The organism is Streptomyces sp. NPDC058671, from assembly GCF_042716475.1.
Taxonomy (GTDB): Bacteria; Actinomycetota; Actinomycetes; order Streptomycetales; family Streptomycetaceae; genus Streptomyces.
The window spans coordinates 232,378-287,230 of record NZ_JBHXSA010000001.1 but is presented as its reverse complement, the minus strand read 5'-3'; the positions used below and the strand labels follow the sequence as shown (position 1 = coordinate 287,230).

At 72.9% G+C, this 54,853-nt stretch carries 56 protein-coding genes, 1 tRNA gene and 1 riboswitch (1 of these 58 cut by a window edge); of the genes, 36 read left to right on the top strand and 21 right to left on the bottom strand.

All coding sequences use genetic code 11. The annotated features are described in order from the left end of the window. Positions 1-2,083, top strand: the 3' portion of a protein-coding gene (locus ACFWV2_RS01280; RefSeq protein WP_384399866.1) for a (Fe-S)-binding protein. Its footprint begins 176 nt before the window's first position; 2,083 of the gene's 2,259 nt are visible here — the last part of the coding sequence; its start codon lies off the left edge, out of view; its stop codon occupies positions 2,081-2,083. A gap of 149 nt (positions 2,084-2,232) precedes the next feature. Further along, a complete protein-coding gene (locus ACFWV2_RS01275; RefSeq protein WP_384399863.1) occupies positions 2,233-3,189 on the top strand; it encodes a Yip1 family protein in 957 nt (318 codons plus the stop codon). A 70-nt stretch (positions 3,190-3,259) separates the two neighbouring features. Here the strand turns inward: ACFWV2_RS01275 and ACFWV2_RS01270 are convergent, their stop codons facing one another. Together ACFWV2_RS01270 and dcd are read right to left on the bottom strand one after the other, a co-directional pair. Next, positions 3,260-3,757, bottom strand: a complete 498-nt coding sequence (locus tag ACFWV2_RS01270; RefSeq protein WP_360788606.1) for a phosphoribosyltransferase — start codon at positions 3,755-3,757, stop codon at positions 3,260-3,262. Between the two features lie 13 nt (positions 3,758-3,770). After that, a complete protein-coding gene (gene dcd, locus ACFWV2_RS01265) occupies positions 3,771-4,346 on the bottom strand; it encodes a dCTP deaminase (protein WP_384399859.1) in 576 nt (191 codons plus the stop codon). 402 nt (positions 4,347-4,748) lie between these two features. Here dcd and ACFWV2_RS01260 point away from each other — a divergent pair. From ACFWV2_RS01260 to ACFWV2_RS01245, 4 genes are all read left to right on the top strand, one after another. Continuing rightward, a tRNA-Gly gene (locus tag ACFWV2_RS01260) sits at positions 4,749-4,819 on the top strand. Positions 4,820-5,077: 258 nt separating this feature from the next. Next, positions 5,078-5,425, top strand: coding sequence for a transcriptional regulator (locus tag ACFWV2_RS01255; RefSeq protein WP_384399856.1), 348 nt, complete (start codon positions 5,078-5,080; stop codon positions 5,423-5,425). After that, positions 5,422-6,093 (top strand): nucleotidyl transferase AbiEii/AbiGii toxin family protein, encoded by a 672-nt coding sequence (locus ACFWV2_RS01250; protein ID WP_384399853.1) that lies wholly within the window; start codon positions 5,422-5,424, stop codon positions 6,091-6,093. The genes ACFWV2_RS01255 and ACFWV2_RS01250 overlap by 4 nt, the downstream gene beginning before the upstream one ends. Positions 6,094-6,392: 299 nt before the next feature. Further along, on the top strand, positions 6,393-6,614 hold the full coding sequence (locus tag ACFWV2_RS01245) for a hypothetical protein (RefSeq protein WP_384399850.1): 222 nt from the start codon (positions 6,393-6,395) through the stop codon (positions 6,612-6,614). Positions 6,615-7,014: 400 nt separating this feature from the next. Here the strand turns inward: ACFWV2_RS01245 and ACFWV2_RS01240 are convergent, their stop codons facing one another. Beyond that, positions 7,015-7,719, bottom strand: coding sequence for a DUF4386 domain-containing protein (locus ACFWV2_RS01240; protein ID WP_384399847.1), 705 nt, complete (start codon positions 7,717-7,719; stop codon positions 7,015-7,017). 118 nt (positions 7,720-7,837) lie between these two features. On the opposite strand from ACFWV2_RS01240, the gene ACFWV2_RS01235 reads away from it, so the two are divergent. Then, a complete protein-coding gene (locus ACFWV2_RS01235) occupies positions 7,838-8,521 on the top strand; it encodes a TetR/AcrR family transcriptional regulator C-terminal domain-containing protein (protein WP_384399843.1) in 684 nt (227 codons plus the stop codon). A gap of 278 nt (positions 8,522-8,799) precedes the next feature. Here the strand turns inward: ACFWV2_RS01235 and ACFWV2_RS01230 are convergent, their stop codons facing one another. Then, the gene (locus ACFWV2_RS01230; protein WP_384399840.1) at positions 8,800-9,015 is read right to left on the bottom strand and encodes a DUF6243 family protein; all 216 of its coding nucleotides are present in this window, start codon (positions 9,013-9,015) and stop codon (positions 8,800-8,802) included. Between the two features lie 292 nt (positions 9,016-9,307). Next, on the bottom strand, positions 9,308-10,192 hold the full coding sequence (locus ACFWV2_RS01225) for a LysR family transcriptional regulator (protein ID WP_384399837.1): 885 nt from the start codon (positions 10,190-10,192) through the stop codon (positions 9,308-9,310). Between the two features lie 105 nt (positions 10,193-10,297). Between ACFWV2_RS01225 and mgrA the strand changes: the two genes are divergently transcribed. Both mgrA and ACFWV2_RS01215 read left to right on the top strand, forming a co-directional pair. After that, positions 10,298-11,290 carry an L-glyceraldehyde 3-phosphate reductase gene (gene mgrA / locus ACFWV2_RS01220; RefSeq protein ID WP_384399834.1) on the top strand — a complete coding sequence of 331 codons (993 nt, stop codon included), beginning with the start codon at positions 10,298-10,300 and terminating at the stop codon, positions 11,288-11,290. A gap of 91 nt (positions 11,291-11,381) precedes the next feature. Then, positions 11,382-11,744: a DUF952 domain-containing protein gene (locus ACFWV2_RS01215; protein ID WP_384399831.1), complete on the top strand. Its 363-nt coding sequence runs from the start codon at positions 11,382-11,384 to the stop codon at positions 11,742-11,744. Positions 11,745-11,747: 3 nt separating this feature from the next. On the opposite strand, the gene ACFWV2_RS01210 is transcribed toward ACFWV2_RS01215, so the two are convergent. Continuing rightward, positions 11,748-12,041, bottom strand: a complete 294-nt coding sequence (locus ACFWV2_RS01210) for a DUF6213 family protein (RefSeq protein ID WP_384399828.1) — start codon at positions 12,039-12,041, stop codon at positions 11,748-11,750. 159 nt (positions 12,042-12,200) lie between these two features. On the opposite strand from ACFWV2_RS01210, the gene ACFWV2_RS01205 reads away from it, so the two are divergent. The 4 genes from ACFWV2_RS01205 (at position 12,201) to ACFWV2_RS01190 (ending at position 14,318) form a co-directional block, all read left to right on the top strand. Further along, the gene (locus ACFWV2_RS01205) at positions 12,201-12,611 is read left to right on the top strand and encodes a VOC family protein (protein WP_384399824.1); all 411 of its coding nucleotides are present in this window, start codon (positions 12,201-12,203) and stop codon (positions 12,609-12,611) included. Positions 12,612-12,690: 79 nt separating this feature from the next. Further along, on the top strand, positions 12,691-13,137 hold the full coding sequence (locus ACFWV2_RS01200) for a helix-turn-helix transcriptional regulator (RefSeq protein ID WP_384399820.1): 447 nt from the start codon (positions 12,691-12,693) through the stop codon (positions 13,135-13,137). Between the two features lie 5 nt (positions 13,138-13,142). Continuing rightward, positions 13,143-13,772, top strand: coding sequence for a glyoxalase (locus ACFWV2_RS01195; RefSeq protein ID WP_384399816.1), 630 nt, complete (start codon positions 13,143-13,145; stop codon positions 13,770-13,772). Positions 13,773-13,826: 54 nt separating this feature from the next. Beyond that, positions 13,827-14,318 (top strand): iron chaperone, encoded by a 492-nt coding sequence (locus ACFWV2_RS01190; protein WP_384399814.1) that lies wholly within the window; start codon positions 13,827-13,829, stop codon positions 14,316-14,318. Here the strand turns inward: ACFWV2_RS01190 and ACFWV2_RS01185 are convergent. Then, on the bottom strand, positions 14,311-15,063 hold the full coding sequence (locus ACFWV2_RS01185; protein ID WP_384399811.1) for a DUF998 domain-containing protein: 753 nt from the start codon (positions 15,061-15,063) through the stop codon (positions 14,311-14,313). The genes ACFWV2_RS01190 and ACFWV2_RS01185 overlap by 8 nt on opposite strands. 451 nt (positions 15,064-15,514) lie before the next feature. Between ACFWV2_RS01185 and ACFWV2_RS01180 the strand changes: the two genes are divergently transcribed. Both ACFWV2_RS01180 and ACFWV2_RS01175 read left to right on the top strand, forming a co-directional pair. Then, entirely contained in the window at positions 15,515-15,718 is a 204-nt protein-coding gene (locus tag ACFWV2_RS01180) for a cold-shock protein (RefSeq protein ID WP_030210008.1), read from the top strand. A gap of 154 nt (positions 15,719-15,872) precedes the next feature. After that, complete coding sequence (locus ACFWV2_RS01175) at positions 15,873-16,151, top strand: SCO5918 family protein (protein WP_384399808.1); 279 nt, start codon at positions 15,873-15,875, stop codon at positions 16,149-16,151. Positions 16,152-16,314: 163 nt separating this feature from the next. Here the strand turns inward: ACFWV2_RS01175 and ACFWV2_RS01170 are convergent, their stop codons facing one another. Together ACFWV2_RS01170 and ACFWV2_RS01165 are read right to left on the bottom strand one after the other, a co-directional pair. Next, on the bottom strand, positions 16,315-16,674 hold the full coding sequence (locus ACFWV2_RS01170) for a hypothetical protein (protein ID WP_360788547.1): 360 nt from the start codon (positions 16,672-16,674) through the stop codon (positions 16,315-16,317). Between the two features lie 70 nt (positions 16,675-16,744). Then, the gene (locus ACFWV2_RS01165; protein WP_384399804.1) at positions 16,745-17,347 is read right to left on the bottom strand and encodes an MBL fold metallo-hydrolase; all 603 of its coding nucleotides are present in this window, start codon (positions 17,345-17,347) and stop codon (positions 16,745-16,747) included. Between the two features lie 141 nt (positions 17,348-17,488). Between ACFWV2_RS01165 and ACFWV2_RS01160 the strand changes: the two genes are divergently transcribed. After that, positions 17,489-18,454 carry a GlxA family transcriptional regulator gene (locus ACFWV2_RS01160; protein ID WP_384399801.1) on the top strand — a complete coding sequence of 322 codons (966 nt, stop codon included), beginning with the start codon at positions 17,489-17,491 and terminating at the stop codon, positions 18,452-18,454. Between the two features lie 53 nt (positions 18,455-18,507). Here ACFWV2_RS01160 and ACFWV2_RS01155 read toward each other — a convergent pair whose 3' ends face one another. Beyond that, positions 18,508-19,383 carry an alpha/beta fold hydrolase gene (locus ACFWV2_RS01155; RefSeq protein ID WP_384399797.1) on the bottom strand — a complete coding sequence of 292 codons (876 nt, stop codon included), beginning with the start codon at positions 19,381-19,383 and terminating at the stop codon, positions 18,508-18,510. Between the two features lie 191 nt (positions 19,384-19,574). Here ACFWV2_RS01155 and abc-f point away from each other — a divergent pair, with 191 nt between their 5' ends. Continuing rightward, positions 19,575-21,155: a ribosomal protection-like ABC-F family protein gene (abc-f, locus tag ACFWV2_RS01150; RefSeq protein ID WP_384399794.1), complete on the top strand. Its 1,581-nt coding sequence runs from the start codon at positions 19,575-19,577 to the stop codon at positions 21,153-21,155. Between the two features lie 35 nt (positions 21,156-21,190). On the opposite strand, the gene cobN is transcribed toward abc-f, so the two are convergent. After that, positions 21,191-24,808 (bottom strand): cobaltochelatase subunit CobN, encoded by a 3,618-nt coding sequence (cobN, locus tag ACFWV2_RS01145; protein WP_384399791.1) that lies wholly within the window; start codon positions 24,806-24,808, stop codon positions 21,191-21,193. Between the two features lie 77 nt (positions 24,809-24,885). Further along, a riboswitch (cobalamin riboswitch) is annotated at positions 24,886-25,035 on the bottom strand. A gap of 78 nt (positions 25,036-25,113) precedes the next feature. On the opposite strand from cobN, the gene ACFWV2_RS01140 reads away from it, so the two are divergent. The 3 genes from ACFWV2_RS01140 to ACFWV2_RS01130 are packed head-to-tail and all read left to right on the top strand — an operon-like array spanning position 25,114 to position 28,606. Further along, positions 25,114-26,469 carry a cobalamin biosynthesis protein CobG gene (locus ACFWV2_RS01140; RefSeq protein ID WP_384399788.1) on the top strand — a complete coding sequence of 452 codons (1,356 nt, stop codon included), beginning with the start codon at positions 25,114-25,116 and terminating at the stop codon, positions 26,467-26,469. Beyond that, positions 26,466-27,119 (top strand): precorrin-8X methylmutase, encoded by a 654-nt coding sequence (locus tag ACFWV2_RS01135; RefSeq protein ID WP_360788531.1) that lies wholly within the window; start codon positions 26,466-26,468, stop codon positions 27,117-27,119. Before ACFWV2_RS01140 ends, ACFWV2_RS01135 begins: the two co-directional genes overlap by 4 nt. Continuing rightward, on the top strand, positions 27,116-28,606 hold the full coding sequence (locus ACFWV2_RS01130; RefSeq protein ID WP_384399784.1) for a precorrin-2 C(20)-methyltransferase: 1,491 nt from the start codon (positions 27,116-27,118) through the stop codon (positions 28,604-28,606). The genes ACFWV2_RS01135 and ACFWV2_RS01130 overlap by 4 nt, the downstream gene beginning before the upstream one ends. Positions 28,607-28,624: 18 nt before the next feature. Here ACFWV2_RS01130 and ACFWV2_RS01125 read toward each other — a convergent pair whose 3' ends face one another. Next, positions 28,625-30,181 (bottom strand): serine hydrolase, encoded by a 1,557-nt coding sequence (locus ACFWV2_RS01125; protein WP_384399781.1) that lies wholly within the window; start codon positions 30,179-30,181, stop codon positions 28,625-28,627. 7 nt (positions 30,182-30,188) lie between these two features. Here ACFWV2_RS01125 and ACFWV2_RS01120 point away from each other — a divergent pair, with 7 nt between their 5' ends. Continuing rightward, on the top strand, positions 30,189-30,560 hold the full coding sequence (locus ACFWV2_RS01120) for a hypothetical protein (RefSeq protein ID WP_384399778.1): 372 nt from the start codon (positions 30,189-30,191) through the stop codon (positions 30,558-30,560). A 3-nt stretch (positions 30,561-30,563) separates the two neighbouring features. Here the strand turns inward: ACFWV2_RS01120 and ACFWV2_RS01115 are convergent, their stop codons facing one another. Next, a complete protein-coding gene (locus ACFWV2_RS01115) occupies positions 30,564-31,289 on the bottom strand; it encodes a cobalt-precorrin-6A reductase (protein WP_384399776.1) in 726 nt (241 codons plus the stop codon). A 15-nt stretch (positions 31,290-31,304) separates the two neighbouring features. Here ACFWV2_RS01115 and ACFWV2_RS01110 point away from each other — a divergent pair, with 15 nt between their 5' ends. Continuing rightward, complete coding sequence (locus tag ACFWV2_RS01110) at positions 31,305-32,450, top strand: cobalt-precorrin-5B (C(1))-methyltransferase (protein ID WP_384399773.1); 1,146 nt, start codon at positions 31,305-31,307, stop codon at positions 32,448-32,450. A gap of 130 nt (positions 32,451-32,580) precedes the next feature. Here the strand turns inward: ACFWV2_RS01110 and ACFWV2_RS01105 are convergent, their stop codons facing one another. Continuing rightward, positions 32,581-33,264 carry a hypothetical protein gene (locus tag ACFWV2_RS01105; RefSeq protein ID WP_384399770.1) on the bottom strand — a complete coding sequence of 228 codons (684 nt, stop codon included), beginning with the start codon at positions 33,262-33,264 and terminating at the stop codon, positions 32,581-32,583. Between the two features lie 90 nt (positions 33,265-33,354). Between ACFWV2_RS01105 and ACFWV2_RS01100 the strand changes: the two genes are divergently transcribed. After that, positions 33,355-33,429 carry a 50S ribosomal protein bL37 gene (locus tag ACFWV2_RS01100; RefSeq protein ID WP_383431233.1) on the top strand — a complete coding sequence of 25 codons (75 nt, stop codon included), beginning with the start codon at positions 33,355-33,357 and terminating at the stop codon, positions 33,427-33,429. A 146-nt stretch (positions 33,430-33,575) separates the two neighbouring features. Here ACFWV2_RS01100 and cobM read toward each other — a convergent pair whose 3' ends face one another. Both cobM and cbiE read right to left on the bottom strand, forming a co-directional pair. Further along, positions 33,576-34,325, bottom strand: a complete 750-nt coding sequence (gene cobM / locus ACFWV2_RS01095) for a precorrin-4 C(11)-methyltransferase (protein ID WP_384399767.1) — start codon at positions 34,323-34,325, stop codon at positions 33,576-33,578. Continuing rightward, positions 34,322-35,548, bottom strand: a complete 1,227-nt coding sequence (gene cbiE / locus ACFWV2_RS01090; RefSeq protein ID WP_384399764.1) for a precorrin-6y C5,15-methyltransferase (decarboxylating) subunit CbiE — start codon at positions 35,546-35,548, stop codon at positions 34,322-34,324. Before cbiE ends, cobM begins: the two co-directional genes overlap by 4 nt. 158 nt (positions 35,549-35,706) lie before the next feature. On the opposite strand from cbiE, the gene ACFWV2_RS01085 reads away from it, so the two are divergent. The 3 genes from ACFWV2_RS01085 (at position 35,707) to ACFWV2_RS01075 (ending at position 37,859) form a co-directional block, all read left to right on the top strand. Further along, positions 35,707-36,783, top strand: a complete 1,077-nt coding sequence (locus ACFWV2_RS01085; RefSeq protein WP_384399760.1) for an LLM class flavin-dependent oxidoreductase — start codon at positions 35,707-35,709, stop codon at positions 36,781-36,783. A 4-nt stretch (positions 36,784-36,787) separates the two neighbouring features. After that, complete coding sequence (locus tag ACFWV2_RS01080; protein ID WP_384399757.1) at positions 36,788-37,411, top strand: FMN reductase; 624 nt, start codon at positions 36,788-36,790, stop codon at positions 37,409-37,411. 76 nt (positions 37,412-37,487) lie between these two features. Further along, positions 37,488-37,859, top strand: coding sequence for a VOC family protein (locus tag ACFWV2_RS01075; protein ID WP_384399754.1), 372 nt, complete (start codon positions 37,488-37,490; stop codon positions 37,857-37,859). A gap of 40 nt (positions 37,860-37,899) precedes the next feature. Here ACFWV2_RS01075 and ACFWV2_RS01070 read toward each other — a convergent pair whose 3' ends face one another. Both ACFWV2_RS01070 and ACFWV2_RS01065 read right to left on the bottom strand, forming a co-directional pair. Then, positions 37,900-38,766: an ABC transporter permease gene (locus ACFWV2_RS01070; protein ID WP_384399751.1), complete on the bottom strand. Its 867-nt coding sequence runs from the start codon at positions 38,764-38,766 to the stop codon at positions 37,900-37,902. Next, positions 38,763-39,782: an ATP-binding cassette domain-containing protein gene (locus tag ACFWV2_RS01065; RefSeq protein WP_384399748.1), complete on the bottom strand. Its 1,020-nt coding sequence runs from the start codon at positions 39,780-39,782 to the stop codon at positions 38,763-38,765. Before ACFWV2_RS01065 ends, ACFWV2_RS01070 begins: the two co-directional genes overlap by 4 nt. Before the next feature lie 436 nt (positions 39,783-40,218). Here ACFWV2_RS01065 and ACFWV2_RS01060 point away from each other — a divergent pair, with 436 nt between their 5' ends. Continuing rightward, positions 40,219-40,791 (top strand): hypothetical protein, encoded by a 573-nt coding sequence (locus tag ACFWV2_RS01060; RefSeq protein ID WP_384399745.1) that lies wholly within the window; start codon positions 40,219-40,221, stop codon positions 40,789-40,791. On the opposite strand, the gene ACFWV2_RS01055 is transcribed toward ACFWV2_RS01060, so the two are convergent. Further along, positions 40,749-41,153, bottom strand: coding sequence for a hypothetical protein (locus ACFWV2_RS01055; protein WP_384399742.1), 405 nt, complete (start codon positions 41,151-41,153; stop codon positions 40,749-40,751). The two genes, ACFWV2_RS01060 and ACFWV2_RS01055, sit on opposite strands and share 43 nt — an antisense overlap. A 190-nt stretch (positions 41,154-41,343) precedes the next feature. Beyond that, on the bottom strand, positions 41,344-42,759 hold the full coding sequence (locus ACFWV2_RS01050) for a PLP-dependent aminotransferase family protein (RefSeq protein WP_384399739.1): 1,416 nt from the start codon (positions 42,757-42,759) through the stop codon (positions 41,344-41,346). 75 nt (positions 42,760-42,834) lie between these two features. On the opposite strand from ACFWV2_RS01050, the gene ACFWV2_RS01045 reads away from it, so the two are divergent. The 8 genes from ACFWV2_RS01045 (at position 42,835) to ACFWV2_RS01010 (ending at position 50,614) form a co-directional block, all read left to right on the top strand. Then, the gene (locus ACFWV2_RS01045; protein ID WP_384399735.1) at positions 42,835-43,692 is read left to right on the top strand and encodes an alpha/beta fold hydrolase; all 858 of its coding nucleotides are present in this window, start codon (positions 42,835-42,837) and stop codon (positions 43,690-43,692) included. 37 nt (positions 43,693-43,729) lie between these two features. Continuing rightward, positions 43,730-44,161 (top strand): hypothetical protein, encoded by a 432-nt coding sequence (locus tag ACFWV2_RS01040; protein WP_384399732.1) that lies wholly within the window; start codon positions 43,730-43,732, stop codon positions 44,159-44,161. 13 nt (positions 44,162-44,174) lie between these two features. Further along, positions 44,175-44,606 carry a hypothetical protein gene (locus ACFWV2_RS01035; RefSeq protein ID WP_384399729.1) on the top strand — a complete coding sequence of 144 codons (432 nt, stop codon included), beginning with the start codon at positions 44,175-44,177 and terminating at the stop codon, positions 44,604-44,606. A 5-nt stretch (positions 44,607-44,611) separates the two neighbouring features. After that, entirely contained in the window at positions 44,612-45,637 is a 1,026-nt protein-coding gene (locus ACFWV2_RS01030; RefSeq protein WP_384399726.1) for an endonuclease/exonuclease/phosphatase family protein, read from the top strand. Between the two features lie 18 nt (positions 45,638-45,655). Then, positions 45,656-45,892, top strand: a complete 237-nt coding sequence (locus ACFWV2_RS01025) for a DUF2630 family protein (RefSeq protein ID WP_360788484.1) — start codon at positions 45,656-45,658, stop codon at positions 45,890-45,892. Between the two features lie 41 nt (positions 45,893-45,933). Further along, the gene (locus ACFWV2_RS01020; RefSeq protein ID WP_384399722.1) at positions 45,934-47,889 is read left to right on the top strand and encodes an FUSC family protein; all 1,956 of its coding nucleotides are present in this window, start codon (positions 45,934-45,936) and stop codon (positions 47,887-47,889) included. Positions 47,890-48,086: 197 nt separating this feature from the next. Further along, complete coding sequence (locus ACFWV2_RS01015; RefSeq protein WP_384399719.1) at positions 48,087-49,562, top strand: APC family permease; 1,476 nt, start codon at positions 48,087-48,089, stop codon at positions 49,560-49,562. A gap of 62 nt (positions 49,563-49,624) precedes the next feature. Next, complete coding sequence (locus ACFWV2_RS01010) at positions 49,625-50,614, top strand: hypothetical protein (RefSeq protein ID WP_384399716.1); 990 nt, start codon at positions 49,625-49,627, stop codon at positions 50,612-50,614. A 45-nt stretch (positions 50,615-50,659) separates the two neighbouring features. Here ACFWV2_RS01010 and ACFWV2_RS01005 read toward each other — a convergent pair whose 3' ends face one another. Continuing rightward, positions 50,660-52,720: a PhoX family protein gene (locus ACFWV2_RS01005; RefSeq protein ID WP_384399712.1), complete on the bottom strand. Its 2,061-nt coding sequence runs from the start codon at positions 52,718-52,720 to the stop codon at positions 50,660-50,662. 259 nt (positions 52,721-52,979) lie between these two features. Here ACFWV2_RS01005 and ACFWV2_RS01000 point away from each other — a divergent pair, with 259 nt between their 5' ends. Next, positions 52,980-54,680: a VWA domain-containing protein gene (locus ACFWV2_RS01000; RefSeq protein ID WP_384399709.1), complete on the top strand. Its 1,701-nt coding sequence runs from the start codon at positions 52,980-52,982 to the stop codon at positions 54,678-54,680. Positions 54,681-54,853: the final 173 nt, after the last annotated feature.

Here is a 54,853-nt window from a genome sequence, read left to right as displayed (position 1 = left end):
CCACACACGGATGAACCGCTGGGGCATCGTCGGCTTCGCGCACTGGTTCGTCGCGGTGGGCTTCTTCTCCCTGCTCCTGACGATCGTCAACGCCTTCGGCCAGCTCTTCCAGGCCGACTGGCTGATCCCGATCATCGGCGACTGGCTGCCGTACGAGATCTTCACCGAGTTCCTCGGCCTGATGACGGTCCTCGGCATCGTGACCCTCATCGTGATCCGGCAGCTCAACAGGCCGACCAAGGCGGGCCGCAAGTCCCGCTTCACCGGCTCCAAGACCGGCCAGGCCTACTTCGTCGAGGCCGTCATCCTCATCGTCGGCGCCTGCATCATGACGCTGCGCGCCCTCGAAGGCGTCCAGCACCACGTGACGAGCTGGGAGCCCGGCTTCTTCGCCTCGTACCCGCTGATCGCGCTGCTCGACGGCCTGAGCCTGAGCACCATCCAGCACCTCACCTACTTCGTCGCCGCGCTGAAGATCGTCACGTCCTTCACCTGGATGATCACGGTCTCGCTCAACACGAACATGGGCGTCGCCTGGCACCGCTTCCTCGGCTTCCCGAACATCTGGTTCAAGCGCGAGGCCGACGGCTCCACCGCCCTCGGCGCGCTCCAGCCGATGAGCACCGGCGGTAAGGAGATCGACTGGGAGGACCCGGCCGAGGACGCCGTCTTCGGTGTCTCCCAGGTCGAGCAGTTCTCCTGGAAGGGCATCCTCGACTTCTCCACCTGCACCGAGTGCGGCCGCTGCCAGTCGCAGTGCCCCGCCTGGAACACCGGCAAGCCGCTCTCCCCCAAGCTCCTCATCATGTCGCTGCGCGACCACGCGCACGCCAAGGCGCCGTACCTGCTCGCGGGCGGCGGCAAGGACATGGAGGGCAACGAGAAGGCCACGGCCGAGCAGCTCAAGGACGTCCCCGCCTCCGCCATCGCCGAGGCCGAGCGCCCCCTCATCGGCACCGCCGAGGAGAACGGCGTCATCGACCCCGACGTGCTGTGGTCCTGCACCACCTGCGGCGCCTGCGTCGAGCAGTGCCCGGTCGACATCGAGCACATCGACCACATCGTCGACATGCGCCGCTACCAGGTGATGATCGAGTCCGCGTTCCCGTCCGAGGCGGGCACGATGCTCAAGAACCTGGAGAAGAAGGGCAACCCCTGGGGCCTGGCGAAGAAGCAGCGCGTCGAGTGGACCAAGGAGGTCGACTTCGAGGTCCCGATCATCGGGAAGGACGCGGAGGACCTCTCGGAGTTCGACTACCTGTACTGGGTCGGCTGCGCGGGCGCCCTGGAGGACCGGGCCAAGAAGACCACGAAGGCCTTCGCGGAACTGCTCCACATGGCGGGTGTCAAGTTCGCGATCATGGGCGGCGACGAGAAGTGCACCGGTGACTCCCCGCGCCGCCTGGGCAACGAGCCGCTGTTCCAGCAGCTCGCCCAGGAGAACGTCGCGATGCTGAACATGGCGTTCGGCGAGGACGACGAGGACCCGGAGACGAAGAAGCCGAAGTCGGCCAAGCGGATCGTCTCGACCTGCCCGCACTGCTTCAACACCATCGCCAACGAGTACCCGCAGCTCGGCGGCGAGTACGAGGTCATCCACCACACCCAGCTGCTCCAGCACCTCATCGACGAGGGCAAGCTGGTCCCGGTGACCCCGGTCGACGGCCTCATCACCTACCACGACCCCTGCTACCTGGGCCGTCACAACAAGGTCTACACGCCGCCGCGCGAGATCATGTCCGCCGTCCCCGGCCTGCGCCAGCAGGAGATGCACCGCCACAAGGAGCGCGGCTTCTGCTGCGGCGCCGGTGGTGCCCGGATGTGGATGGAGGAGCGGATCGGCAAGCGCATCAACAACGAGCGCGTCGACGAGGCCCTGTCCCTGAACCCGGACATCGTCTCCACCGCCTGCCCGTTCTGCCTCGTCATGCTGACCGACTCGGTCAACGGCAAGAAGAACGACGGCAAGGCGAAGGAGTCCGTCCAGGTCGTGGACGTGGCCCAGCTGCTCCTCGAATCGGTGAAGACCCCGGCGGACCCGGAGCCGGAGCCGGCCGCCGAGGAGCCGGAGCCGGCGGTCTGAGCCGGAGAGCCTGACGGTGGAGGGGCCGCCCCGCGTGATCGCGGGGCGGCCCTTTTCCGTACGGGCCGCCCCCTAGGGGATGTCACAGCTCAGTGGCAAGGAGCGGCCCGAGGAGCGCTCGCACTGCTGAAGCGGGTACGTTCGACGACGTGGCTGGATTCAGGAACGGACGCGGCCGGGACAACCGCCCCCCGCAACAACAACCGCAGCAGGCGCCGCACGGGTACGACGCGGCCCCGCCGCCGTACCCGCAGCAGCAGTGGCAGCAGGGCCAGGGCCCCGCGCCGTACGGACAGCAGGGTCAGCAGCAGCCCTACGGACAGCAGGGCGGGCAGAGGCAGCAGCCGTACGGTCGGCAGGGGCAGCAGCAGTCGTACGGACAGCAGGGGCAGCAGGGCCGGCAGCAGCCGTACGAGGAGCCGGAGTACTTCGGGGAGCCGTACGGCCAGCCGCAGCACCCCCACGCGGCCACGGCGAACAACCCGGGCCACACCCAGATGTTCAGCGTCGACGACCCGTACGGCCACGGCGCGGGCCACCAGGCCCCGCCGCCCGTCCCCGTCGGCCCCCGGCTCCCCTGGAAGGGCCTCCTGAGCGGCATCGTGCTGCGCCCGGCGGACACGTTCCTGCGGATGCGGGACCACGCCGTCTGGGGCCCGGCCCTGGTCGTGACCTTCCTCTACGGGCTGCTCGCGATCTTCGGCTTCGACAAGGCGCGCGAAGAGGCGATCAACGCGACCCTGTCGACGGCGATCCCGTACGTCCTGATGACCGCCCTCGGCTTCGTCGTCGGCGGACTCATCCTGGGCGCGGTCACGCACACCCTGGCGCGGCAGCTGGGCGGTGACGGGGCCTGGCAGCCGACCGTGGGCCTCTCCATGCTGATCATGTCGATCACGGACGCGCCCCGGCTGGTCTTCGCGCTGTTCCTGGGCGGCGAGAACGGCCTCGTCCAGGTGGTCGGCTGGCTGACCTGGCTGGCGGCCGGAGCGCTCTTCACCCTGATGGTGAGCCGCTCGCACGACCTGCCGTGGCCGAAGGCGCTGGGAGCTTCGGCGATCCAGCTGGTGGCGCTGCTGAGCCTGATCAAGCTGGGCACGCTGTAGGCGTCCTCGCACGGCGTACGAGAAGGCCCCCACCGCGCGAGGTGGGGGCCTTCTCCGTGCAGCGCGCGGGTCAGGCGTCGAGGACCTGGCCCTCGCGCCTGACGACGGGGGGCTCGACGGACCAGGGGAAGTTGATCCACTCGTCGGTCTTCTTCCACACGTACTCGCACTTCACCAGGGAGTGCGACTTCTCGTAGATGACGGCCGAGCGGACCTCGGCGACGTGGTCGACGCAGAAGTCGTGGACGAGCTTGAGGGTCTTGCCGGTGTCGGCGACGTCGTCGGCGATCAGCACCTTCTTGTCGCTGAAGTCGATCGCGTTGGGCACGGGCGCGAGCATGACCGGCATCTCGAGCGTGGTCCCGACCCCGGTGTAGAACTCGACGTTCACCAGGTGGATGTTCTTGCAGTCCAGGGCGTAGGCCAGGCCGCCGGCGACGAAGACACCGCCGCGGGCGATGGACAGGACGACGTCGGGCTCGTAACCGTCGTCGGCGATGGTCTGCGCCAGCTCGCGCACCGCGCGCCCGAAGCCCTCGTACGTCAGGTTCTCGCGTACTTCACTCATGCCTGCGACCGCCTCACACCTGGGTCCGATGGAAGTTCATGAACGAACGGGAGGCCGTCGGTCCCCGCTGGCCCTGGTACCGGGAGCCGTACCGCTCGCTGCCGTACGGGAACTCGGCGGGCGAGCTGAGCCGGAACATGCAGAGCTGCCCGATCTTCATGCCCGGCCAGAGCTTGATCGGCAGGGTGGCGAGGTTCGACAGCTCCAGGGTGACGTGTCCGGAGAACCCGGGGTCGATGAAGCCGGCGGTCGAGTGGGTGACGAGCCCGAGCCGCCCGAGGGAACTCTTCCCCTCGAGACGCGACGCGATGTCGTCCGGGAGGGTGATGACCTCGTAGGTCGAGGCGAGCACGAACTCGCCGGGGTGGAGGATGAACGCCTCGTCACCCTCGGGCTCGACCTCGCGCGTCAGGTCGAACTGCTCGACGGCGGGGTCGATGTGGGGGTAGCGGTGGTTCTCGAACACCCGGAAGAAGCGGTCAAGCCTCACGTCGATGCTCGAGGGCTGCACCATGGATTCGTCGAACGGGTCGATGCGCACGCGTCCGGCATCGATCTCGGCCCGGATGTCCTTGTCTGAGAGAAGCACGCCCCCACGATACGCAGAGGGCGCGGACCTGCCCCAATCGGCAGGCACCCGCGCCCCGGCACCCGGTCAGCGGCGCTCGAGCTCCACCGGCACCGCATGCCGCAGCCGCGCACACCGCGGACACCGAATGAGCCGCCCGGGCCCGATCCGCCCGGCCCCGAGCTGCTGCAACGGGAACGAGGCGGTACTGAACACATGCCCTTCGGCACAACGGACGACGGTGCGCTCCATCGAACCCATCACGTCCCTTCCCCTCCACACGAGCTGGACGAGCAGCCACATTAGGGGATGAAGGGGACGCCCTCCAGGCGGCACTCCGCACCCGAAACGGGAGCAGCTTCGCCTCAAGTGGCGCATGGGGTACAGTGTGCAACGATGCGGCACGGATCACCCGGCCGCTGTGCGGATGTAGTTTAATGGTAGAACATGAGCTTCCCAAGCTTATAGCGCGGGTTCGATTCCCGTCATCCGCTCTTGAACGAAGCCCCAGGTCAGCGACCTGGGGCTTCTTTGTTGGCAGGCCAGTCTCGCCGTTCGTACACCCTGCAGCCCCGCGAGATGGGGCACGCGGAGGGCATGGGCACTGCCCCCTGGCCGCAGTGTCGGTAACGCCGTCGTAAGGGCAGGTCAGAGTACTCATGCGACACCTCCGGCGAGACAGAAGCTCTGAGCCGGGTGTTACCTGTACCGGAATCACGGGGCCACCTCGCCTCTTGCGGAATAATCAAGGCATGGCAGCCACGCCCAGCGTTCCCGAGCTCCGCCGCACCAAATTCACCAGGCGGCTTCCCGCCAAGCTCTCGGAGCTCGGCGGCCCCGCCCACGGCCACGTCGACCTTCCGCTGCACCTCGCGTGGTCCGGCCTGTCTCGGTTCGACCTGGACCAGCCCCGATTGCGGATGAGCTGCTATCGGATCGTGCTGGCCGAGGGGCAGCACGATGACCTGGTCCATTACCTGAACCGGGAACTGCTCGTCGCCATGTGGCCCGTCCTGCGCACACTGATCAGCCGGGACATCCGCGATGTCTGGGAGGACGCCTTCAACGAACTGACGCCCGACGCTCAGGCTGCTGCGTGAATCTCACGGAACTGCACCGGCGGCTCCTCGCGGATGTCCTCGCCGTGGGCGATGTCTACCCGCTCGTGCTCACGGGTGGCTACGCCGTCCAGGCACATGGCCTGGTCGACCGGCTCAGCAAGGACCTCGATGTTGCCACCGAGAACCCGGAACCGATGGAGAAGATCGCCGCCGCCGTGCGCGCCGGGCTGGAACAACGCGGCTGGCAGGTACGAGCGTTGGAAACCGACCCGCTGTCCGCGCGGCTGATCGTCACCGACACCTCCACCGGCGAGGAGTGCGAGGTCGATGTCCTCAAGGAAGCACTCTGGCGTCCGCCTGTGAGGACTCAGCACGGCTTGGTGCTTTCCCTGGAGGACGTGGTCGGCACGAAGGTCCGCGCGCTGGCAGACCGGGGCCTGGCGCGTGACCTGATCGACGTCCGAGCGGCAACGGATCGCTGGAGTCACATCGAGCTCGAAGAGCTCGGCCGCCGCCACGCCCGTGACAGCTTCGACCTCTCCGACCTTCAGGCCCGGCTCGCCGGCGCGGACTGGATCGATGACACCGAATTCGAGGCCTACGGACTCGACGACCAGCAGACCATCGAGCTGCGCCGGTGGGCTCAGGAGTGGGCCGATGACATCGCCGACAGACTCCAGGAAGCGGAAAGCCCACCCGACGACTGATCACCGGGCATCCGGCACGCGGAGGAAGCGCCGTATCTCCGAGAAAGCTGGTCGTGCCCCATCCGTGCCCTTCGAGGCGGTGAACAGCGGTCACCACGGGTATCGCCGAGCCAGCGAGAAGCGCCCCGAAAGGAGCCGTTTCCGCAGGTCAGGCAAGGGGTAACCAAGCTGGGCCTCGGTGATTCCCAAGCTTATAGCGCGGGTTCGATTCCCGTCATCCGCTCTTGAACGAAGCCCCAGGTCAGCGACCTGGGGCTTGTTGCTTTTCGACGAGACCCTTGTCAGCCATACTGGCAGCAATGACAAAGCCCAGTGCACCGAAGCGCTTTCTGCCCACCAGCCCCTTCAAAGCCCCGGCCACGCCGCCTCCCAAGCAGTTCGCCGTGGGCGACCAGGTCACCCACGACGTGTACGGCCTCGGCCGGGTCATCGGCATAGAGGAGGGGATCGCGGCGGTCGTGGATTTCAGCTCGACGCAGCAGCGGATCCCGAGCCCGTACGCCAAGATGAGCAAGCTGTAGGACCGCCGTGCCCGGTCACGGCACACGAGACCCGTTCATGGCCCCCCAACGAAGAGGACCCCTGTCATCGACCTGACCTCGCCCTTCTCCGCTCCGGAAGGGGCGCCCCCCTGTGCCGCCGCGACATCACCGCAGCCCACCACGAACCCCTTCCAGGCGCCCGACTTCGGGGAGATCGAAGCCTTCCTGCTCGACGAGGACGCACCGGCGTCCGTCGCCGACACGAGTGCGGCTCGACGCGAGGCTGGCTAGCTCCCGCTCGTGACGATGGCTTCGGCATCGGGCCACGAGGCGTATCCGTTTTCGTCCCCCTCCACGGCGTGCGCCGACGAGCTCCGGGTGGGTGCGACGGACTCCGGTCGCTTCGTAACGGACGGCACGGGCGTCAAGCTGGCCGGCCTCACCGGCGGACACCTGTCGGAGCGGCCACTTCCCCGTCCGCCCGGAACGCGGCGCCCGGAACGGGCCCGAACCCCCTGACGATCAGCCACCCGGCCAGCCCCAGCTCCCAGGCGAACACCGGGAGCGCGGCGGACGCCCCCGCCACGGAGAGCTGCTCGTAGGCCCCGAACATCACGGCGACGGCCGATGCGCAGATCAACGGTCCGCCGACCAGCCCGAGCACGGCGATGAAGCGCGGGACGAGCCGTGCTCGGTACGCCAGGTAGGCGAGCAGGACGGCGTTCAGGCCGAGGGCGATGTTGGGCCCGAGCAGGAACGTCCAGTCGTGCACGGCCACCAGCGCGGCATCGGCGCCGTCCGCCCCTCCCCCGTCCCGCCGCAGGGTGACGAGCGCCAGGACCGCGACGATCCCGACGGCGATGACGGCCGCCTCCAGCAGCCGCCCGAAGGCGTACCCGAGCGCGAGCCCTTCACCGTGGCGCCGCAGGACGGGGAACAGTGCCGCCCCGGTACCGGCCACCGCCACCACCAGCACCACCTCGCAGAGCACCCCGAGCAGCGCCCGCGTGTCGGCGCCCTGCGCGAGCCGGCCGTCCGCCGCGCCCAGCAGGGGGCGGTACAGGACCGCCCCGGCTATCGCGGCGGCCTCGGTCAGCAGGAACAGCGACCCGGCGGCCACCGCGGTTCTCCGGTCCGGACTCATCTTCTCTGTACCCCTCACTCGGTCGTGGTGTACGCCGTACACCTTTCAGTGACCATAGGTGTACGTCGTACACTCGTCAAGGAGAGGGCTGTCGACGAAGGAAGAGGGCGGAACCGGTATGACCCGGCAGGAAGCCACGCGCACGCAACGGACCCCCCTCAACAGGGAGCGCGTCCTGCGCGCCGCCGTCGCGCTCGCCGACGCCACCGGCATCGACACGCTCAGCATGCGCAAGCTCGCGCAGGAGCTGGACGTCGTACCGATGGCCCTCTACAAGCACGTGGCCAACAAGGAGGAGCTGCTCGACGGCATGGCCGACGCCGTCGTCCGCGAGATCGACCCGCCGACCGCGGGTCCCGACTGGCGGCGCGTGGTCCGCACGCGGATCCTCTCGGCCCGGCAGGTCCTGCTGCGCCACCCCTGGGCGGTCCGGGTCATCGAGTCGCGGACGGGCCCCACCCCGGCCGTGCTCGCGTACGTGGACTCGATGGCCGGGATCCTCCGGGACGGCGGCCTCTCCGCCGACCTCACGCACCACGTCATGCACGCGATGGGCAGCCGCCTCCTCGGCTTCAGCCAGGAACTGTTCGACACCTCGGGCCCCTCCGGACCACCGGACCCCGGGCTGGCGGCGCGCTACCCGAACATCGCGGAACTGGCCGCGACGGCCGCACACGACGGGGCCTCCACGGTCGGTGGCGGCTGCGACGACCAGTTCGAGTTCGAATTCGCCCTGGACCTCCTCCTGGACGGCTTCGAAAACCTCCGCCGCCAGGGGTGGACGTCCATGCGGGAGGCGTAGCGGGCACGGGGGCATCAAGAACGGCAGCGCCCTGCAGGTGTGTGTTGCCGGAGGCTGCCCGCACACCCGGTCGTCCCGCGAGAGGGGGCACGCGGAGGGCACGAACCCCCGCGTGGTCTCGCAAGAGGTCCCGCATGAGCCCTCTGGCGTGCATCCCCTCCGTCACCGAGGTCAGTGACCTGGGGCTTCGTCGTCGTGCCGATCTTCGGGGCCCGCGTGTCGGGGATGGCCGTATGCACGGCTGCCCCGGTGTGCTGCCGTCCTGCGGCGGTGGGGCGTCAGCTCTGGGCGGTGTCGTCGCCCGTCTGGCCGGTGTCCTCGGCCGCGCCCGCCTTCTCGCGCATCTTGCGCACCAGCTCCGCCTTCTGGTCGGCGGCACCCTGGCGGTCGAGGTTGCGGTGCGGGCCGTTGTTCTGCCGCTCGGCGCGGGACAGCCTCTTGCGCTGGCCGCCGCCCTGGCCCACGGGGTTGTTGATGTTCTTGCTGACGGTCATGGGTTCTCCCGGTAACGAGGTGGAGTGATCTGCGGATTCATCGATGGGGGACGGGCGCGGCGACGGCTGAGGGCGTCAGCAGGGCCCCGTCACGCTCTCACTCGTGAATCGGCGCCTGGAAGAACATGACAAAGACGTTACCCGGTCCCGCAGGCCCCGCACACCACACCCGTCCACGGTCGTGACGCCGATGCCCCGCAGGCTCCAGGACCCGTCCGAGAAAGGCCGGTCCTCCCTGTCCGTCGGCCGGCACTCCCGGGACGCCGTCGTACGCCAGCCCGAGTCCGGGCCGTCACAGCCCGCCCGCCCGCAGGAGCGTCATCAGGGCGCGGGCGGCCGGGCTGGTGGTTTCCGGGGGTGGGAGCAGGGCCACCGTCTCGTAGACCGCCGGGCCGGTGCCCTTCAGGGGGGTCGCGGTCAGCGCCTCGCGCTTGTGGCGGAAGTGGTGGGGGACGGCGGCGACGCCGAGGTTCTCGTCGACCAGGTCCAGGAGGCTGTGCACGTCGTTCACCTCCAGGGCGACCGTGCGGCGTACCCCCGCCGCGGCGAACGCCGTGTCCGTGGCCTGACGCGGCCCCCAGTCGGGGTGGAAGTCGACGAACACCTCCCCGGCGACGTCCTCGGGCGAGAGGGCCGGCCCGGCCGTGGCGAGCCGGTGCTCGGGGTGGCACAGCAGGGTCATCGGTTCGGCCGCCAGCGACACCGACCGCAGCTGGTCCGTGTCCGCGCGCGTGCGGTACGCGAACGCCAGGTCGAGGCGACCGGCCGCGACCTCCTCGGCCAGGTCGGGCGAGCCCGACTGCCTCAGCCGGATCTCCACGTCCGGGTGCCGCCGCCGGAACGCGGCAAGGAGACCCGGCGTACGCACCCCCGCGATGCACTGCTCCGTACCGAGCGCGAGCGTGCCGCGCAGCACGCCCTGCACGGCGGCGACCGCCTCGTGCGCCGCCCGCACCTGCGCCAGGATCCGCTCCGCCTCGACGAGCAGCGCCCGCCCGGCCTCCGTCAGCGTCACCCGGCGCGTGGTCCGTACGAACAGCGGCGCCCGCAGCTCCCGCTCCAGGGCCCTGATCGACGCCGACAGGCCCGACTGGGACACGAGGAGCCGTTCGGCTGCCCGGGTGAAGTGCCGGTCCTCGGCGACGGCGACGAAATGCTGGAGGTGTCGGAGTTCCACGATTCAGAAGCCTAGACGCTGAATTCCATCGGATTCTCCTGTTGGACGCATGGCCGCGGAGCGGAGGAGATTGGAGCCACCTCCCCCTCCGTCCCTGGAGTCACGTTGTACACCGCACACCCCGACCGTTACACCGCCATGCCCTACCGGCGCACCGGGCGCAGTGGGCTGAAGCTCCCCGCCCTCTCCCTCGGCCTGTGGCACAACTTCGGCCCCGACCGCCCCGCCGAGACCCAGCTCGCCATCCTGCGCCGCGCCTTCGACCTCGGCATCACCCACTTCGACCTGGCCAACAACTACGGGCCGCCGCCCGGCGCCGCCGAGTCCGCCCTCGGCGACGCCCTGCGGACCGACCTGGCCCCCTACCGCGACGAGCTGATCATCTCCACCAAGGCCGGCTACCTGATGTGGCCAGGACCGTACGGCGAATGGGGCTCGCGCAAGTACCTGCTCGCCTCGCTCGACCAGAGCCTGACCCGCCTCGGGCTCGACCACGTCGACGTCTTCTACTCGCACCGCTTCGACCCGGAGACTCCGCTGGAGGAGACGATGGGCGCCCTGCACTCCGCCGTCCGGCAGGGCAAGGCCCTCTACGTCGGCGTCTCCAACTATTCCGCCGAGCAGACCCGCGAGGCCGCCCGCATCCTCGGGGAACTCGGCACCCCGCTCCTCATCCACCAGCCCCGCTACTCGATGCTCGACCGGCGCCCCGAGGACGAGGGCCTGCTCGACGCCCTCGACGAGCTCCAGGTCGGCTCCATCGCCTACTCGCCGCTGGAGCAGGGCCTGCTCACCGGCCGCTACCTGGACGGCATCCCCGAGGACTCGCGGGCCGCGAGCGACAGCCCCTTCCTGAACCGGGACGCCGTCACCGAGGACCTCGTGGCCCGGCTGCGCACCCTGAACGACATCGCCGCCGCCCGCGGCCAGACCCTGGCCCAGCTGGCCCTCGCCTGGGTGCTCCGCGGCGGCCGCGTGACCTCCGCCCTCGTCGGCGCGAGCAGCACACGCCAGCTCGAGGACAGCGTGGCCGCCATCGGCAACCTCGACTTCGCCGAGGAGGAGCTGGACCGCATCGACGCGGTGGTCCGCCCCTGATCCGTTTCGTCCCGGGAGCGGTGGTCCGCCCCTCAGCCGCCCCCGCGGCCGGCCAACACGGCGGCCACCGCGGACCGTGGGAAAATGGGCCATGATCTACCACGTCGTGACCGCCGACGAGTGGAACGCCCACCCCGACGCCCCGTACGCGCCCGCCTCCCTCGCGGAGGAGGGGTTCGTCCACTGCTCCCCGGACGTGGGGACCACCCTCGCCGTCGTCAACGCCTTCTACCGCGACACGCCGAAGCCACTCCTCGCGCTGCTCCTGGCCGAGGACCGGCTCACCTCCCGGGTGGAGTTCGAGGCGGCGGCTCCGGTCCCGCCGCCCGGGGTCGACGCGGACGTCCTGTTCCCCCACGTGTTCGGGCCGGTCGACCGTGACGCCGTCATCCAGGTCCTGGAGGTCCGCCGGGACGGGGACGGGCGTGCCACGGGCCTCGGCGACCCCGCCTGAACCTCAGGGCGGCGGCGGCGCGTCCCCCCTGCCCCGGCGGCCGCCTCCGCGCGGCGGGGGTTCACTCGCCGGACGTCTGACCGCGATGCACTCGACGTCGATCTGGTCGGCCAGGTCGCTCAGCTGCCGCGCGAGGGCAAGAGCGGTCGTGGTGTCGAGTTCCGTGTCGCCCGCCCGGGCCGACCGCAGCCAGCCCGCGGCGACCCGCCGCAGGAGGCCGGTCACCTTCGTCGCGGGGATCAGCAGCTCTCCGCGCGAGGCGTACACCAGGGGTATCGACGCGTTCGAGGCGTTCACGTGAACCGACCTCCGCCGCAGCAGGGACGTACGGGACGAGGGTGCCGTGGTCCGGCCCTCGGGGGGGCGGTTGCCCGCGACCGTCGGCGCTACACACGGGCCCGCCCGTGGATCAGGAATCGAGAAGCGCGGGGGGTCGCCCGCCACTAGCTTGTGGCCATGGACCTCACCATTCACACCACCGTCCTTCCGCACGACGACCCGGACGCGTCCCTCGTCTTCTACCGCGACGCCCTCGGCTTCGAGGTGCGCAGTGACGTCGGGCAGGGCAGGACCCGCTGGATCACCGTCGGACCCGTCGGGCAGCCCGGCACGTCAATCCTGCTCGCGCCGCCCGGCGCCGATCCGGGGATCACCGAGGCCGAACGGCGCACCATCGCCGAGATGATGGCAAAGGGCACGTACGGCTGGATCCTGCTCGCCACCCCGGACCTCGACGGCACCTTCGAGAAGGTCCAGGCGGCGGACGTCGAGGTCGTCCAGGAGCCGACCGAGCAGCCGTACGGCATCCGCGACTGCGCCTTCCGCGACCCCGCCGGCAACCTCGTCCGCATCCAGGAACTCCGCTGACGGGAGCCGCGTCCGGAGCTCGGAACCGGTGGTCCGTCGATCCGCTGAAAGGGTTCTCCTCATGTGTCATCCTGCGTGGATGAGCGCACTGAACGAGGCGCAGCGCCTGAGTGATCTCGCCCGGTTGCGACGTGTCCGCGACCGGATGGACCGGGAGTACGCGCAGCCGCTGGACGTCGAGGCGCTCGCACGCGGCGTGAACATGTCGGCCGGGCACCTCAGCCGGCAGTTCCGCCAGGCCTACGGCGAGTCGCCGTACTCCTACCTCATGACGCGCCGCATCGAGCGCGCCATGGCCCTGCTGCACCGTGACGACCTCAGCGTCACCGACGTCTGCTTCACGGTCGGCTGCTCCTCGCTCGGCACCTTCAGCACCCGGTTCACCGAACTCGTCGGCGTGCCGCCCAGCGTCTACCGGCGCCGGGTCGCGGACGGCGAGGCCGGGCTGCCGTCGTGTGTGGCCAAGCAGGTGACGCGACCCGTCAGGAATCGAGAAGCACCGGCGGGCACCCCCCGCCTAGCGTGAATCCCATGAACGCCATCGCATCCGTCACCCTCGAGGTGGCCGACCTCCAGGCCGCCGACCGCTTCTACACCGCCTCCGGTCTGGGCACCCATGTGCGCCTGCGGGCCTCGGACGCGCCGACCACCGGCTTCCGCGGGTTCACGCTCTCGCTCACGGTGTCCCGGCCCGGCGACGTCCGGCTCCTCGTCGAGGCCGCTCTCGACGCCGGCGCCACCGTCCTCAAGCCCGTCTCGAAGTCCTTCTGGGGCTACGGCGGGGTCTTCCGGGCCCCGGACGGCACCGTCTGGAAGGTCGCCACCTCGGCGAAGAAGGACACCGGCCCGGCCACCGGCCGCGTCGACCAGGTCGTCCTCCTCCTCGGGGCCACGGACGTGGCGGCGAGCAGGAAGTTCTACGTCGAGCACGGCCTCACCGTCGCGAAGAGCTTCGGCAGGAAGTACGTCGAGTTCGGCGCCGCCGCTGACAGCCCCGTCAAGCTCGCCCTGTACGGGCGCCGCGCCCTCGCCAAGGACGCCGGTGTCCCGGTCGACGGCGAGGGATCCCACCGGGTCGTCCTCGGCGGCGACGGCACCGCCGCCTTCACCGACCCGGACGGGTTCGCGTGGGAGGCCGCCGCCGTGGCCGCCACCTCCTGACCGTCATCCGACCATCCGGCCGACCACCCGGCCGGCCTTCCGAGAGGACCCGTCATGCCGAACACCAGCTCGTCCACCAGCAACAGCAGCGCCGGCAAGAGAGGCGGCGAGAAGTACGACGGTTTCACCGAGGAGGAGCGCGAGGCGATGAAGGAGCGCGCCAAGGAGCTCAAGGCGAGCGCGCGCCGCGACGCGCGGTCGGCCAAGGCCAGGGCAGACGGGGACGCCGAGGTGCGCGCGAAGATCGCCGAGATGCCCGACGCCGACCGTGTCCTCGCCGAACGGATCCACGAGATCGTCGCCGCGAGCGCCCCGGACCTGGCGCCGAAGCTCTGGTACGGGATGCCCGCGTACGCCAGGGACGGCAAGGTCGTCTGCTTCTTCCAGAGTGCGGAGAAGTTCAAGACGCGGTACGCCACGCTCGGCTTCAGCGACCTGGCGCGGCTCGACGAGGGGTCCCTGTGGGCGACCAGCTTCGCCCTGACGGAACTGGGCGCCCCCGACGAGGCCCGGATCGCCGCGCTGGTCGAGAAGGCCGTCAGCTGACACCGGCGGCGCGCAGGCGGGCCGTGGCGGCCGACAGCCAGCACAGGCCCACAGCCGCGCCGGCCGTGAAGGCCGTGACCGTGGCACCGGAGGCCGCGAAGCCGGCGAGTACCGCTGCCGGGGCGAGGCGGGAGCCGAGGGCCCAGGCCCGGTCGCCCCGGGCGGTGAAGACGCGGGCCAGGAGCAGGAACACGGCGCACAGGGCGAGGTAGCCGACCATGCCGCTGAGCATGTGGACGGCGCCGTGCGCGCTGAGCGTGGGCGTCTCGGGCGCGCCGGCGGGGAATCCGGCCCCCGCGTCGGCGGGGAACACGGCGGCGGCCGCGAACGACGCGCCGAACACCCCGGCCAGTACGGGGGCCCAGGTCCCGCCGGGGCCCGCGTGCAGCGTCCGGCGCAGACCGACCGCCCCGGTGACGAGCAGGGCGGCGGCGAGCACGAAGTTCACCGTCTGGATCCAGCCCGGGTCCCCCAGGGCGAGCTGGCTGATCGCGTTGCGGGTGAAGGAGAAACCGTCCCGCGTGACGCCCTGGACGAGGCCCACGACGAGGAACAGCGGCCCTCCGACGACCCCGCCGAGCAGCAGCCGACGCGCCGGGGGACCGGCCGTGGGCGCGGGAGCGGTGGCGGCGGCCGTGGCGGAAGTGGGGACGGTGGGGGTGGCCGGTCCGGGGGCGGTGGCGGGCGGGGCGTCGAGCGTCGGGGCGGGCGGGGTGTCGAGCGTCGGGGCGGGCGTGGTGGTCATGGCGGTCGGGCCTTCCTCGTCGGGTCAGGAACGCGGCCGGCGTGGGGAGTTGACCGCGTTCTCGTCCTGTTGACCTGCCTCCGGGAGCCGGGTCATCGACAAGGGAGTGTGACCTGTGTCACCAGTCCCGGTGGCCCCGGGCGGCGGCTCCGGGGCGGGCGAATAGGGCGGGATCGCCCGGCGTGAATTCGCGGCGACTCGGGGTGGAAATTTGTCATGTAAACACACGGGATGCGGGTGGTCGCATTCTTCGCCGGGCGCACTCCGCGCCACCGTGCTAGTGTCGATATCAGTTGCAGTTGTGGGTCCCGAACGTACGAGTGCCCCTTCCGGTTCTTCCGGCGCTGGGCACCCTTTTTCATTTCCGGGCTTTTTCCGGGCGGGGCGATCATCGCAGCGACAGGAGCACACAGGGTGTGGGCTCCGAGCACTGCCCCGAAGGAGAAATGACATGGCTACTGGCACCGTGAAGTGGTTCAACTCGGAAAAGGGCTTCGGCTTCATCGAGCAGGACGGTGGCGGCCCCGACGTCTTCGCCCACTACTCGAACATCGCCGCCCAGGGCTTCCGTGAGCTGCAGGAAGGCCAGAAGGTGAGCTTCGACATCGCGCAGGGCCAGAAGGGCCCGACCGCCGAGAACATCGTCCCCGCCTGAGGCCAGGCGCTGACGCGTAGCACGAGCTGACGAGCTGAGGCCCGCACCTTTGGGGTGCGGGCCTCAGCTCTTTGCACCTCTCGCCGGGCTGCGGGAATTTCCTGCCCGGCCCCCTTCAGTACCGTATCTGGACCACTTCTCCGCAGGAGTCACCATGCGCTGTGTCATCGCACGCTTCCCCTTCGAGCTGACCAAAGCCGGCGTGCTCGAATCGATGAAGGGCGTCAAGCCCGAGCCGGCCGTCGGCGACGTCGTCATCATCGGCCGCCGTCAGTTCCCCGTGAAGCAGGTGGGCGAGGTCGTCACCCGCCAGGACCGCCGCGATTTCAGCGCGGGCGAGGTCGTGCGCGCGATGACCAAGCTCGGCTTCACCTGCCTCACCGTCCCCGCCGAGCAGCCCGCCGCGCCGTCGGACACCACTGACGCCTTCTGACCGCCTTCCGACGTCTACGGACACCCGGCGATGTGTGGCTGGGTACCTGTGGACGTCTTCTGGCGTCTCCTGACGTCTTCTGACGCCTGCTGAGAGCGGGCGGCGCCGGCCGCGTGAGTACGCCGCCCGCCCGCCGCCGCCCGCCGTCGCACCCGGGCGGGGCTCAGTGGTCGGAGTAGCGGAAGTCGCCCACCGTCCAGGCGCTGACGTCCGAGAGGGCGACCCGGTACATCCCGCCGGTCTCCGGGATGCCCACCGTCCCCTGGAGGATCCGGGCGAGGTGGAAGTGCAGATGGGTCGGTGGCCCTTCCGCGCGGGCGGAGGGGCTGAAGACATGGGAGAACTCGCCAAGGCGGGCCGAGTCCGTCAGGACCTCCGAGACGCGCTGTCTCCAGAGGGCTTCCGGGGCCAGCCGACCGGTGAGGACCGCACCCCCCACGACCACGGTCAGGGACATCTGATTGCTCTGCGTGGACTCCACCGTGGCGGCGATGTCAACGAGCAGCTCGTCAGGCTTCGACATGGAAGCCGATTCTAGAGGTGTCCAGGCGCCGCCACCGGCCTCGGGGGGAACACCCGTGCCCCCGGACCCGCTAGCGAGGTGCCGAGTCGTCCGCCGGGAACGCCGGACCATGGCCCGGGACGATCACGTCGGCCGTGGCGAGGACGCGGAGGCGCGAGTCCCTCAGGACGGTGTGGTCCGGGGCCACCGGGTCCGCCACGGGGCCGTCGGGGCGCCACCAGAGGTCGCCCACGAAGGCGATGACACCGGCGTCGGTGCCCGCGAGAAGGGTGATGTCCTCGGGGCTGTGGCCGGGGGTACGGATCAGCCGCAGCGACGGGGCCAGCTCGTGACCCTCGGCGTCGCGGTCGGTCCACCGGTCGTTCTCGTAGACCGCCTGGTGGTCGTGGACCCGGGCCCGGCCGAAGAGTCCGACGTTCATGGTGTTGTCGGGGTGGTGGTGGCTCAGCACGACGTCGGTGATGTCGTCGGGCCCGAGCCCGAGTGCGGCGAGCGGGCCGAGGATCCGGTCGCGGCTCGCCACCATGCCGGGGTCGACGATCACGTGCCGGTCGCCGTCCCGTACGTAGGAGACGGTGGCGGCGACGCCGGGGCCGGTGGAGAGCGTGTAACCGGTGGTCAGGATCGTGTACGCGGCGGTGCGGGCGTGCGGCGCGTCGTCGTGGTGTGTCATGCCCCCGAGTCTTCCGCCGGGCGCGGATCGGCACGAGTGGCCGCACTGCCACCCATCGCGGGAATCGTGCCAGGTATTCCGGCTGCGGTGGGGGGCGGGCTTACGGGCTTACGGACGGGCCGGCGTGTCAGACTCGCCCCCATGCCGTCGCCCTTCGTGACCGTCGCCGCCTACGCCCCGCACGGGGTCGGGATGCTCGGGGCCGGCATCGTCTCCGAGGTCTTCGACGCGCGCGGTGGGGACCTGCCCCGTTTCGACTTCGCGCTCTGCACCGACCGTCCGGGGACCGTCCGCACCGACGTCGGCCTGCCGCTGGTCGTCGAGCACGGTCTGGAACGGCTTGCGACGGCCGACCTGGTGATCGCCCTGCCCTGGGCGGAGTTCCGTACGCCCCCGGCATCCGCCGTACGGGACGCGCTGACCGCCGCGCACGCGCGCGGGGCCCTGGTCGCCGCCCACTGCGTCGGCGCGTTCGCGCTCGCCGCGGCCGGGCTGCTCGACGGGCGGCGGGCCACCACCCACTGGCGGTTCGCCGGGCTCCTGGCCGAGCGCCACCCCGACGTCACCGTCGAACCCGACGCGCTCTACGTCGACCAGGGCCCGATCGTCACGGGCGCGGGCGCCGCCGCCGGCTTCGACCTGTGCCTGCACCTGCTGCGGAGGGAGTACGGGGCCACCACCGCCAACGCCATCGCCCGGGACCTGGTGCTCCCCTCCCACCGCGACGGCGGCCAGGCCCAGTACCTGGCCACGCCCGTCCCCGAGGACAGCCGGGACGAGCGGCTCGCCGACGTCCTCGCCTGGGCCCGGAAGAACCTGCACGAGCCGCTCCCCGTGGCCGAGTTGGCCCGGCGGGCCCTGATGAGCCGGCGCTCCTTCGCGCGACGGTTCACCGCCTCGACCGGCACCACCCCGCACGCGTGGCTGCTGTCCCTGCGCCTCGGCCGCGCGGAGGAGCTCCTGGAGACCACGGACCTCCCGGTCGAGGAGGTCGCCCGTGCGGTCGGCTTCGGCAGCGCGGCGGTGCTGCGCGCCCAGTTCGTACGGCGCCGGGGGGTCCCGCCCCGCTCCTACCGCCGTTCCTTCACCCGTACGCCGACCGCCTGAGGCCGCGCCGGTCCCCCGAAGTCCTCGTCCGTCGGGCCATGGCCACGCGCCCGTCAGTCCCGGTCGTCGTTCAGGACCGCGCGCAGCGTTTCGGCGAACTCCGCCGGGGCTCCGTGCTGGCCGAACTCGCCGCCCAGGAAGCCTCCGTGGTGGCTCGGGAAGACGGCGAGCGTGGTGCCGAGGCCCTCGGCGACGGCGGCCGCCGCGCGGGCGGCGAACTCGCCCTCTGACTCCTTGCCCGCGGCGACGACGATCCGTGTCGGCGCGGCGCGCAGGGCGGCCAGGTCGGGGCGGTAGGAGGTGCAGCCACGGATGTTCCGCCCGAGCAGGGGGTCGTCGCGCGAGCCGTCGTCCTCGGTCGGCAGGCCGAACGCGGCCGGGGAGGGGGCGGGCTCATCGGCCCAGTCCGCCGGGAACGGGCCCTTGCGGCTCGTCACGGCGAGGAACGCGGCCATCCCGGGCCCCCAGCCCTCCCGCAGATAGGTCGCGTGGACGCCCGCGCAGGCTTCGAGCGCCGCCTCCCGGTCCGGGAGGAGCTGCGCGGTCGGCGGCTCGTGCGCGACGAGGGTGTGGACGAGGTCCCCGCGCCGGGCCACCAGGGCGAGGGCGTTGACGGCGCCGCCGCTGCTGGCGAAGAGGTCCACGGGGCCGGAGCCGAGCGCCTCGATCAGCCGGGCCAGGTCGTCGGCGTGCTCCTCGGGGAGCGACTCCGCCGCGCCGTCGGTGCGCTCGCTGCGGCCCACCCCGCGCGGGTCGTAGGTGACGACGGTCCGGTCGGGGAAGTGGGAGGCGAGCGTGGTGAAGCCGGTCGCGTCCATGGGGGAGCCGATGAGCAGGAGGGGGCGGTCGTCGGTCCCGGTGCCGGGGCGCACGTCGTAGCGCAGGGTCGCGCCCGTGGTGTCCAGGGTCCGGGTGTGGGTCTCGGCCATGGGTGTCTCCTCGGTGGTGGGACGGTCATGGGGTAGACCCCCGCCCCCGCCGGAACTCATCGGTGACGCGCCCTCGGCGACGTGACGAGACGAAACGTCTTGCGGAGGGTCCGCAGCTGCCGTACTTTCGAGAACGCAACGAGACGAGACGTCTCGTCGCCCTCCGTTCCCCGACGTACAGGAGACAGCCCTTGTTCCATGTCCGACTCACCGATGTCAGCAGGCGCCACGACCACCGGACCGTGCTCGACCGGGTCTCCCTCACCGTCCGCCCCGGCGAGCGCGTCGGCGTCGTCGGCGACAACGGCTCCGGGAAGTCCACCCTCCTCCGGCTCCTCGCCGGGCAGGAGGCCCCCGACAACGGCACGGTGACCGTCGACGCCCCCGGTGGCCTCGGCCACCTCGCGCAGACCCTGGACCTGCCCCCCACCGCCACCGTCGGGGACGCCGTCGACCACGCCCTCGCGGACCTACGGGAGCTGGAACGGGCGATCCGCGCCGCCGAGGACACCCTCGCCGTGACCGGTGACCTCACCGGATACGCGGAGCTGCTCGCCGCTCACGAGGCCCGGGGCGGCGACGGGGTCGACCGGCGGGTCGAGGCCACGCTCCGGCGGCTCGGGGAAACCCGACCGCTCGACCGCGACCGGACCCTCGGCAGCCTCTCCGGCGGGCAGCGCTCCCGGCTGGCCCTGGCCGCCGTGCTCGCCGCCGAGCCCGAACTGCTGCTGCTCGACGAGCCGACCAACGACCTCGACGACGAGGCCGTCGCCTGGCTGGAGGAGCGGCTGCTCACCCACCGGGGCACGGTCGTCGCCGTCTCCCACGACCGGGCCTTCCTCGACCGGGTCACCACCGCCGTACTGGAGGTCGACGAGGACCGCCGCACCCTGCGCCGCTACGGCAACGGCTACTCCGGCTACCTCGCCGGCCGCGCCGCCGAGCGGGCCCGCAGGCAGTGGGAGCACGAGGAGTGGAAGGAGGAACTCGCCCGGTACCGGGCGCTCGCGGACACGCACATCGACCGGTTCTCCGCCATCCCCCGCAAGGCCCCCGCCTCGTTCAGCGGGGCGGGCGCCTTCCGGGCCCGGTCACGGGCGCACGGCGCCATGAGCCGTATCCGGGCCGCCCGCGAGAAGCTCGCCCGGCTCACCACCGCCCCGGTGCCCGCGCCCCCCGAGCCCCTCCGCTTCCGGGCGGACCTCGCGGGCGAGGGCGCTCCCGTCGACCTCGCCGGCGTACGGGTCGACGGCCGGCTGCGGCTCGACGCGCTCCACCTGGACGCGGGCGAGCGGCTCCTGGTCACCGGGCCGAACGGCGCCGGGAAGACCACCCTCCTGAAGGTCCTGGCGGGTGAACTCGCGCCGGACGCCGGCACGGTCAGCGCCCCGGTCCGGGTCGGACTGCTGCGTCAGGAGACGGCCCCGCCCGCCGACCCCCGTACGGTGGGCGAGGCCTTCGGAGCGGACCGCGCGGACGAACTGCTCGCGCTCGGTCTCTTCTCCGCCGGGGACCTGACGACCCCGGTCCGGTACCTGTCGACGGGACAGCGCCGGAAACTGGAACTGGCACGGCTCGTCACCGAGCCCGCCGATCTGCTCCTCCTCGACGAGCCGACCAACCATCTGGCCCCGGCGCTCGTGGAGGAGATCGAGGCCGCGCTCGCGCTGTACCGGGGCACGCTGGTCGTGGTCAGCCACGACCGGCGGCTCCGGGCGGGTTTCCGGGGCCGCCGTCTCGAACTGGCCCCGGAATCCCTGGCCCTGAGCTGACGCCGCCCAGGGAATCCCGCCACGCCCGCACGGGTCTAGTCGTCGTCGCCTTCGAGGTCGCCCTCGGTCTCCAGGAACACCTGGCGCAGGGCGGCCAGCGTCTCCGGGTCCGGCTTCTCCCACATGCCGCGCGACTCGGCTTCGAGGAGCCGCTCCGCGATGCCGTGCAGCGCCCACGGGTTGGCCTCCTTCAGGAAGGCCTGGTTCTCCGGGTCGAGGACGTACTCCTGCGTCAGCTTGTCGTACATCCAGTCGGCGACCACGCCGGTCGTGGCGTCGTACCCGAAGAGGTAGTCGACCGTCGCCGCCAGCTCGAACGCGCCCTTGTAGCCGTGGCGGCGCATCGCCTCGATCCAGCGCGGGTTGACGACACGCGCGCGGAAGACCCGGGAGGTCTCCTCGACGAGCGTGCGGGTGCGGACGGTCTCCGGGCGGGTCGAGTCCCCGATGTACGCCTCGGGGGCCGTGCCCTTCAGGGCGCGGACCGTGGCCACCATGCCGCCGTGGTACTGGAAGTAGTCGTCCGAGTCCGCGATGTCGTGCTCGCGGGTGTCGGTGTTCTTCGCGGCGACCGCGATCCGCTTGTACGCCGTCTCCATCTCGGCCCGCGCCGGGCGCCCTTCGAGCCCGCGCCCGTACGCGTACCCGCCCCACACCGTGTACACCTCGGCGAGGTCCGCGTCCGTCCGCCAGTCGCGCGAGTCGATCAGCTGGAGGATGCCCGCGCCGTACGTGCCGGGCCGGGAGCCGAAGATACGGGTGGTGGCGCGCCGCTCGTCGCCGTGCTCGGCGAGATCGGCCTGCGCGTGCGCCCGTACGAAGTTCTCCGAAGCGGGCTCGTCCAGGGCCGCCACGAGCCGTACGGCGTCGTCCAGGAGGCCGATGACGTGCGGGAACGCGTCCCGGAAGAAGCCCGAGATGCGCAGCGTGACGTCGACGCGCGGGCGGCCCAGCTCCTCCAGGGGGATGGGTTCGAGGCCGTTCACCCGGCGCGAGGCCTCGTCCCACAGCGGGCGGACGCCGAGCAGCGCGAGCGCCTCCGCCACGTCGTCGCCCGCGGTGCGCATGGCGCTGGTGCCCCACAGGGAGAGGCCCACGGACGTCGGCCACTCCCCGTTGTCGGTGCGGTAGCGCTCCAGGAGGGAGTCGGCGAGCGCCTGCCCGGTCTCCCAGGCCAGCCGGGACGGCACGGCCTTCGGGTCGACCGAGTAGAAGTTCCGGCCGGTCGGCAGGACGTTGACCAGACCGCGCAGCGGCGAGCCGGACGGGCCCGCCGGGACGAAGCCGCCGTTCAGGGCGTGCACGGCGTGCGTCAGCTCGTCGGTGGTGGCGGCCAGGCGCGGCACGACCTGCTCACAGGCGAAGCGGAGCACGGCGTGCACCTCGGCGCCGTAGGCGGCGGCCACGGTCGGGACGGCGTCCACGGACCACTGCGCCGCCTCCATCGCCTCGACCAGCTCGCGGGCCTTCGCCTCCGCCTCGTCGGCGGTCGTGCGGGTCGCGGCCGACTCGTCCAGGCCGAGCGCCTCGCGCAGGCCCGGGAGCGCCTGCGTACCGCCCCAGATCTGGCGGGCGCGCAGGATGGAGAGGACCAGGTTGACGCGGCCCTCACCCTCCGGGGCGCCGCCGAGGACGTGCAGACCGTCGCGGATCTGGGCGTCCTTGACCTCGCACAGCCAGCCGTCGACGTGCAGCAGGAAGTCGTCGAAGCCGTCGTCCTCCGGGCGCTCCTGGAGGCCGAGGTCGTGGTCGAGCTTGGCGGCCTGGATCAGCGTCCAGATCTGGGCGCGGATCGCGGGCAGCTTCGCCGGGTCCATGGAGGAGATCTGCGCGTACTCGTCGAGCAGCTGCTCCAGGCGCGCGATGTCGCCGTACGAGTCGGCGCGGGCCATCGGCGGCACCAGGTGGTCGACGAGGGTCGCGTGGACGCGCCGCTTGGCCTGGGTGCCCTCGCCCGGGTCGTTGACGAGGAACGGGTAGATCAGCGGGATGTCGCCGAGGGCCGCGTCGGGGCCGCAGGCGGCGGACAGGCCGGCGTTCTTGCCGGGCAGCCACTCCAGGTTGCCGTGCTTGCCCAGGTGGACCATGGCGTCGGCGCCGAAACCGCCGTCCTCGGTGCGGGCGGCGATCCAGCGGTAGGCGGCCAGGTAGTGGTGGGACGGCGGGAGATCGGGGTCGTGGTAGATCGCGATCGGGTTCTCGCCGAAGCCGCGCGGCGGCTGGATCAGGATGAGGAGGTTCCTGCGCCGCAGCGCCGCCAGGACGATGTCGCCCTCCGGGTTGCGGGAGCGGTCGAGGAACATCTCGCCGGGCGGCGGGCCCCAGTGCTCCTCGACGTGCGTCCGCAGCTCCTCGGGGAGCGTCGCGTACCAGCGCTTGTAGTCGGCGGCCGGGATGCGGACCGGGTTGCGGGCGAGCTGCTCCTCCGTCAGCCAGTCCTGGTCGTGGCCGCCGGCCTCGATCAGGGCGTAGATGAGCTCGTCGCCGTCGCCGGAGACGAGGCCGGGAAGCTCCTCGGCGGGCCCGAAGTCGTACCCCTCGGCGATCAGTCGGCGCAGGAGGGAGACGGCGGAGGCGGGGGTGTCGAGGCCGACGGCGTTGCCGATGCGGGAGTGCTTCGTCGGGTACGCGGAGAGGACGAGGGCCAGCTTCTTCCCGGCGTTCGGGATGTGCCGGAGCCGGGCGTGCCGGACGGCGATCCCGGCGACGCGGGCGGCGCGTTCGGCGTCGGCCACGTACGCGGGCAGACCGTCCTCGTCGATCTCCTTGAAGGAGAACGGGACGGTGATCAGGCGGCCGTCGAACTCGGGCACGGCGACCTGGCTGGCGGCGTCCAGCGGCGAGAGGCCCTCGTCGTTCTCCTCCCACGCGGACCGCGAACCGGTCAGGCACAGCGCCTGGAGGATCGGCACGTCGAGCGCGGCGAGCGCCCCCGCGTCCCAGGCCTCCTCGTCGCCGCCGGCCTGCGCCTGCGCCGGCTTGGTGCCGCCCGCCGCGAGGACGGTCGTGACGATGGCGTCGGCGCCACGGAGGGTGTCGAGCAGCTCCGGCTCGGGGGCGCGCAGGGACGCGACGTACAGCGGGAGCGGCCGCGCGCCGGCGTCCTCGATCGCGTCGCACAGGGTGCCGATGAAGCCGGTGTTGCCGCTCATGTGGTGGGCGCGGTAGTAGAGCACGGCGATGGCCGGGCCGCTCTCGTTCCGCGCGGTCCGGTCGAGCGGGCCCCAGGTGGGGGCGGCGGCCGGGGCCTCGAAGCCGTGGCCGGTGAGCAGGACGGTGTCCGAGAGGAAGCGGGCCAGCTGCTCCAGGTTCCCCGGGCCGCCGTGCGCGAGGTAGGCGTGGGCCTCGGTGGCGACGCCGATGGGGACGGTGGAGGCCTCCATCAGCTGTGCGTCGGGGGCCTGTTCGCCGCTGAGGACGACCACGGGCCTTCCGGCGGCGCGGACCGCGTCCAGCCCCTCCTCCCAGGAACGCAGACCGCCGAGGAGCCGGACGACGACGAGGTCGACGCCGTCCAGGAGGGCGGGCAGGTCGGAGAGGGGGAGACGGGCGGGGTTGGCGAAGCGGTACTCCACCGGGCCGCCGGCCGAGGCAGCGTTCGCCGCGCGGGCGCTGAGCAGGTCGGTGTCGGAGTGCGACAGCAGCAGAAGCATGGCGAGCGCAGGCCTTCCTCGGGGTTGTCCGCGCCCCGGGTGGTCGTATGGGTCGGGGCCTCCCCTGCTCGGGCGAAGCCGAGACCTCGGGGAAGGGAGTTCCTGACTCACCGTCCCCGAAGTGCGTCGCTGCGCACAGCCGGACCGGCTCACAGTGGCGGGACCGCGCCGGAGTCTCACCGGGCTTCCTCCCCGGGGTCCGGGGACCCCATGCCGATCTGCATCCTAGATCGTGCGGTGGAGGGGCGGGACGGGCCACCGAGTCGACCTGATCACACCCGGTGGCCGCCCGGTTCCCCGTATGTATGCTCGCCGCCATGCCGCCCACCCCAGCCACGACGCCCGATCCGGGCGAAGCTCGTATACGGGACCGTGGCGACGCCTGCCCGGGGGCGCTGCGCCTGCATCCCGCCGAGGACGGCCGCCTGGCCCGACTGCGGCTTCCCGCAGGTTTCCTGACGGCTCATCAGGTCACGACGCTCGCGACCGCGGCGGAGACCCTGGGCGACGGCCGGATCAGCATCACCTCGCGCGGCAACGCGGAGCTGCGGGGCCTCGCGGACGACTGCGGGGCGGCGCTCGCGGCGCTCCTCGCGGACGCGGGCCTGCTGCCCTCCCCCACCCACGAGCGCGTCCGCAACATCGTCGCCTCGCCCACCGCGGGACTCGACGGACTCGGCTACGCGGACGTGCAGTTGTGGGCGCGCGGACTGGACGCCGCACTGTGCGCCGAGCCCCGGGCGGCGTCCCTCTCGGGACGGTTCCTGTTCGTCCTGGACGACGGTCGCGGCGACGTGGCCCCGCTCGGCGGGGATGTGAGCTTGGTCGCAGACGAGGGCGGATCCGTCCTGCTGCACCTGGGGCCGCAGGTCTTCCGGCTCGCCGCCGCCGACGCCGTCCGCGCCGCCCTCGCCACCGCCCTCGCGTTCCTCGACGCGGCCGAGGCGGCCGGGAACGGGGCCTGGCGACCCCGCGAACTGCCCGACGCGCACGTGCCGGACTGGGCCCGCGCCCTGGCCGCCGCCGGGATCGCGGCCGAACCCGTACCCGTACCCGCACCACCGCTGCCCGTGTCCCGGCCGCCGGCACCCGGGGTGCTCGGCGCCGACGCGCTGTACGTCCTCGCGCCGCTCGGCCGGCTGACCGCCGCTCAGCTACGGGCCCTGCTGCCGGCCGACGAGGTGCGGCTGACGCCTTGGCGCGGCGCGGTCGTCGTCGGCCCCACGGGCCCTGCGGAAGCCGGCCCCACCGGGGCGGCGGAAGCGGGCCCCACCAGGCCGGCGGAAGCGGCCCGCACCGGGTCGGCCGTCGACGGACCCGCCGACCGGCTCGCCCGCCTCGCGGCGTACGGGCTGATCACCCGGTCCGACGACCCCGGCGCCGGGGTCACCGTCTGTACCGGCCGGCACGGGTGCGCCAAGTCCCTCGCCGACGTACGGGCGGACGCCCGCGCCGTGCCCGCGGGGCCGGTGCCCGTGCACTTCTCCGGATGCGCACGCGGCTGCGGACACCCGTACGGCGACTGGATCGAGGTCCTCGCCACCGGCGACGACACCTACCGGGTGGACGGCGTCCCCACCCCCCGCGCCTCCCTGCCCGCAGCGGTCGGAGCGGCCCGTACCCCTGTCGACCACACGCCCCCCACGTCCCACACGAGATGAGCGAGAGCGACACCATGTTCGACTACGAGAAGGACGGGGCGGAGATCTACCGCCGGTCCTTTGCCACGATCCGCGCCGAGGCGGATCTCGCGGGCCTGCCCGCCGACGTCGCCCAGGTGGCGGTCCGGATGATCCATGCCTGCGGCATGACCGACCTCGTGCGGGACATCGCCTACTCCCCCGGCGTGGTCGCCAGCGCCCGCGCCGCCCTCCGGGCCGGCGCGCCGATCCTGTGCGACGCCCAGATGGTCGCGAGCGGCGTCACCCGCAGGCGGCTGCCCGCCGACAACGAGGTGGTCTGCACGCTCTCGGACCCGTCCGTGCCGGACCTGGCCGCCGAGCTCGGCACCACCCGCTCCGCCGCCGCCCTCGAACTGTGGCGGGACCGCCTCGAAGGCTCCGTCGTCGCCATCGGCAACGCGCCCACCGCCCTCTTCCACCTCCTGCAGATGATCGCCGAGGGCGCGGGGAAGCCCGCCGCCGTCCTCGGCATACCGGTCGGCTTCATCGGCGCCGCCGAGTCCAAGGACGCCCTCGCCGCCCAGGACCTCGGCCTCGAACACCTCGTCGTGCGGGGCCGGCGCGGCGGCAGCGCGATGACGGCCGCCGCGATCAACGCGATCGCCCACGAAGCGGAGATCCAGCAGTGACCGCCACCGGAAAGCTCTACGGCGTCGGCCTCGGCCCCGGCGACCCGGACCTCATGACGGTGGCGGCCGTGAAGGCCATCGCCGCCGCCGACGTGATCGCGTACCACTCGGCCCGCCACGGCCGCTCCATCGCCCGCTCGATCGCCGCCGAGCACCTCCGCGCGGACCACATCGAGGAGCGGCTGATGTATCCGCTCACGGTGGAGACCACGGACCACCCCGGCGGCTACCGGGGCGCCCTGGACGACTTCTACGAGGAGGCGTCGGCCCGCCTCGCCGCGCACCTCGACGCGGGGCGCACGGTCGCCGTCCTCGCCGAGGGCGACCCGCTGTTCTACGGCTCGTACCAGCACATGCACAAGCGGCTCGCGCACCGCTACGACACGACCGTCATCCCCGGCGTCACGTCCGTCAGCGCCGCCGCCGCCCGCCTCGGCGAACCGTTGTGCGAGGCGGAGGAGGTCCTCACGATCATCCCCGGCACCCTGCCGGAGGACGAGCTGACGGCCCGGCTCGCGGGCACCGACTCGGCGGTCGTGATGAAGCTCGGCCGCACCTTCCCCACCGTGCGACGGGCCCTGGAGCGGGCCGGGCGGCTCGACGACGCCCGGTACGTGGAGCGGGCGTTCATGGCGGGTGAGCGGACCGGCGACCTCGCCGACGTCGACCCGGACTCCGTCCCCTACTTCTCCGTCGCCGTCCTGCCCTCCCGCATCGACCAGGAGCCACCCGTACGGGACCGGGGCGAGGTCGTCGTCGTCGGCACCGGCCCGGCCGGCGCGCCCTGGCTCACCCCCGAGTCGCGCGGCGCGCTGGTGAACGCCGACGTCCTCGTCGGCTACACCACCTACCTGGACCGGGTGCCTGTCCTGCGCGCCGGACAGATCCGCCACGGCTCCGACAACAAGGTGGAGTCCGAGCGGGCCGAGTTCGCGCTCGACCTGGCCCGGCGCGGCCACCGGGTCGCGGTCGTCTCCGGCGGCGACCCGGGCGTCTTCGCGATGGCGACGGCGGTCCTCGAAGTGGCCTGCGAACCGGCGTACGCCGACGTACCCGTACGGGTCCTCCCGGGGGTGACCGCGGCCAACGCGGCCGCCGCCGCCGCCGGAGCCCCCCTGGGCCACGACTACGCGACGATCTCGCTGTCCGACCGGCTCAAGCCCTGGGACGTCATCGAGGCCCGGCTGCGGGCCGCGGCCTCGGCCGACCTGGTCCTCGCCCTCTACAACCCGGGGTCGAAGTCCCGTACCCACCAGGTGGCCGCCGCCCGCGACCTCCTGCTCGAACTCCGCCCGCCCGAGACCCCGGTGGTCGTCGCCCGAGACGTGGGCGGCCCCGAACAGTCGGTGCGCGTGGTGACCCTGAAGACCCTGGAACCGTCCGAGGTCGACATGCGCACCCTGCTCCTCATCGGCTCGTCCCAGACCCGCGCGGTGCGGCGGGCCGACGGCCGGACGATCACCTGGACGCCCCGCCGGTACGGGTGAGCCGGCCTGCCGGAGCGGCTACGAGCCGCTCCGGGTGAACGTCCCCAGGCCCTCCTGGTCCAGGTACTCGACGCGGACGGTCCTCCCGTCCGGGGAGAAGGTGACGCCGGTGGGGCCGACGGCGTTCTCCCCGCGCGTCGGGAAGCTGAACGTGTTCCCGTCGTAGTGCGTGAGCCGGTACGACTGGGGCTCCGGTCCCAGTCGCAGGACCAGGCCGCCGCCCTCCTCTGCGACCGTGAGCGGGCCGAAGTAGTCGTTGGCGTACGTGCCGGTGTAGGCGTCGGCGGCCTTCGCGGGGGCGGGATCGGCGGGCCGCTTCGTGTAGTCCGTCTCGGACCGGTCCGCGTCCGCCTGCTGCTGGTAGACGCCGTCGAGGAGCGGCACCCAGTCCCGGCTGGGCTTCCCGTTCTGCACGGTGTCGAAGAAGTCGAGGGCGACGGCGTCCGCGACGCCGACCGGCGCCCCGTTGGTGAGGACGACGATCCCCAGCTGCTCGCCCGGCAGCATCGTGACGTTGGTGTGGGCGCCGAGCGCGAACGCGCCGGTGTGCGAGAGCCGCAGCCGGCCCTCGTCGTCGTACGCCACGTTCCAGCCGAGGCCGTAGAAGCCGGTCCGGCCCGCCGGGGCGTGCGGGGGCGAGGCGACGCTCTCGGGGTGGTGGGTGAGGTCGAGGGCCTCGGCGTCGACGATCTTCTTCCCGTCCAGCGTGCCGTTCGCGAGCTGGAGCCGCAGCCAGGTCGCCATGTCACGGGCGGAGGAGCTGACGCCGCCCGCCGGGGACTGGGCGTCCGGGTCGCGTACGGACGCCTTCCAGGTGCCGTCGGACTCCTTCACATGGCCGACGGCCCGGTCGGCGTTCGAGGCGAAGTCCTGGAAGCGGGAGCTGGTGTCGTTCATGCCGGCGGGCTTGTAGAGGGTGTCCTCGGAGAGCTTCTCCCACGGCACGCCCTTCTCCGCGGCGACGGCCTCGGCGGCCGCCGTCAGCCCGAAGTTCGTGTACGCGTAGCTCGCGCGGAACGGCGCCAGGGCCTCGTACCGCAGGTGGGACAGGATGTACTCCTGGTCGTAGCCGAGGTCCTCCAGGAGGTCGCCCGCGTGGTCGGGCAGACCGCTGCGGTGCGAGAACAGGTCGGCGACCGTCACATGGGAGCTGACCCACGGGTCCTTCAGGCGGAACTCGGGCAGCTCGGGGGCGACGGGCCGCTGCCAGCCCTCGACGCCGACGGCTCCCGCGACGACGGTCGAGGCGATCGGTTTCGACACGGAGGCCAGCTGGAAGACGGTGTCGGCGTCGACGCGGGCCGTCTTGCCCACCTCGCGCACCCCGTACCCCTTGAGGTGGACGACCTCGTCCTCGTACACGACGGCGACGGACACCCCGGGCAGCCCGGTGCGTTTCATCATCGCCGCGACGTCGGCGTCGATCCGCCCGACGGCCCGGTCCACGTCCGCCCGGTCGAGCACGGGCGGCGGCTGCGCGGGCGGCGGTTCGGGTGTCGGGGAGGGGGAGGGGCTCGGCGCGGCACCCAGAAGCGCCACGAGCCCCGCCGTGGCAAGCCATCGGACGGTACCCATCACTCCATTGAACGCCGGGCGGGATCGGCTGTCGCGCGGAAGGAACCGGTCGGTAGAGTGCGCCTCCGGCGGAACATGGGGCACCGCCGGCACGGACGGTGTCCTGGAGTGGGACGCCAACACGGAGCCCGACCTCGAACGGTACGACCTGTTCAAGGGCGAGTTCTGGGCGGACGAGGAGGAGCCCGGCGGCGGCGTGTGGGTCTTCCACCACGTCGACTACATTCCGGCGGCGGCCACCTCGCACCTCATCGCGTCCACGCCGGACGGCGACCGGTACCGCTTCGGCGTCGTCGCAGTCGACAAGTGGGGCAACACGCTCGCCACCGACCTCGAGGACGTGTCCTGGGTCGAGGTCGAGGAACTCCCCGCCGGCTGACCCTCAGCCACGCCGCACCCACCCGGCGGCCTCCGCCGGGGTCGTCGCCACCGGGACGTCCGGCGGGACCGGGGGGCGGCGGACCAGGACGACCGGGATGCCGGCCTCACGGGCCGCCCGGAGCTTCGGGGCCGTCGCCGCGCCGCCGCTGTCCTTCGTCACCAGGACGTCGATCCGGTGGCGGCGCAGCAGCTCCCGCTCGCCGTCCAGGGCGAACGGCCCCCGGTCGAGCAGGATCTCGGCGCGGACCGGCACGGGGGCCTCCGGGGCGTCCACCGAGCGGACCAGGAACCATTCCGGGCGGTCCGCGAAGGCCGCGAGGCCCATGCGGCCCGTCGTCAGGAAGACGCGGTCGCCGAGGCCGTCCAGGGCGCGGGCCGCGTCGTCCAGGGACGGCACCTCGTGCCAGTCGTCGCCCTCCACCGGGACCCAGCCTGGGCGGCGCAGCGCGAGCAGGGGAACATGGGCGGTGGCGGCCGCCCCGGCCGCGTTGAAGCTGATCCGCTCGGCGAAGGGATGCGTGGCGTCGATGACCGCGTCCACCGCGTGCTCCCGCAGCCACTCCGCCAGTCCTTCGGCCCCGCCGAAACCGCCGATCCTGACCTCCCCGGCCGGCAGCCGGGGGCTCGCCACCCGCCCCGCGAGGGAGCTGGTGACCCGGGCCTCGCCGTGCAGCAGGCCCGCGAGGGCGCGGGCCTCGGCGGTCCCCCCGAGAATGAGTACGTGCACCACAGGAGCCCTTTCGTGACGTCAGGCGGGCGTGAGGCCCAACTCAAGCACACCGGCCTCCGCCCCGGCTGGACGACGGGTGCCTGCGCGACGGCGGCGACGACGGCCGCGTACACGGCGCTCCTGACCGGTGATTTCCCCGACCCGGTGACGATCACGCTGCCGAAGGGCCAGAGGCCGTCGTTCGCGCTGACGGCGGAGTCCCTCCGCTCGGGCACGGCCATGGCGGCCGTGGTCAAGGACGCGGGCGACGACCCGGACGTCACGCACGGGGCGGTGATCCGGGCGACGGTACGGCTCCTGCCGCCGGGCTCGGGTGTGGTCTTCCGGGCGGGCGAGGGCGTCGGCACGGTCACCCTGCCGGGCCTGCCCCTGGACGTGGGCGAGCCGGCGATCAATCCGGTGCCCCGGCAGCTGATGCGGGAGCACGTCGCCGAGGTCGCGGCCCGGCACGGCGGCACCGGGGACGTCGAGATCACCGTGTCCGTCGACCACGGCGCCGAGATCGCCCGCTCCACCTGGAACCCCCGGATCGGCATCCTCGGCGGCCTGTCGATCCTCGGCACGACGGGCGTCGTCGTCCCGTACTCGTGCTCGGCGTGGATCGACTCCATCCGCCGGGGCGTGGACGTGGCCCGCGCGGGCGGCCTCACCCATGTGGCGGGCTGTACGGGCTCCACCTCCGAGCGCACGGTCAGCGGGCTGTACGAGCTGCCGGAGATCGCCCTGCTCGACATGGGCGACTTCGCGGGCGCGGTCCTCAAGTACATCCGCCGCCATCCGGTCGACCGCCTCACGATCTGCGGCGGCTTCGCGAAGCTGTCCAAGCTGGCCGCGGGCCATCTGGACCTCCACTCGGCCCGCTCCCAGGTCGACAAGGCCTTCCTCGCGGACCTGGCCCGCACGGGAGGCGCGTCGGAGGCCCTGGCGGCGGAGATCACCGGGGCGAACACGGGCCTCGCCGCCCTCCGCCTCTGTGAGTCCGCCGGCGTGCCCCTCGGCGACCTGGTCGCCGCCCGAGCCCGCGACGAGTCCCTGGCGGTCCTGCGCGGCGCCCCGGTCGCGGTCGACGTCATCTGCGTCGACCGCGCGGGGACGGTGGTGGGCCGGTCGGAGACGGCGGGACCGGGACCGGGCGCGGGGGCAGGGGCGGACGCCTAGCCGGGTCTTTCGTTCGGATCACCTCGAACCGGCGGGCGGCCGTGTAGCGCTCGATGAAACGGGCCGCCGCCGGCGCCCTGCGCGCCCCGGCACGCGCCGATCGAATTTCCCGAGCCGTGGTCTCCGGGTACTACGTGCTGCTGCCCGGGTACCCGATCTCGTCGGCGTCCTCGGCGAGGTCCGCGAGCGTCAGCTCCGGGTCGAGCGCCGCGACGATCTCGGGCGTGAGCGGGCGCAGGGCGAGGACGTGGCGTACGGCTACGAGGTCGACCGGGCGCTCGTAGTGGTCCGCGGCCCACTCCGCGTACGCCTCCGCCGTGCGGTTCGTGAGCAGGTGGAGGAAGCGGCCCGCGCCGTCCGGGTCCTCGTGGTCCTCCACGCCGGTGAACTCGACCGGGCCCGTGTGCCAGGCCGTGTCCCCGGTCTCGCGCCACAGGCAGGCGGTGGTCACGTGGATCCCGTCCTCGTCCGTGAACGCGGGTTCGGTGAGGTACTCCCGGAAGGCCTCCGGGACCCCGTCGAGCACCCCGGGCCAGGTCCGGCCGTCGGCGAGCGGCCCGAACGGGCTCAGCGGCGACTCGTGGTCGAAGACGCGCGCGAACACCCCCGCGGGGGAGAGGACGATCGTGTACTCGCCGCCCTGGCCGTCCTTCATCGACGCCAGCTGTTCGGTCTCGGACCAGTGCGCGTCGAAGGAGTAGTACCGGCGCTCCCACTCCGGGCTCAGCACGGCCTCCAGCATGGCGAGCCCCCGGCTGTGGTCGCGCAGTTCCTCGATGCCCGGCAGCGCCCGGGCCACGTCGTAGACGGTCATGGGTCCATTCAAGGCCACGGCACCGACATGCGGCCCCCGGCTCCCGAACCTAGGCTGGCGAGGGCACAGCCCCGAGCGAGAGGGAGTCCCATGGCGAAGCGTGGCAACAAGCGTCGGGCCCGGAAGAAGAAGAGCGCGAACCACGGCAAGCGGCCGAACGCCTGACGCCGAGAACCTCCGGTCTCACGTCGAACGCCTGACGGCGAAGACCCGGTGATGTGCGGCGGGGCCCCGGGATCGGACTTCCCGGGGCCCCGCCGCATGCCCCCGCATGCCCCGCACGCCCCACGCCCCCGCGCGCCCCGTCGCGATCAGCAGGCGTGGCGGTCGCGGGACGGGTCGTACAGGTGGCTGTCGCGGAATTCCGAGGCCGCGAGGGTGCGGCCGACGAGGATGACGGCCGTCTTCGTGATGCCGGCCGCCTTCAGCCGGCCGGCGATGTCGTCGAGGGTGCCCCGCAGGACGAGTTCGTCGGGGCGGCTGGCCATGGCCACGACCGCGGCCGGGCAGTCGGCGCCGTAGTGGGGGAGGAGTTCGGCGACGACCCGGTCGACGTAGCGGGCGGCCAGGTGGAGGACGAGCAGGGCGCCGCTGCGGCCGAGGGTGGCGAGGTCCTCGCCCTCGGGCATGGGTGTGGCCTGCTGTGCGACACGGGTGAGGATGACCGTCTGGCCGACCGTGGGGACGGTCAGTTCCCGCTTCAGCGCGGCCGCAGCCGCCGCGAACGCGGGGACGCCCGGCACGACCTCGTACGGGATGCCGAGCGCGTCGAGCCGCCGCATCTGCTCGGCCATCGCGCTGAAGACGGACGGGTCGCCGGAGTGGAGGCGGGCCACGTCCTGGCCCGCGTCGTGCGCGGCGGCGATCTCGGCGACGATCCGGTCGAGGTCGAGGTCGGCCGTGTCGACGAGGCGCGTGTCGGGCCCGCACTCGGCGAGCAGTTCGGTGGGGACGAGCGAACCGGCGTACAGGCAGACCCCGCAGGACGCGAGCGTCCGCGCGCCGCGCAGGGTGATGAGGTCGGCCGCGCCGGGGCCCGCGCCGATGAAGTAGACGGTCATGCTCGTTCTCCTGGTTTGGTGACGGACCACTGCGTGACCGGCATCGCCTGGCGCCAGCCGGTGAAGCCGCCGACGGGGACGGCGGAGGCGACGGCGAGCCGGACCAGTTCGCCGCCGTGGCGGCGGTAGCGGTCGGCGAGCAGCGCCTCGGACTCGAGCGTCACGGTGTTGGCGACGAGCCGGCCGCCGGCGGGGAGCGCGTCCCAGCAGGCGTCGAGGAGGCCGGGGGCGGTGAGGCCGCCGCCGATGAAGATCGCGTCGGGGGAGGCGAGTCCGGAGAGCGCCTCGGGGGCCGGGCCGGTGATCACGCGCAGGCCGGGGACGCCGAGGGCGTCGGCGTTGCGTCCGATGCGTTCCGCCCGCTGCGGGGACTTCTCGACGGTGATCGCCCGGCAGGAGCGGTGGGCTCGCATCCATTCGACGCCGATGGAGCCGGAGCCGCCGCCGATGTCCCAGAGGAGTTCGCCGGGGGCGGGGGCGAGGGCGGCGAGGGTGGCGGCGCGGACGTACCGCTTGGTGAGCTGCCCGTCGTGCTCGTACGCCTCGTCCGGCAGGCCGGGGACGGCGCCGAGCCGGAGGGTGCCGGGGTCGCGTACGCAGTCGAGGGCGAGGACGTGGAGGGCGTCGGTCCGCTCGTGGGGCCAGTCGGCGGCGGTCGCGTCGAGGATCCGCTCGCGGTCGCCGCCGAGCTGTTCCAGGACCCGGATCCGGGTGCCGCCCCAGCCGGTGTCCCGGAGGCGCGCCGCGACCTGCGCGGGAGTCGCGGGTCCTTCGCCGAGGACGAGGAGCCGGCGGCCGGGGTGGAGGGCGGCCGAGAGCGCGGCGAGGGGCCGGGCGACGAGGGAGAGGGTCTCGGTGTCCTCCAGGGGCCAGCCGAGCCGGGCGCAGGCGTACGAGACGGAGGACGGGTGCGGGTGGATCCGGAGGCGGTCGGCGCCGACGGCCTCGGCGAGGGTGCGGCCGATGCCGTAGAAGGACGGGTCGCCGCTGGCGAGGACGGCGACGGCGCGGTCCTGGTGGGTTGCGAGCAGTCCGGGGACGGCGGGGCGGAGCGGGGACGGCCAGGTGATCCGTTCGCCGGGGCAGGCGTCGCGGGGGAGCAGGTCGAGCTGGCGGGGGGCGCCGATGAGGACCTCGGCGGTGCCGAGGGCGCGGCGGGAGGCCGCGGGGAGCCCGTCCCAGCCGTCCGCGCCGATTCCGACGACCGCTATCGCACCGTTCACGTCGGGGACTCTACGGGAGGCCTCCGGACCGCTCGGAGGAGAGGATCGGAATAGAGGAGGGGGGCGCGCCGTTGGACGTGGTAGTTTAACCTTCAACCAAGAGGGTTTAAGGTTCAACCAACGCCGCGAGGCGCGAAACACCGCGAGAGGTGAGCACGATGCAGTTCGGGATCTTCACCGTCGGCGACGTGACGACCGACCCCACCACCGGCCGCACCCCCACCGAGCACGAGCGGATCAAGAACACCGTCGCCATCGCGCTCAAGGCCGAGGAGGTCGGGCTCGACGTCTTCGCGACCGGCGAGCACCACAACCCGCCGTTCGTACCGTCCTCCCCCACCACCCTCCTCGGGCACATCGCGGCCCGCACCGAGCACCTGATCCTGTCCACCTCCACGACCCTCATCACCACCAACGACCCGGTGAAGATCGCCGAGGACTACGCGACCCTCCAGCACCTCGCCGACGGCCGCGTGGACCTGATGATGGGCCGCGGCAACACCGGCCCGGTCTACCCGTGGTTCGGACAGGACATCCGCCAGGGCATCCCGCTCGCCATCGAGCACTACGCGCTCCTCCACAGGCTGTGGAGGGAGGACGTCGTCGACTGGGAGGGCACGTTCCGCAGCGCCCTCCAGGGCTTCACCTCCACCCCGCGCCCGCTCGACGGCGTCCCGCCCTTCGTGTGGCACGGCTCCATCCGCTCCCCCGAGATCGCCGAGCAGGCCGCCTACTACGGTGACGGCTTCTTCGCGAACCACATCTTCTGGCCCAAGCAGCACACCGAGAAGATGGTCCGCCTCTACCGCCAGCGGTACGCGCACTACGGCCACGGCACCCCCGAGCAGGCGATCGTCGGCCTCGGCGGCCAGGTGTTCATGCGCAAGAACTCGCAGGACGCGGTACGGGACTTCCGCCCGTACTTCGACAACGCGCCCGTCTACGGCCACGGCCCGACCCTGGAGGAGTTCTCCCGGGAGACCCCGCTGACCGTCGGCTCGCCGCAGGAGGTCATCGAACGCACCCTGTCCTTCCGCGACTACGTGGGCGACTACCAGCGCCAGCTGTTCCTCGTCGACCACGCGGGACTGCCCCTCAAGACGGTCCTGGAGCAGCTCGACATCCTCGGCGAGGAGGTCGTCCCCGTGCTGCGCAAGGAGTTCGAGAGCCTGCGCCCCGCCGGCGTCCCCACCACCGCCCCGCTCCACCCCGCCGTACTCTCCCAGGAGGTCTGACACCATGCAGACGCTGAAGCTGGTCGCCGTCTCCGCCGGACTCAGCTCCCCCTCCTCCACCCGGCTGCTCACCGACCGGCTCCTCCAGGCCGCCCGGTACCGGCTCGCCGAGCAGGAGTACGCGGTCGACGTCCAGGTCGTCGAACTGCGCGACCTGGCCGTCGACATCGCGAAGAACCTCGTGACCGGCTTCCCCTCCGGGCGGCTCCAGGAGGCGATCGACGCGGTGACCGGCGCCGACGGGGTCATCGCCGTGACCCCGGTGTTCACGGCCTCGTACAGCGGACTGTTCAAGTCGTTCTTCGACCTGATCGACCCGGCCGCGCTCACCGGGACCCCGGTCCTCATCGGGGCGACCGGCGGCACCGCCCGCCACTCCCTGGTCCTGGACCACGCCCTGCGACCGCTCTTCGCCTACCTTCGGGCCCTCGTCGCGCCGACCGCCGTCTACGCGGCCTCGGAGGACTGGGGCTCGGGCGGGGACGACTACACGGACGGGCTGCCGTCCCGCGTCAACCGGGCAGGACGCGAGTTCGCGGACATGGTCGCGGCCCGGCCGGGCCGACGGGACGACGAGGACGAGATCGTCCCCTTCGAACGCCAACTGGCCGACCTGCGCCTCGACTGACCGGAACGCACGGCGGAAGGCCCCCTTCCCCACCGGACACCATGCGCCCGGCCGCCACCGGGCGCAGAATGCCCCCATGGACATCAAGCTGGAGCTCATCGGCGTGCCCGTCAGCGACATCGACCGGGCCAAGGCCTTCTACGAGCGGGTGGGGTTCCACACCGACCACGACATCCCGGTCAGCGACACCATCCGCTTCGTGCAGATGACCCCGCCCGGCTCGGCCTGCTCGATCGCCTTCGGCAAGGGCATCACCGAGATGGCCCCGGGCTCCCTCGACAACATGCAGGTCGTCGTCACGGACGTCGAGGAGGCCCACCGCGACCTCACCGCCCGGGGGATCGAGGTCAGCGGCATCGACGACCAGCCGTGGGGGTCGTTCGTCTACTTCGCCGACCCGGACGGCAACCGGTGGGCGGTCCAGCAGACCACCCCACGAGACCGGTGAGCGGGAGCCCACGCGGTCGACGACGGCGTGCGGGCGGAGCCTACTTGCGGTTGTAGAGCCTCATCGTCACCGCGCCGAAGACGATGACGAGCACCGCCGACCACCCCAGCGACCAGGCGATGTCCGCCGCGGGCCAGTTCCCGGCCATCAACTCGCGCACGGCCGTCGCCAGATGGGTCACCGGGCTGTTGTTGACGAAGGCCTGGAGCCAGCCCGGCATGGTCCTCGGGTCGACGAAGACGTTGGACAGGAACGTCAGCGGGAAGATCACCATCATGCTGACGCCCATGACGGACTTCTCGCTGCGCAGCATCAGCCCGAACATGGTCCAGATCCACGAGAACGCGAAGGAGAACACCAGCAGCAGCGCCACCCCGAGCAGCACGCCGACGACCCCGCCGTCCGGCCGGTAGCCGATGATCATGCCGACCGTCAGCATCACGGCCGAGGCGATCAGATAGCGCACCACGTCGCCGAGGAGATAGCCGACCATCGGCGCGGGCCGCCAGATCGGCAGGGTGCGGAAGCGGTCGAAGACACCCTTCTCGATGTCCGTGTTGACCGAGATCCCCGTGTACATCGTGATCATCACGACGCTCATCACGAGGATGCCCGGCAGCAGGAACTGGATGTACTCCGAGACCGAGCCGGCCAGCGCGCCCCCGAAGAGGTACGTGTACATCAGCACCATCATGATCGGGAACGCCGTCACGTCGAACAGCTGCTCCGGCACGTGCTTGATCTTCAGCATGGCCCGCCAGCCGAAGGTCAGCGAAGCGGACAGCGCGCTGGGGCGCGGCGGCCGGGACTGCCCGACGAGCAGCGCCGCGAGTTCGTCCGCCTTCGGGGCGACGAAGTCGAGCGCGTCGGTCGGCTGCGTGTCCTTGCCGGTGGTGACGGTGGTCATGCCGTCGGTCCCTTCCGGTCGGTGCGGGTTCCCTCGTCCGGGCCGTCCGTGAGCCTCTCCGCCGGCCGGTCCGTCAGGGCCAGGAACACCTCGTCGAGGCTGGGCTGGCCGAGCGCGAAGTTGTCGACGGTGATCCCGGCCCGCGTCAGCTCCGCCAGGGCCCGCGCGGCCTGTTCGGCGGCGCCGAGGTCCGTGCCGTGGCCGTTGACGGTGGCGGTGAGCGCGACCGGGTCCGGTTCGAGCGTGACGGCCGTCTTCAGCGCGCCCTGGAGGACCCTCTCGGCCTCGGGGCGCTGCTCGGGGTCCCGGAGGCGTACGTGCACGGAGCCCGAACCGACGGAGGCCTTCAGTTCGCCCTTGGTGCCCTCCGCGATCACCTTGCCGTGGTCGATGACGGCGATACGGGAGGCCAGCTGGTCCGCCTCGTCCAGGTACTGGGTGGTCAGCAGGACGGTGGTGCCCTGGGCGACCACGGCGCGGACGATGTCCCAGACCTGGTTGCGGCTGCGCGGGTCGAGGCCCGTCGTCGGCTCGTCGAGGAAGAGCAGGTCGGGGGTGTTGAGGATGGACGCGGCGATGTCGATGCGGCGCCGCATGCCACCCGAGTAGTTCTTGATCTGCCGGTCGGCGGCGTCGGCGAGCCCGAACGCGGCGAGCAGCTGCGCGGAGCGCTCGCGGGCGGCGACCCGCGTGTGGCCGAGCAGCCGGCCCAGCAGGACCAGGTTCTCGGTGCCGGTCAGGTCCTCGTCGACGGAGGCGTACTGGCCGGTGAGGCTCACCCGGCCGCGCACGGTGTCGGCGTCCTCGACGACGTCCTTCCCGAAGACACGGGCCCGGCCGCCGTCGGGGCGGAGGAGCGTCGCGAGCACCTTGACGGCGGTGGTCTTGCCGGCGCCGTTGGGCCCGAGGACGCCGTAGACGGTCCCGGCGGGCACGCGCAGGTCGACGCCGTCGACGGCGCGGTTCGTGCCGAAGACCTTGACCAGGCCCTCGGTCTCGATGGCGAGGTCGGTCATACCGTTCCCCTCCGGGATCGGGGAGTACCTGCCTGCCAGTCTCCGTCACCCGCGCACGGATCGCCAGAGCGGAGAACGGGGCGGGGGGCGGGGGCAGCACCACGCCTCGGCCCGCGCGGATCGCCCGAGCCGGAGAGCCGGCCGCGGGGCGGGGGCGTCGCCCTGTCGGTGGGGCCGGGCGACGGCGGTGACGCCGTGTCGGTGCGTGGGCCGCAGGAGGGGAGAGCCGGGCATACGGCGGGCTGGACCCCGGCCTACGGCGGTGGCTCGCCGTGGCGGTGGACCCCGGCCTACGGCGGTGGGTCGCCGTGGCGGTGGGCCCCGTCCTACGGCGGTGGCCTCGCCGTGGGGGTGGACCCGGGCTCCCCCGGGCGGCGGAGACGGACCGGCCGCCGGGGCGACGTCCCGGGCCGGGTCCCGGCGGGACGCTGGGCGCATGACACGCATCAAGGCCCTTCCCGGCGTGCCCCGCTGGGCCGTCCTCGCCGCTCACGCCGTCCCCCTGGTCACCCTCCCGTCGGGCCTGTGGCGCCTCGCGCTCGTCGCGGGCCTCCCCGTCACCCAGGACGCCGAGCTGGGCGCGATGAGCGCGGGCGAGTCCGTGTACGTCGTGGCCCTCAGCGTCGTGTCCGAGCTGCTCGCCCTCCTCACCCTGGGGCTCGTGCGCTCCTGGGGCGAGGTCTTCCCCCGGTGGACGCCGTTCCTCGGCGGCCGCCGGGTGAACCCGGCCGCCGCGACGGGCGCGGCCCTCGCCGGGGTCGCGGGACTGTGCGCCCTCGCGGGCTGGGGCGCGTACGCCTCGTACGCGGACCTCGGCCCCGCCGTCCCCGCCACCGGGGCCCAGGACGCCCTGCTGATCGCCTGCTACGCGCCCCTGGCCGCCTGGCCGGTGCTGCTCGCCGCCGTGGCGGTCGCCTACCACCGGCGTCGCCGTCACGCCGGGGGGCGGAGCGGGAGCCGGGGCGGTCAGTACGGCGCGGGCCGCCCCTCGGCGTCCTCGTGGGTGTAGAAGACGTAGAAGGCGGCGACCGCGTTGAGCCCGGCGGCGGCGAGTCCGAGGCCGCTCGACGACAGGACGCTGGCGCCGGACAGGCTGAAGAGGAAGCCGACCGCGATGCCGGTCAGAGCGCCCCAGGCGGCCGCCCGCAGCTCGCGGGGCAGGGCGCGGCCGTGGCGGTGGAGGGTGTGGATCCCGACGGCGAGGACGACGGCCGAGACGAGGCCGAGCCACAGCTGCCCCAGGGTGGTGGGGCCGCCGTGGCGCGCCACGGTCGACGCGTAGAGGCCGTACAGGACGCCGATGGTGACCGGGGCGCCCCAGCCGCGCGTGTCGAACCGGCGCCGGGGGCGTACCGCTGCGTGTGCGGCCATGGCGGGAGCTCCTTCGGGTCTCGCCCCCCTGCTGCTTTCCGCACCCTCCAGGGCACACCCGCGCCCGGTGCCCCGCAAGTGGATCAGGCGGCGGGCCGTACGGCGACGGCGTCGCTCCCGGAGGGCATCCCGGGCAGGGCGAGTGCCGCGACCCCGCCGAGGGTCCGGGCGGTCATGGCCGAACGTTCCCTCAGGAGGCTCCGAAGGGTCCGGAACGTGCGGAGGGTCCGGAACCTGCGGAGGGTCCGGACCGTGCGGGGAGACCGGAACGCACGGAGCCTGTGTCCGCCGCGAGCGCGGCCAGGCGGGCGAGGGCCTCGTCGAGGACGGGGTGCGGCGGGGAGGCGAGGCCGATCCGGATCGCGTCCGGGGCCGTGCCCGCCCCCGCGGCGAAGGCGCCGCCCGGGGTGACCGCCACGCCCGCGCGTGCGGCGGCGGCGGCCGTGAAGGTCTCCGCCCGCCAGGACGCGGGCAGTTCCCACCAGCAGTAGTAGGCGTACGGGGAGGTCCGCAGGGCCTGTCCTGCGAGCCGCCGCCGGACCAGGGCGTGCCGGGCCTCCGCGTCCGCCCGTTTCGCCGCGACCGCCTCGGCGACCGTGCCGTCCCCGGCCCAGCGGGTGGCGGCGGCGAGCGCGAGGCCGCCGACCGTCCAGGCGCCGGACCGCAGGGCCTCCGCGACCGTCGCCCGCAGCCGTCCGGGCACCACGAGGTAGCCGACGGTCAGGCCGGGGGCGAGCCGTTTGGAGAGGCTGTCGACGAGGAGGACCCGCTCCGGTGCGTGCGCGGCGAGCGGGGCGGGTGCGTCCGGCACGAGGAAGGCCCAGGTGGTGTCCTCGACGGCCGTGAGGTCCAGGCTCCGCAGCAGCTCGGCCAGTTCGGCCCTGCGGCCCTCCCCGGCGGTGGCGCAGAGCGGGTTGTGGAGGGTCGGCTGGAGGTAGACGGCGGTCAGCGGCGCCGCCCGGTGGGCGGCCGCGAGCGCCCCGGGCCGTACCCCTTCGGCGTCGAGTGCGAGTGGTACGAGCCGGATGCCGAGGCGCTCGGCCACCGCCTTCACCAGGGGGTACGTGAGTGCCTCGACGCCCAGGCGGCCACCGGGCGGGACGAGTGCGCTGAGCGCGGCGGCGATGGCCTGGCGCCCGTTCCCGGCGAAGAGGACGCTCGCGGGGTCCGGTGCCCAGCCGGGGCGGGCGAGGACGGCGGCCGCCGCCTCGCGGGCCTCCGGGGTGCCGGTCGCGGCGGCGGGCCGGGAGACGGCCTCGGTCAGGACGTCGGGGCGGCCAAGGGCGGCGAGGGCGCGGGCCATCAGTTCCGACTGGCCTTCGAAGCCCGGGTAGTTGAGCTGGAGGTCGACGGGCGCGGTCCCGGTGGCCTCGGCGAGCGCGGGTCCCGGCGGCGGGGGTGCGGCCCGGACGAAGGTGCCGCGTCCGACCTCGCCGACGACCAGGCCCCGGCGCGCGAGTTCCCCGTACACGCGGATCGCCGTCGAGTTCGCGATGCCGTGGCGCCGGGCGAAGACCCGCTGCGGCGGCAGCCGGTCGCCGGGGCGCAGCCGGCCGTCGCGTACGGCGGCCTCGACGCGGTCCGCGATCCTGCGGTACTCCTCCACGGCCACCCTCCCCGCATTGCACCGAGAGCAAAGATCTTATTGCACCGAGCAGTTGCGGCTGCCTAGCCTGCGGCCATGCCCGTCTCCACGACAGCCCACGCCGAGACCTTCTACGAGGACCGGGGCACCGGCCCCGTGCTCCTCCTCGTCCACGGCCACCCCTTCGACCACACCATGTGGCGGCCGCAGATCGACCGTTTCTCCCGGACGCACCGGGTGATCGCCCCGGACCTGCGCGGCTACGGCGCCACACCCCTCGGCGCGCACCCCGGAGCCACCCGCCCGGACTCCGCCTACCCCCACTCCGCCCTTCCCGACGCCCCCGCCCGCCGCTCCACCCCCCTCGGCGTCTTCGCGGAGGACCTCGTCGCGCTCCTGGACGACCTGGACGTCGACGACTGCGTCCTCGCCGGGCTCTCCATGGGCGGCCAGATCGCCATGGAGCTCTACCGCCGCCATCCCGGACGCGTCCGGGGTCTCGTCCTCGCCGACACCTTCCCCGCCGCCGAGACCGACGAGGGCAGGGCCGCCCGGAACGCCATGGCCGACCGGCTCCTGCGGGAAGGCATGCGCGGATACGCCGACGAGGTACTGGACCGGATGGTCGCCCCGTACAACACCCACGCGGCACCCCACGTCCACCGCATGATGTGCGCCACCGACCCCGTCGCCGCGGCCGCCGCCCTGCGCGGACGGGCCGAGCGCCCCGACTACCGGGAGACGCTCACCAGCGTGTCCGTGCCCGCGCTCGTCGTCGTCGGCCGGGACGACACGTACACCCCGGTCGCCGACGCGGAGGAGATGCGCGCACTCCTGCCCCACGCCACGCTCACCGTCGTCGAACGGGCGGCCCACCTGCCCAACCTGGAGCGGCCCGAGGAGTTCGACACCGCACTGGAGAACTACCTCCGCTCACTCGTACGGCCCAACTGAAGGTTCGCCGACGCGCGAACGCTCCGACGATGGGGCCATGACCCAGAACACGGCACCACACCGCAAGCAGCACTCCTCCTCCGCCGCCTGGGCGGCCGGCGGCACGCTCTTCGCCGGTGTCCTGATGCTGATCACCGGCATCATGGACATCCTCCAGGGCATCGCCGGCATCGCCAAGGACGACGTCTACGCCCGCGTCGGCGACTACGTCTTCAAGTTCAACCTGACCACCTGGGGCTGGATCCACCTCATCCTCGGCGTCGTCCTCGTCATCGTCGGCTACGGCATCCTCAAGGGCGCCGAATGGGGCCGGGTCACCGGCATCGCGCTCGCCTCCCTCAACGTGCTCCTCCACTTCCTCTTCCTGCCGTACCAGCCGTGGTGGGCACTCTTCTCCATGGCCGTCTCGATCTTCGTGATCTGGGCGCTGGCCACCAACGACGACTACGGCCGCGACGCGAGAATGTGAGGAACGGCCGGTCATGAGACACCCCACGGCCACCGCCCTGGCCCTCGCCGCGAGCACGGCACTCGCCCTCACCGGCTGCGACACCGTCGCGGACAAGGCGGGGGAGGTCGTCTCCTCCGCCACCGCGGCCGCCGCATCCGCCGCCCAGGACCGGATGAACGAGGTCAAGGACGGGGTGAACGCCACCGGCGACGTCACCGCCGGACCGACGAGGACCGACGGCGACCGCACGATCGCCGAGATCACCGCGACCAACCCGAAGGGGAAGGACGCCGACTACACGGTCATGGTCACCTTCCGCGACGGCGAGGGGAACTTCCTCGACACGGTCGTCCTCAGCATCGACGGCGTCCCGCCCGGGGCGCCCAAGACCGGCACCGCACGCAGCAACCGGACCCTGTCGGGCGAGACCACGGCGGAGATCGGCCAGGCACTGCGACACTGAGGGGCGTGGACCGAGCCCCTGCCGTCGCGCCCGAAGAACACCCGCCCGTGACCATGGCGGCCCCCGCGCCGCCACCCCCGCGGCCCAGGCACCTCCTCGGCGTCTGGGCCGCGGGGCTGCTCCTGGTGGGACCGGCCCTGCTCGTCGGCTGCCGCGTCCTCGACAAGGACGGGATCACCCCCGTACCGCAGCTGCTCTCCCTGCTGCCCTGGTTCGCCGTGCCCGCCGCCCTCGCCGTGCTCCTCGCCGCCGCCGCCCGGCACCGCGCCCTCACCTTCACCGCCGTCGTCGTCCTCACGGCCACCGGCTGGGCGTCCCTGCCCCACACGCCGCAGTTCGTCACCGCCCACGGGCTGCCGCTGGCCCAGGTCCGCGTGCTCGCCGCCAACGTCGAGTTCGGCCAGGCCACCGGGGCCCTGACCGAGACGGTCCGGCGCGAGCGGCCCCAGCTGGTCTTCGTCTCCGAATGCGACCGGGCCTGCGGGCGCGCCCTCACCGCCGCCCTCGCGACCGAACTGCCCCACCGGGCCTCCGTCGACGCCGAGGGCTCCGTCGGCTCCGTCCTGCTGAGCGCCTACCCGCTCCGCGACCACCGGGTGATCCCCGCGGTCATGGGCATGCCGGGCGCCACGGCGACGATCGCCGGTGTCCCCGTACGCCTGCAACTCGCCCACCCGCTGCCGCCGATGCCGGACCAGGTGCGGCTGTGGAAGGCGGAACTCCGCCGGATCGAGAACGCCGCCGCCGACCACACCGGCCCGCTCCTCGTCGCCGGGGACTTCAACGCCTCCCAGGACCACGCGGCCTTCCGCTCGATCCTGGAGACCGGGCACCTCCAGGACGCCGCCCGCCTCGCGGAGGAGAGCCGCACGCCGACCTGGCCCATGGAAGGGCCCCTGCCGCCGTTCGTCCAGATCGACCACGTCCTGGTCAGCGAGGACTTCGGCGTCCGGGGCGTCCGCTTCCTCGACCTCCCGGGCTCCGACCACCGGGCCGTCCTCACCGACCTCGACCTGCGCGGCGAGCGCTGATCGGCCACGCTGGAAGACATGGACAACGAGGAGATCCTGGACGACATCGGCGCCCTCGTCGAGGAGGAACGCGCCCTGCGGCAGCGCACGGGCGGTCTCCTCCCCGAGGAACGCACCCGCCTGGCCGAGGTCGAGGTACGCCTCGACCAGTGCTGGGACCTGCTGCGGCAGCGCCGCGCGAAGGAGGAGTTCGGCGAGGACCCGGACACGGCCGCCCTCCGCCCGGCCGCGGAAGTGGAGTCCTACCGCAACTGACCCGCCCACGGGCCGCCGCGCGGGGACAGTACGTTGGGGCCATGGCTCGACCCGCAGGATCCGTACGGCTCTCCCCGCCCGCCTGGCTCACCGCCGGCCTCAAGCCCGCCCCCGCGCCGATCCCCTGGGCCGCCGCCCTCCGCGCCGCCGTCGCCCTCGCCGCGCCGCTCGCCGTCGGGCTGGCCGCCGGGCACCCGGCGTACGGGGCGCTCGTGTCGATGGGCGCGCTGTCCGGCGTCATCGGCGACACCGCCGACGCCTACCGGATGCGGGTCTTCAACATCGCCGTGCCGCAGCTCTTCGGCGCCGTCGGCGTCACCCTCGGCACCCTCGTCTTCGGGCACGGCTGGCTCGCGGTCGCCGCCCTCACCCTCGTCGCGCTCGTCTCCGGGATGATCTCCTCGATCGGCGCGGTCGCCTCCGTCTCCGGGCTGCTCCTGCTCCTCAACGCCGTCGTCGGCGCCGGCCTGCCCATGCCCGACCCCTGGTGGACGGCGCCGCTCCTCCTCACCCTCGGCGGGCTCTTCGTCCTCGTCCTCACCCTCCTCGGCTGGCCGCTGCGCCGCGCCGCCCCCGAGCGCGCCGCCGTCGCCGCGACCTACCGGGCCGTCGCCGAGCTGTACGAGGCGACCGGCACGACCGCGTACGACGACAAGCGGCACGCCGTCACCGCGTCCCTCAACCACGCCTACGACCTGATCCTGGCCCGCCGCGCCCGTCAGCACGGCCGCTCGCCCTCGCTGGTGCGGCTGCTCGCCCAGCTGAACGTCGTCATCCCGCTGGCCGAGGCGGCGCCCGCCGGACATCTGCGCGCCCGGTTGTACGGCCCGCTGTCGCCCACGATCCCGGCGACCGTACGGGAACTCGCCGACGCCGTCGAGGAGAGCCTCACGGGGACGCCCGTACTCGATCTGCCGACCCCGGAGCGGCCCGCCGAGAAGGCCGTCGACCACGCCCTGCGGCACGCGGCCGCCGTCGTCCACAAGGCGGAGCCCGACGTCCACAACGTGGACGACCGGCTCGGGAAACCCGCCGCGCTCCGGGTCCGGGCCCGCCGCGCCACCCGCTCCGTGCTGCTCTCCGGGGCGTCCTGGCGGTACGGGCTGCGCCTCGCGCTCTGCATCGGACTCGCCCAGGCCCTCGTCTCGCTGATCGCCGTACCCCGCTCGTACTGGGTCGCGCTCACCGTCACCTTCGTCCTGAAGCCCGACTTCGGCTCGGTGTTCTCCCGGGCCGTGCTCCGGGCCCTCGGCACCGCCGCCGGACTCCTCCTCGCCGCCCTCGTCCTCGCGGAGGTGCCCCGCGGCTTCTGGGACGTCCCCGTCATGTGCGCCCTAGCGGCCCTCATCCCGGCCTTCTCCGCGAAGGGGTACGCCTTCCAGACCGCGGCCATCACCCCGGTGATCCTGCTGCTCTCCGACACCCTCAACCAGCAGGGCTTCGGCCTGGTCATGCCCCGCCTGTACGACTCGCTCATCGGCTGCGGGATCACCCTGATCGCCGGCTACCTCCTCTGGCCCGAGTCCTGGCACACCCGGATCGGGGACCGGCTCGCGGACGCCGTCGCCGACACCGCCGCCTACGTGGCCCTCGCCTTCGCCGACGGCACGGACGGCCAGGGCGGGCGGCTGCGGGCCCGGCGGAAGCTGTACCGGGACCTGTCGACCGTCCGCTCCGAGTTCCAGCGCGCCCTGACCGAGCCCCCGCCCACCGGTGCCCGTGCCGCGGCCTGGTGGCCGCTGGTCGTCGCCGTCGAGCGGATCGTGGACGCGACGACGGCCGCCCGGCTCCGCGTCGACCACGGCGCCCCCGACCCCGACCGGGACGAGGTCACGGCCGTGGAGGGGGAACTGCGCGAACTCGCGGACGCGCTGCGGGACACGGACACCCTGGTGGAGGTCCGCACGGAGCTCCTCGGCGACGAGACCGGAGTCCTGGAACCGCTCCGCCAGGAGGTCCGCGCGGCCCGCGCCATCGCCGGTCCCGACCTGCGGTAAACCCTTTCCCCGGGGCGCACGGGGGGACTTACCGGCGGTCACCGAACGGAACCCTCCCCACCGCCGTTACCGGAAGCCACCCGGGCGACTACGATGCGCTCGATCTCACCGTGATCCGCGCCCGCCGCCGTCGGCAACCGGCCCGGCGGACGGGCCACTTCGACCTGCCTCACCCCCCGCGCCCCGAGGACACCGCCATGCGCACCACCACCAACAGAGGGCTCCAGCCCAATGTCCTCGGCACCTTCGACACGATCGTGATGGCCGTCGCCGGCAGCGCCCCCGCCTACTCGCTGGCCGCGACCACCGCCGTGCTCTTCGGCGCCGTCGGCTTCGCCGGTCCCGCGGCCCTGCTGTACTGCGCGATACCGATGCTCGGCATCGTCCTCGCGTACGCCCGCCTCGGCCGGATCGACGTCAACGCCGGCGCGGGCTACTCCTGGGTGGGCCGCACCCTGCACCCCTTCCTCGGCTTCCTCTCCGGCTGGGCACTGGTCTTCGCCGCGACCGTCTTCATGGTGGCCGGTTCGCTGCCCGCGGGCTCCCTCACGCTCTCCCTGATCGACCCCGGCCTCGCGGACCACACGCCGCTCGCCGCCGCCGTCGGCGCAGGCTGGTTCCTGATGATGCTCCTCGTCGTCCTGGGCGGCGCCCGGCTCACCGTCCGCGCCCAACTGATCATGTCGGGCGTCGAGATGCTGATCCTGGTCGGGTTCGTCCTGGCGGCGGTCGCGCACCGGGGGCGGGCGACCGCCTTCGACTGGTCCTGGTTCGGGCTCGGCCAGTTCGAGGGCCCGCAGGGCTTCGCCGCGGGCGCCCTGATCGCCGCGTTCTACTACTGGGGCTGGGACGTCACCAGCAACCTCAGCGAGGAGACCCGGAACAGCCGCCGCACCGCAGGGCTCGCCGCGCTCGTCGGCGTCGGTTTCGTCTTCGTCCTCTTCGAGGCCTTCACCGTCGCCGTGAACGTCCTGCTGAGCGCCGAGGAGATCCGCACCGCGGGCCCCAACGTCCTCGCCGTCCTCGGCCAGGAGATCTGGCCGGGCGTCGGCGGCAAACTCCTCGTCGTGGCCGTCGTCCTGTCGACCGTCGCCACCCTGGAGACCACGCTCCTCCAGGTCACCCGCTCGCTCTTCGCGATGGGCCGCGACCGGACCCTGCCCGCCGCGCTCGGCACCGTGCACCCCCGCTGGAACACCCCCTGGGTCGCCGTCGCCGCCGTCGGAGGCGCCGCCCTGCTGATGTTCGCCGCCGCCGCGGCCGCCGGCTCCGTCCAGCAGATCCTCAGCGACGCGGTCTCCGCGATCGGCCTGCAGATCGCCTTCTACTACGGCCTCGCGGGCATCGCCGCGGTCGTCGCCTACAAGTCGGTCCTCTTCCGCTCCGCACGGAACCTGGTCCTCGGCGGTCTCTGGCCGCTGCTCGGCTCCGCGTTCATGCTGTGGGCCTTCGTCGAATCGCTCGGCGAACTCTCCACGACCGCCCTCACGATCGGCCTCGGCGGCCTGCTCCTCGGTGTGGTCCCGCTGCTCGTCTACTGGCGGAAGGGCAGCGACTACTACCGCCCGGCCCGCCTGGACGCGGCCCGCGCGATGGCCGCGACGGAGGAGTGGGGCCCGGCCACGCGTGCGCGTACGGGCACGAGGGACAAGAGCTACGCGACGGACTTCTGAACACCCACCGCCTCTCAGCACCCACGACTTCTGACGGCAGCCGAACCCGAAGGAGGCCCCCGATGGCCGTACGCCGTCGTTCCACGCGCGCCGCGCGTGCGGAGCGCTTCGCGCCCGACTTCGACCCGGACTTCGGGGACCGCGCGCTGACCGAGGCGCGCCACGACATCGTCATCGGCCGCTGGCAGGGCGTACGCGACCTGCTCGCCGCCACGGGCGACCACTGGGCGCGCCGCACCCACCGGCTGCGGCTCCTCTCGCACGCCGCCGCCGGCAGCTCCACCGTGGAGACCTGGCGGGCCGCCGAACCGGGCAACCCCGACGCGGCCGTGCTGCGGGCCGCGACCGAGGTGGTACGGGTCTTCGACGCGGCCATCGCGGCCGGCCGGGGCGCCGCCGTGGAGCGGGGCCGCGTCGACGCCGCCGTCGACGCCTGCCGCGGCGCTGCGGAGGCGGCGCCCGCCGACCCGATGCCGTGGGTGGCACTGCTCTCGGTGGCACGACTGTACGAGGGCGGGGTGCCGCGCCGGGAACTGCGGCACTGGTTCGACGAGTTGCGGCGCCGTGACCCGTACAACACGGAGGGGCACATCCAGGTGCTGCGCTACTGGTCGGCGCGGTGGCACGGGACGCACGGCAGCATGTACGACTTCGCCCGCGACGCGGCGGGCGTGGCACCGCCCGGCTCCCCGCTCCCCGTCCTGGTGCAGGTGGCGCGGGTCGAGGAGTACCGGTACATCGCGGACGGGGCGCTGGGGCGGGGCCCGGTGCGCGGCTTCGACCAGCACTGGAAGCACGAGCTCGCGGTCACCGAACTGCGGCGCACCCACGCCCGCTGGATCGGCGGCCGGGACCCGGAGGCACCGGTGGCTCCTGAGGAGGTCGGGGACCTCAACTTCCTGGCGCACGCCGCCTGCTACGCGGGCCAGGTGGACATCGCCCGGGAGCTGCTCGGGATGCTGGGCACGCGGGCGGCGTGGGTGCCGTGGGCGTACACGGGGGAGCCGAAGGAGCAGTTCGTACGTTTCAGGGAGGGCCTGGGGGTGGAGTGAGGCCGGAGTGAGGCCTCCTCTCCGCCCCCGGGCTGGTTCCCCCGGTCAGGCGCCGATGTCGCGGCCGTCCGTACGCCAGACGGCGACGACCGACGGACGGACGATCCTGCCGGGTCCGTCGGGCCAGGCGGAGGCGGGCTTCTCGACGGAGGCGCCGTCGATCTCGCCCGGGTGCTGCACGGCCACCAGGACGCGGCGGTCCTGGATGATCGGGCCGCAGGTCTCGGCGCCCTTCGGCACGGTCAGGAACTGCTTGAGCTCACCGCGCCGCTCGCCGCGGGTGGCGACGCCGAACAGGCCGTCGTGGGAGCCCAGCTGGTTGCCGTCGGTGGAGATCCACAGGTTGCCGTGCGGGTCGAAGGCGAGGTTGTCGGGGCAGGAGATCGGGGAGACCTTCTCCTTGGGGTAGCCGGCGTAGTAGGTGGCCGGGTCGTTCGGGTCGCCCGCGACGAGGAAGAGACGCCAGGCGAAGCCGTCGGCGGCGGGGTCGTCCCAGTGCTCGGCCAGTTCGAGGACCTGGCCGTGCTTGTTGAGGTTGCGCGGGTTGGCCTCGTCGGCGCCCGGGTTGGTGCCCTTGCCGCGGTTGGTGTTGTTGGTGAGGGCGACGTAGACGCGGCCGCTGCGCGGGGACGGCTCGACGTCCTCGGGGCGGTCCATCTTCGTCGCGCCGACCTTGTCCCCGGCGAGACGGGTGAAGACGTACACCTCCTCGGCGGTCATGCCGGGGACGTGGGAGACGTCGCCGGTGGCGAGCGGGATCCACACGCCGGAACCGTCGAACTCGCCGTCGTTCGGGAGCTTGCCGGTGCCGTCGATCTCGGCGGCCGGGGAGTCGCCGGTCAGCCTGGCGACGTAGAGGGTGCCCTCGTCGAGCAGGGTGAGGTTGTGCTCACGGGCGGCTCGCGAGCCGCCCTTCTTCATCCGCTTGGCGGAGACGAACTTGTAGAAGTAGTCGAAGCGCTCGTCGTCGCCCATGTAGACGACCGGACGGCCGTCCGCGGTGAGGCGGGGCTGCGCGGCCTCGTGCTTGAAGCGGCCGAGGGCGGTGCGCTTGCGGGGCGTGGAGTCGGGGTCGTACGGGTCGAGCTCGACGACCCAGCCCTGGCGGTGCACCTCGTTGGGCTCCTGGCGCAGGTCGAAGCGCTTGTCGAACCGCTCCCACTTGCGCTCGGTGGCACCGGTGCCGACGCCGTACCGCTTGTCGGTCGGGGACGATCCGTACGCGAAGTACTGGTTGAAGTTCTCCTCGCCGGACAGGATCGTGCCCCACGGAGTGGTGCCGCCGGCGCAGTTGTTGAGGGTGCCGAGGACGGTACGGCCCTCGGGGTCGGCGGACGTCTTCAGCAGGTCGCTGCCGGCGGCGGGCCCGGTCAGCTCGAACTCGCTCGTCGTGTGCAGCCGCCGGTTGAGGTGGTGGCGGGTGACCGGGGTGAGCTTGCCGGTGCGGTGCTCCTCCTGGACGACGACGACCGACAGGCCGTGCGCGGCCCAGGCGGTCTCGACCTGCTCGCGGGTCGGGTTCTCGGAGTCGTAGCCGCGGAACATGAGCACCTCGTCGGTGTACTCGTGGTTGGCGACGAGGACCTGACGGTGGTGCTCCCCGCGCAGCGGCAGCAGGGAGAGGAAGTCGTTGTTGTAACCGAACTGGCCGGCCTGGGCCTTCGCCGACTGCTTCTCGGAGTCGAAGGCGGGGGCGCCGCGGAGGATCGGCTCGCCCCAGCGGATGACGACGTTCTGCGCGTAGCCGGCGGGGACGGTGACCTGGTCGGCGGTGTTGGGGGCGACGGGGGCGAAGCGGAGGCCGCGGGCGCCGTCGGTGGGTACGGGCTTACCGGGCTTGGCGGGCTTCTCCGGGTGGGCGACCGCTTCCGGGGCGTTCCCGAGGACAACGGCGCCGCCCGCGGCCGAGGCGACGGTCACGACGGCGGCGGCGCGGAGGGCGGAACGGCGCGAGAGCGCACCGGCTATGACGTCACCGACGTACTCGTTGTCGCTGGTGTTGGGCACCTCGTGGAAGCAGGCGTCACCGCAGCGGAAGCGGCAGGTGAGAGCGGAACGGCCGCCTCCGTGGGGGTTCATGCTCAGCAGCGGCAGCAGTTTGCGCACTTCGTCCTCCTCCGGCGCAGCACTGCGCCGACATGGTGTCGGGGGTCCTTCGGCGGCCGACGCTATGGGCGTAGATCTGCACGGGGGCGGCGACGGAGTGAACACGGAATGAATGCACGACAACCGGAGGCGACCGGGTCGCGGAGGAGGGAGGGGGTGGCCGCTAACCTTACGTGTCCGCCCTGGCCAGGGATGAACGTCCCGAAACGCCCAGTACGGACATTCCCACTGCACCCCACTCATGCGAAAGGGTTCGCCCATGGGTATTCGGAGCATGCTGCGCAAGGTATTCGGTCGGGACCGCGAGGAATCCCCGGCAACCTCCGTCCCGCCCCAGTCGCGTGAGACCCCGACCCCCGACACCCCGGAGGCCGCGGCCCGCCGAGCGGCGGACGACCTGGTGGCGGCGTCCTTCGACAACCCGCAGATCCCCAGGGCCCGAGCGAAGACGCCCGCGGCGGGCACGAAGGCGGCTGCGGCGGGCGCGGGTACGGAGTCGGACACCGCGAAGACGGCGGCCCCCGCCGAGACCACCCCGGAGCCGACGGAGCCCGAGGGTTCGGATTCGGCCACCGCGGAGTCGACGGAGCCCGAGCGATCGGATTCGGCCACCGCGTCGGCGGCCCCGGAGGGATCGGATTCGGCGGCCGCGTCGACGGAGGCGGAGACGGAGACCGCGACGGACGAGGCGCCGGTTGCCGCCGCCGAGCCGGCTGCGGAGACGCAGGACACGGCGGAGGCCGAGGAGCCGGTTGAGGCCGACACGGCGACGGCAGAGGCCGACACGGCTGCGGAGACGCCGGACACGGCGAAGGCCGAGGAACCGGTTGAGGCCGACACGGCGACGGCTGAGGCCGACACGGCGACGGCTGAGGCCGAGACGGCTGCGGAGACGCCGGACACGGCGAAGGCCGAGGAGCCGGTTGAGGCCGACACGGCGACGGCTGAGGCCGAGGCCGACGCTGCCGAGCCGGCTGAGGCGAAGACGGCGACGGCAGAGGTTGCGGCTGACGAGTCGGGCGAGCCGACCGAGCCCGTCACCGACGAGTCGGCCACCGCGACGGAGGCCGCCGACACGGACGCCGAGGCGGCCGACACGACGGAGCCGTCTGCCGAAGCGGACGCCGACGCGACCGTGGAGCCGGAGGCCGAGGCCTCCGAGGCGGACGTCGCCCCTGAGCCGGAGGCCGACGGCGCCGTCGAGCCCGAGGCCCAGGCCGACACCACCCCCGAGCCGGAGGCCGACACCGCCGTCGAGCCCGAGGCCCAGGCCGACGCCGACGCGGACGCCCCGCAGGGGTCCGTTCTCGCACTTCCCGCCGTCAAGGCCGCCGCCCCGCACCTCGCGGACGCGTACAAGGCCGCCGGGGCGCAGCTCAAGAAGCAGGGGCTCGTGGGGGCACGGGCGGCCGTGTATCTCGTGGTGGACCGGTCCGGTTCGATGCGCGGGTACTTCAAGGACGGTTCCGTGCAGCGACTCGCCGAGCAGGTCACCGCGCTCGCGGCGCACCTGGACGAGGACGCCACCGTGACGACCGTGTTCTTCTCCACGGACATCGACGGCACCGTCGACCTGACGCCCGGCGACCTCACCCCCACCCGGGTGGAGGAGATCAACGGCACTCTCGGCCGCCTGGGCCGTACCAACTACCACCGCGCCGTGGAGGAGGTCCTGGCCCACCACGGGAAGGCGGACCCGTCCCGGCCCGCCCTGGTCGTGTTCCAGACCGACGGCGCGCCGGAGTCGAAGACGGCCGCGACGCAGGCCCTGTCCGAGGCCGAAGGCCGCCCGCTGCACTGGCGGTTCGTGGCCTGGGGCGAGGAGGACAACAAGGCGTTCGACTTCCTCAGGAAGCTGGACGGCACGCCCCGTACGGCCACGTACTTCCCCGGCGCGACCCCGGTGGAGACCTCGCACGCCGCGTTCTACGGCGGAGTGCTCGCCGGCCTGGAGCTCTAGGAGCGTGCGGTGGTGGGGGGGGGGGGCCGGGGGGGCCCCCCCCCCCCCCCCCCCCCCCCCCCCCCCCCCGCCCCCCCCCCCCCCCCCCCCCCCCCCCCCCCCCCCCCCCCGCCCCCCCCCCCCCCCCCCCCCCCCCCCCCCCCCCCCCCCCCCCCCCCCCCCCCCCCCCCACG

Coding starts and splice junctions, on each gene's coding strand:
- ACFWV2_RS01245 (WP_384399850.1), top strand. CDS start 6,393: ATGACAAAGCCCAGTGCACCGAAGCGCTTTCTGCCCACCAGCCCCTTC.
- ACFWV2_RS01060 (WP_384399745.1), top strand. CDS start 40,219: ATGACACGCATCAAGGCCCTTCCCGGCGTGCCCCGCTGGGCCGTCCTC.
- cobN (WP_384399791.1), bottom strand. CDS start 24,808: ATGCTTCTGCTGCTGTCGCACTCCGACACCGACCTGCTCAGCGCCCGC.
- ACFWV2_RS01195 (WP_384399816.1), top strand. CDS start 13,143: ATGAACGCCATCGCATCCGTCACCCTCGAGGTGGCCGACCTCCAGGCC.
- ACFWV2_RS01015 (WP_384399719.1), top strand. CDS start 48,087: ATGCGCACCACCACCAACAGAGGGCTCCAGCCCAATGTCCTCGGCACC.
- ACFWV2_RS01075 (WP_384399754.1), top strand. CDS start 37,488: ATGGACATCAAGCTGGAGCTCATCGGCGTGCCCGTCAGCGACATCGAC.
- ACFWV2_RS01125 (WP_384399781.1), bottom strand. CDS start 30,181: ATGGGTACCGTCCGATGGCTTGCCACGGCGGGGCTCGTGGCGCTTCTG.
- ACFWV2_RS01230 (WP_384399840.1), bottom strand. CDS start 9,015: ATGACCGTCAGCAAGAACATCAACAACCCCGTGGGCCAGGGCGGCGGC.
- ACFWV2_RS01140 (WP_384399788.1), top strand. CDS start 25,114: ATGCTCGCCGCCATGCCGCCCACCCCAGCCACGACGCCCGATCCGGGC.
- ACFWV2_RS01170 (WP_360788547.1), bottom strand. CDS start 16,674: ATGTCGAAGCCTGACGAGCTGCTCGTTGACATCGCCGCCACGGTGGAG.
- ACFWV2_RS01035 (WP_384399729.1), top strand. CDS start 44,175: ATGAGACACCCCACGGCCACCGCCCTGGCCCTCGCCGCGAGCACGGCA.
- ACFWV2_RS01025 (WP_360788484.1), top strand. CDS start 45,656: ATGGACAACGAGGAGATCCTGGACGACATCGGCGCCCTCGTCGAGGAG.
- cobM (WP_384399767.1), bottom strand. CDS start 34,325: ATGACCGTCTACTTCATCGGCGCGGGCCCCGGCGCGGCCGACCTCATC.
- ACFWV2_RS01235 (WP_384399843.1), top strand. CDS start 7,838: ATGACCCGGCAGGAAGCCACGCGCACGCAACGGACCCCCCTCAACAGG.
- ACFWV2_RS01010 (WP_384399716.1), top strand. CDS start 49,625: ATGGCCGTACGCCGTCGTTCCACGCGCGCCGCGCGTGCGGAGCGCTTC.
- ACFWV2_RS01000 (WP_384399709.1), top strand. CDS start 52,980: ATGGGTATTCGGAGCATGCTGCGCAAGGTATTCGGTCGGGACCGCGAG.
- ACFWV2_RS01240 (WP_384399847.1), bottom strand. CDS start 7,719: ATGAGTCCGGACCGGAGAACCGCGGTGGCCGCCGGGTCGCTGTTCCTG.
- ACFWV2_RS01165 (WP_384399804.1), bottom strand. CDS start 17,347: ATGACACACCACGACGACGCGCCGCACGCCCGCACCGCCGCGTACACG.
- ACFWV2_RS01215 (WP_384399831.1), top strand. CDS start 11,382: ATGATCTACCACGTCGTGACCGCCGACGAGTGGAACGCCCACCCCGAC.
- ACFWV2_RS01070 (WP_384399751.1), bottom strand. CDS start 38,766: ATGACCACCGTCACCACCGGCAAGGACACGCAGCCGACCGACGCGCTC.
- ACFWV2_RS01055 (WP_384399742.1), bottom strand. CDS start 41,153: ATGGCCGCACACGCAGCGGTACGCCCCCGGCGCCGGTTCGACACGCGC.
- ACFWV2_RS01045 (WP_384399735.1), top strand. CDS start 42,835: ATGCCCGTCTCCACGACAGCCCACGCCGAGACCTTCTACGAGGACCGG.
- ACFWV2_RS01190 (WP_384399814.1), top strand. CDS start 13,827: ATGCCGAACACCAGCTCGTCCACCAGCAACAGCAGCGCCGGCAAGAGA.
- ACFWV2_RS01135 (WP_360788531.1), top strand. CDS start 26,466: ATGAGCGAGAGCGACACCATGTTCGACTACGAGAAGGACGGGGCGGAG.
- ACFWV2_RS01085 (WP_384399760.1), top strand. CDS start 35,707: ATGCAGTTCGGGATCTTCACCGTCGGCGACGTGACGACCGACCCCACC.
- ACFWV2_RS01040 (WP_384399732.1), top strand. CDS start 43,730: ATGACCCAGAACACGGCACCACACCGCAAGCAGCACTCCTCCTCCGCC.
- ACFWV2_RS01200 (WP_384399820.1), top strand. CDS start 12,691: ATGAGCGCACTGAACGAGGCGCAGCGCCTGAGTGATCTCGCCCGGTTG.
- ACFWV2_RS01160 (WP_384399801.1), top strand. CDS start 17,489: ATGCCGTCGCCCTTCGTGACCGTCGCCGCCTACGCCCCGCACGGGGTC.
- ACFWV2_RS01155 (WP_384399797.1), bottom strand. CDS start 19,383: ATGGCCGAGACCCACACCCGGACCCTGGACACCACGGGCGCGACCCTG.
- ACFWV2_RS01180 (WP_030210008.1), top strand. CDS start 15,515: ATGGCTACTGGCACCGTGAAGTGGTTCAACTCGGAAAAGGGCTTCGGC.
- ACFWV2_RS01270 (WP_360788606.1), bottom strand. CDS start 3,757: ATGAGTGAAGTACGCGAGAACCTGACGTACGAGGGCTTCGGGCGCGCG.
- ACFWV2_RS01205 (WP_384399824.1), top strand. CDS start 12,201: ATGGACCTCACCATTCACACCACCGTCCTTCCGCACGACGACCCGGAC.
- ACFWV2_RS01065 (WP_384399748.1), bottom strand. CDS start 39,782: ATGACCGACCTCGCCATCGAGACCGAGGGCCTGGTCAAGGTCTTCGGC.
- ACFWV2_RS01175 (WP_384399808.1), top strand. CDS start 15,873: ATGCGCTGTGTCATCGCACGCTTCCCCTTCGAGCTGACCAAAGCCGGC.
- ACFWV2_RS01185 (WP_384399811.1), bottom strand. CDS start 15,063: ATGACCACCACGCCCGCCCCGACGCTCGACACCCCGCCCGCCCCGACG.
- ACFWV2_RS01105 (WP_384399770.1), bottom strand. CDS start 33,264: ATGACCGTCTACGACGTGGCCCGGGCGCTGCCGGGCATCGAGGAACTG.
- ACFWV2_RS01020 (WP_384399722.1), top strand. CDS start 45,934: ATGGCTCGACCCGCAGGATCCGTACGGCTCTCCCCGCCCGCCTGGCTC.
- ACFWV2_RS01255 (WP_384399856.1), top strand. CDS start 5,078: ATGGCAGCCACGCCCAGCGTTCCCGAGCTCCGCCGCACCAAATTCACC.
- ACFWV2_RS01080 (WP_384399757.1), top strand. CDS start 36,788: ATGCAGACGCTGAAGCTGGTCGCCGTCTCCGCCGGACTCAGCTCCCCC.